51 protein-coding genes and 2 pseudogenes (2 of these 53 cut by a window edge) are annotated in these 57,671 nt (G+C 45.6%); 22 read left to right on the top strand and 31 right to left on the bottom strand.

Features of this window, described 5'->3' with window-relative positions; all coding sequences use genetic code 11:
• A pseudogene (locus R7P36_RS06020) lies at positions 1-316 on the top strand (LysR substrate-binding domain-containing protein) (it extends 596 nt beyond the left edge of the window).
• A 37-nt stretch (positions 317-353) separates the two neighbouring features.
• Positions 354-1,019, top strand: a complete 666-nt coding sequence (locus R7P36_RS06025; protein WP_021484205.1) for a peptidase E — start codon at positions 354-356, stop codon at positions 1,017-1,019.
• 89 nt (positions 1,020-1,108) lie between these two features.
• On the opposite strand, the gene R7P36_RS06030 is transcribed toward R7P36_RS06025, so the two are convergent.
• The 3 genes from R7P36_RS06030 to murQ all read right to left on the bottom strand — a co-directional run bounded on the left by R7P36_RS06030 (position 1,109) and on the right by murQ (position 4,698).
• Positions 1,109-2,164: a porin gene (locus R7P36_RS06030; RefSeq protein ID WP_213899044.1), complete on the bottom strand. Its 1,056-nt coding sequence runs from the start codon at positions 2,162-2,164 to the stop codon at positions 1,109-1,111.
• Positions 2,165-2,312: 148 nt separating this feature from the next.
• Positions 2,313-3,767 carry a PTS N-acetylmuramic acid transporter subunit IIBC gene (murP, locus tag R7P36_RS06035; protein WP_149191676.1) on the bottom strand — a complete coding sequence of 485 codons (1,455 nt, stop codon included), beginning with the start codon at positions 3,765-3,767 and terminating at the stop codon, positions 2,313-2,315.
• Positions 3,768-3,795: 28 nt separating this feature from the next.
• A complete protein-coding gene (gene murQ / locus R7P36_RS06040) occupies positions 3,796-4,698 on the bottom strand; it encodes an N-acetylmuramic acid 6-phosphate etherase (RefSeq protein WP_017635657.1) in 903 nt (300 codons plus the stop codon).
• A 242-nt stretch (positions 4,699-4,940) separates the two neighbouring features.
• Here murQ and R7P36_RS06045 point away from each other — a divergent pair, with 242 nt between their 5' ends.
• On the top strand, positions 4,941-5,792 hold the full coding sequence (locus R7P36_RS06045) for a MurR/RpiR family transcriptional regulator (protein ID WP_033907250.1): 852 nt from the start codon (positions 4,941-4,943) through the stop codon (positions 5,790-5,792).
• A 19-nt stretch (positions 5,793-5,811) separates the two neighbouring features.
• Here R7P36_RS06045 and mpaA read toward each other — a convergent pair whose 3' ends face one another.
• Positions 5,812-6,522, bottom strand: a complete 711-nt coding sequence (gene mpaA / locus R7P36_RS06050; protein WP_064354431.1) for a murein tripeptide amidase MpaA — start codon at positions 6,520-6,522, stop codon at positions 5,812-5,814.
• A 141-nt stretch (positions 6,523-6,663) separates the two neighbouring features.
• On the opposite strand from mpaA, the gene R7P36_RS06055 reads away from it, so the two are divergent.
• Positions 6,664-8,289: an ABC transporter substrate-binding protein gene (locus R7P36_RS06055; RefSeq protein WP_213899045.1), complete on the top strand. Its 1,626-nt coding sequence runs from the start codon at positions 6,664-6,666 to the stop codon at positions 8,287-8,289.
• A gap of 63 nt (positions 8,290-8,352) precedes the next feature.
• Here the strand turns inward: R7P36_RS06055 and R7P36_RS06060 are convergent, their stop codons facing one another.
• The 8 genes from R7P36_RS06060 to R7P36_RS06095 form a co-directional block, all read right to left on the bottom strand.
• Entirely contained in the window at positions 8,353-8,937 is a 585-nt protein-coding gene (locus tag R7P36_RS06060) for a flavodoxin family protein (RefSeq protein ID WP_213899143.1), read from the bottom strand.
• 136 nt (positions 8,938-9,073) lie between these two features.
• Positions 9,074-9,667, bottom strand: coding sequence for a mechanosensitive ion channel family protein (locus R7P36_RS06065; RefSeq protein WP_213899046.1), 594 nt, complete (start codon positions 9,665-9,667; stop codon positions 9,074-9,076).
• A gap of 492 nt (positions 9,668-10,159) precedes the next feature.
• A complete protein-coding gene (locus R7P36_RS06070; protein WP_005374556.1) occupies positions 10,160-12,274 on the bottom strand; it encodes a type I secretion system permease/ATPase in 2,115 nt (704 codons plus the stop codon).
• A 15-nt stretch (positions 12,275-12,289) separates the two neighbouring features.
• Positions 12,290-14,203: an EAL domain-containing protein gene (locus tag R7P36_RS06075; protein ID WP_046875648.1), complete on the bottom strand. Its 1,914-nt coding sequence runs from the start codon at positions 14,201-14,203 to the stop codon at positions 12,290-12,292.
• 5 nt (positions 14,204-14,208) lie between these two features.
• Positions 14,209-14,892, bottom strand: coding sequence for a transglutaminase-like cysteine peptidase (locus R7P36_RS06080; RefSeq protein WP_005374561.1), 684 nt, complete (start codon positions 14,890-14,892; stop codon positions 14,209-14,211).
• A 114-nt stretch (positions 14,893-15,006) separates the two neighbouring features.
• The gene (locus R7P36_RS06085) at positions 15,007-16,398 is read right to left on the bottom strand and encodes an HlyD family type I secretion periplasmic adaptor subunit (RefSeq protein WP_005374562.1); all 1,392 of its coding nucleotides are present in this window, start codon (positions 16,396-16,398) and stop codon (positions 15,007-15,009) included.
• Positions 16,399-16,571: 173 nt separating this feature from the next.
• Positions 16,572-17,795, bottom strand: a complete 1,224-nt coding sequence (locus R7P36_RS06090) for a sigma-54-dependent transcriptional regulator (protein ID WP_046875649.1) — start codon at positions 17,793-17,795, stop codon at positions 16,572-16,574.
• Entirely contained in the window at positions 17,788-19,662 is a 1,875-nt protein-coding gene (locus R7P36_RS06095) for an ATP-binding protein (protein WP_213899047.1), read from the bottom strand. Before R7P36_RS06095 ends, R7P36_RS06090 begins: the two co-directional genes overlap by 8 nt.
• Before the next feature lie 115 nt (positions 19,663-19,777).
• Between R7P36_RS06095 and pdxH the strand changes: the two genes are divergently transcribed.
• Positions 19,778-20,413 (top strand): pyridoxamine 5'-phosphate oxidase, encoded by a 636-nt coding sequence (pdxH, locus tag R7P36_RS06100; RefSeq protein WP_005374570.1) that lies wholly within the window; start codon positions 19,778-19,780, stop codon positions 20,411-20,413.
• A 73-nt stretch (positions 20,414-20,486) separates the two neighbouring features.
• Here pdxH and R7P36_RS06105 read toward each other — a convergent pair whose 3' ends face one another.
• Positions 20,487-21,206: a PAS domain-containing protein gene (locus R7P36_RS06105; RefSeq protein WP_115386874.1), complete on the bottom strand. Its 720-nt coding sequence runs from the start codon at positions 21,204-21,206 to the stop codon at positions 20,487-20,489.
• Positions 21,207-22,179: 973 nt separating this feature from the next.
• Here R7P36_RS06105 and R7P36_RS06110 point away from each other — a divergent pair.
• The 4 genes from R7P36_RS06110 (at position 22,180) to putP (ending at position 28,879) form a co-directional block, all read left to right on the top strand.
• Positions 22,180-22,992: an AraC family transcriptional regulator gene (locus R7P36_RS06110; protein WP_017820064.1), complete on the top strand. Its 813-nt coding sequence runs from the start codon at positions 22,180-22,182 to the stop codon at positions 22,990-22,992.
• Between the two features lie 406 nt (positions 22,993-23,398).
• Positions 23,399-26,530, top strand: a complete 3,132-nt coding sequence (putA, locus tag R7P36_RS06115) for a bifunctional proline dehydrogenase/L-glutamate gamma-semialdehyde dehydrogenase PutA (RefSeq protein ID WP_054575370.1) — start codon at positions 23,399-23,401, stop codon at positions 26,528-26,530.
• 11 nt (positions 26,531-26,541) lie between these two features.
• Positions 26,542-27,249 (top strand): 1-pyrroline-5-carboxylate dehydrogenase, encoded by a 708-nt coding sequence (locus R7P36_RS06120; protein ID WP_006740880.1) that lies wholly within the window; start codon positions 26,542-26,544, stop codon positions 27,247-27,249.
• A gap of 136 nt (positions 27,250-27,385) precedes the next feature.
• Entirely contained in the window at positions 27,386-28,879 is a 1,494-nt protein-coding gene (putP, locus tag R7P36_RS06125) for a sodium/proline symporter PutP (RefSeq protein WP_005374582.1), read from the top strand.
• A 124-nt stretch (positions 28,880-29,003) separates the two neighbouring features.
• On the opposite strand, the gene R7P36_RS06130 is transcribed toward putP, so the two are convergent.
• The gene (locus R7P36_RS06130; RefSeq protein ID WP_017820066.1) at positions 29,004-29,537 is read right to left on the bottom strand and encodes a GNAT family N-acetyltransferase; all 534 of its coding nucleotides are present in this window, start codon (positions 29,535-29,537) and stop codon (positions 29,004-29,006) included.
• Positions 29,538-29,685: 148 nt separating this feature from the next.
• Between R7P36_RS06130 and R7P36_RS06135 the strand changes: the two genes are divergently transcribed.
• Positions 29,686-29,925: an RNA recognition motif domain-containing protein gene (locus R7P36_RS06135; protein ID WP_005374587.1), complete on the top strand. Its 240-nt coding sequence runs from the start codon at positions 29,686-29,688 to the stop codon at positions 29,923-29,925.
• A gap of 91 nt (positions 29,926-30,016) precedes the next feature.
• Here the strand turns inward: R7P36_RS06135 and R7P36_RS06140 are convergent, their stop codons facing one another.
• A complete protein-coding gene (locus R7P36_RS06140) occupies positions 30,017-30,451 on the bottom strand; it encodes a hypothetical protein (RefSeq protein WP_017820067.1) in 435 nt (144 codons plus the stop codon).
• A 5-nt stretch (positions 30,452-30,456) separates the two neighbouring features.
• Positions 30,457-30,732, bottom strand: a pseudogene (locus tag R7P36_RS06145) (GNAT family N-acetyltransferase); the annotation flags it as partial.
• A 359-nt stretch (positions 30,733-31,091) separates the two neighbouring features.
• Here R7P36_RS06145 and R7P36_RS06150 point away from each other — a divergent pair.
• Positions 31,092-31,340, top strand: coding sequence for a hypothetical protein (locus R7P36_RS06150; protein ID WP_250154943.1), 249 nt, complete (start codon positions 31,092-31,094; stop codon positions 31,338-31,340).
• A 292-nt stretch (positions 31,341-31,632) separates the two neighbouring features.
• On the top strand, positions 31,633-32,109 hold the full coding sequence (locus R7P36_RS06155; RefSeq protein ID WP_005374595.1) for an Lrp/AsnC family transcriptional regulator: 477 nt from the start codon (positions 31,633-31,635) through the stop codon (positions 32,107-32,109).
• 103 nt (positions 32,110-32,212) lie between these two features.
• Here R7P36_RS06155 and R7P36_RS06160 read toward each other — a convergent pair whose 3' ends face one another.
• Positions 32,213-32,920, bottom strand: coding sequence for a DUF445 domain-containing protein (locus tag R7P36_RS06160; RefSeq protein WP_005374596.1), 708 nt, complete (start codon positions 32,918-32,920; stop codon positions 32,213-32,215).
• Between the two features lie 618 nt (positions 32,921-33,538).
• Positions 33,539-35,389 (bottom strand): ABC transporter ATP-binding protein, encoded by a 1,851-nt coding sequence (locus tag R7P36_RS06165; RefSeq protein WP_005374597.1) that lies wholly within the window; start codon positions 35,387-35,389, stop codon positions 33,539-33,541.
• A gap of 404 nt (positions 35,390-35,793) precedes the next feature.
• On the opposite strand from R7P36_RS06165, the gene R7P36_RS06170 reads away from it, so the two are divergent.
• Positions 35,794-36,795, top strand: a complete 1,002-nt coding sequence (locus R7P36_RS06170; RefSeq protein ID WP_033906610.1) for an arginine deiminase-related protein — start codon at positions 35,794-35,796, stop codon at positions 36,793-36,795.
• A gap of 265 nt (positions 36,796-37,060) precedes the next feature.
• Positions 37,061-38,299 carry a DEAD/DEAH box helicase gene (locus R7P36_RS06175; protein ID WP_213899048.1) on the top strand — a complete coding sequence of 413 codons (1,239 nt, stop codon included), beginning with the start codon at positions 37,061-37,063 and terminating at the stop codon, positions 38,297-38,299.
• A gap of 65 nt (positions 38,300-38,364) precedes the next feature.
• Here R7P36_RS06175 and R7P36_RS06180 read toward each other — a convergent pair whose 3' ends face one another.
• Positions 38,365-39,057, bottom strand: coding sequence for an MOSC domain-containing protein (locus tag R7P36_RS06180; protein WP_158173296.1), 693 nt, complete (start codon positions 39,055-39,057; stop codon positions 38,365-38,367).
• Between the two features lie 111 nt (positions 39,058-39,168).
• Here R7P36_RS06180 and R7P36_RS06185 point away from each other — a divergent pair, with 111 nt between their 5' ends.
• Together R7P36_RS06185 and R7P36_RS06190 are read left to right on the top strand one after the other, a co-directional pair.
• Positions 39,169-39,984 (top strand): AraC family transcriptional regulator, encoded by an 816-nt coding sequence (locus tag R7P36_RS06185; RefSeq protein ID WP_033906852.1) that lies wholly within the window; start codon positions 39,169-39,171, stop codon positions 39,982-39,984.
• 88 nt (positions 39,985-40,072) lie between these two features.
• A complete protein-coding gene (locus R7P36_RS06190; protein WP_318122065.1) occupies positions 40,073-41,065 on the top strand; it encodes a zinc-dependent alcohol dehydrogenase family protein in 993 nt (330 codons plus the stop codon).
• A 73-nt stretch (positions 41,066-41,138) separates the two neighbouring features.
• Here the strand turns inward: R7P36_RS06190 and R7P36_RS06195 are convergent, their stop codons facing one another.
• From R7P36_RS06195 to R7P36_RS06205, 3 genes are all read right to left on the bottom strand, one after another.
• Positions 41,139-41,834 carry a VC0807 family protein gene (locus tag R7P36_RS06195; RefSeq protein WP_005383527.1) on the bottom strand — a complete coding sequence of 232 codons (696 nt, stop codon included), beginning with the start codon at positions 41,832-41,834 and terminating at the stop codon, positions 41,139-41,141.
• Positions 41,835-42,000: 166 nt separating this feature from the next.
• A complete protein-coding gene (locus tag R7P36_RS06200) occupies positions 42,001-42,531 on the bottom strand; it encodes a sigma-70 family RNA polymerase sigma factor (protein WP_254901941.1) in 531 nt (176 codons plus the stop codon).
• A gap of 120 nt (positions 42,532-42,651) precedes the next feature.
• Positions 42,652-43,338: a DJ-1/PfpI family protein gene (locus tag R7P36_RS06205; protein WP_005374612.1), complete on the bottom strand. Its 687-nt coding sequence runs from the start codon at positions 43,336-43,338 to the stop codon at positions 42,652-42,654.
• Positions 43,339-43,464: 126 nt separating this feature from the next.
• Between R7P36_RS06205 and R7P36_RS06210 the strand changes: the two genes are divergently transcribed.
• Both R7P36_RS06210 and R7P36_RS06215 read left to right on the top strand, forming a co-directional pair.
• A complete protein-coding gene (locus R7P36_RS06210) occupies positions 43,465-44,421 on the top strand; it encodes a LysR family transcriptional regulator (protein WP_017820076.1) in 957 nt (318 codons plus the stop codon).
• A gap of 126 nt (positions 44,422-44,547) precedes the next feature.
• Complete coding sequence (locus R7P36_RS06215) at positions 44,548-45,087, top strand: CAP domain-containing protein (RefSeq protein ID WP_005398264.1); 540 nt, start codon at positions 44,548-44,550, stop codon at positions 45,085-45,087.
• Between the two features lie 79 nt (positions 45,088-45,166).
• On the opposite strand, the gene R7P36_RS06220 is transcribed toward R7P36_RS06215, so the two are convergent.
• On the bottom strand, positions 45,167-45,586 hold the full coding sequence (locus R7P36_RS06220; RefSeq protein ID WP_005374615.1) for a VOC family protein: 420 nt from the start codon (positions 45,584-45,586) through the stop codon (positions 45,167-45,169).
• A 229-nt stretch (positions 45,587-45,815) separates the two neighbouring features.
• Here R7P36_RS06220 and R7P36_RS06225 point away from each other — a divergent pair, with 229 nt between their 5' ends.
• Complete coding sequence (locus R7P36_RS06225; protein ID WP_053350147.1) at positions 45,816-46,385, top strand: imm11 family protein; 570 nt, start codon at positions 45,816-45,818, stop codon at positions 46,383-46,385.
• Between the two features lie 254 nt (positions 46,386-46,639).
• Here the strand turns inward: R7P36_RS06225 and ahpF are convergent, their stop codons facing one another.
• The 3 genes from ahpF to R7P36_RS06240 all read right to left on the bottom strand — a co-directional run bounded on the left by ahpF (position 46,640) and on the right by R7P36_RS06240 (position 49,699).
• Entirely contained in the window at positions 46,640-48,208 is a 1,569-nt protein-coding gene (gene ahpF / locus R7P36_RS06230) for an alkyl hydroperoxide reductase subunit F (protein ID WP_005374617.1), read from the bottom strand.
• Positions 48,209-48,377: 169 nt separating this feature from the next.
• Complete coding sequence (gene ahpC / locus R7P36_RS06235; RefSeq protein ID WP_005374632.1) at positions 48,378-48,935, bottom strand: alkyl hydroperoxide reductase subunit C; 558 nt, start codon at positions 48,933-48,935, stop codon at positions 48,378-48,380.
• 305 nt (positions 48,936-49,240) lie between these two features.
• Positions 49,241-49,699 carry a MarR family winged helix-turn-helix transcriptional regulator gene (locus tag R7P36_RS06240; protein WP_206949177.1) on the bottom strand — a complete coding sequence of 153 codons (459 nt, stop codon included), beginning with the start codon at positions 49,697-49,699 and terminating at the stop codon, positions 49,241-49,243.
• 137 nt (positions 49,700-49,836) lie between these two features.
• On the opposite strand from R7P36_RS06240, the gene R7P36_RS06245 reads away from it, so the two are divergent.
• Complete coding sequence (locus tag R7P36_RS06245; protein WP_005374640.1) at positions 49,837-50,259, top strand: organic hydroperoxide resistance protein; 423 nt, start codon at positions 49,837-49,839, stop codon at positions 50,257-50,259.
• 56 nt (positions 50,260-50,315) lie between these two features.
• Here R7P36_RS06245 and R7P36_RS06250 read toward each other — a convergent pair whose 3' ends face one another.
• Positions 50,316-51,215 carry an AraC family transcriptional regulator gene (locus tag R7P36_RS06250; protein WP_042522251.1) on the bottom strand — a complete coding sequence of 300 codons (900 nt, stop codon included), beginning with the start codon at positions 51,213-51,215 and terminating at the stop codon, positions 50,316-50,318.
• A 184-nt stretch (positions 51,216-51,399) separates the two neighbouring features.
• On the opposite strand from R7P36_RS06250, the gene R7P36_RS06255 reads away from it, so the two are divergent.
• Entirely contained in the window at positions 51,400-52,263 is an 864-nt protein-coding gene (locus R7P36_RS06255) for a helix-turn-helix domain-containing protein (RefSeq protein WP_213899050.1), read from the top strand.
• Positions 52,264-52,354: 91 nt separating this feature from the next.
• Complete coding sequence (locus tag R7P36_RS06260) at positions 52,355-52,942, top strand: GNAT family N-acetyltransferase (RefSeq protein ID WP_053303944.1); 588 nt, start codon at positions 52,355-52,357, stop codon at positions 52,940-52,942.
• Positions 52,943-53,037: 95 nt separating this feature from the next.
• On the opposite strand, the gene R7P36_RS06265 is transcribed toward R7P36_RS06260, so the two are convergent.
• The 4 genes from R7P36_RS06265 to R7P36_RS06280 form a co-directional block, all read right to left on the bottom strand.
• The gene (locus R7P36_RS06265; RefSeq protein ID WP_004746427.1) at positions 53,038-53,304 is read right to left on the bottom strand and encodes a DUF2999 family protein; all 267 of its coding nucleotides are present in this window, start codon (positions 53,302-53,304) and stop codon (positions 53,038-53,040) included.
• 79 nt (positions 53,305-53,383) lie between these two features.
• Positions 53,384-54,508, bottom strand: coding sequence for a lipocalin-like domain-containing protein (locus tag R7P36_RS06270; protein WP_213899051.1), 1,125 nt, complete (start codon positions 54,506-54,508; stop codon positions 53,384-53,386).
• Positions 54,508-57,033, bottom strand: a complete 2,526-nt coding sequence (locus tag R7P36_RS06275) for an ABC transporter permease (protein WP_213899052.1) — start codon at positions 57,031-57,033, stop codon at positions 54,508-54,510. The genes R7P36_RS06270 and R7P36_RS06275 overlap by 1 nt, the downstream gene beginning before the upstream one ends.
• Positions 57,020-57,671, bottom strand: the 3' portion of a protein-coding gene (locus tag R7P36_RS06280; RefSeq protein ID WP_104980245.1) for an ABC transporter ATP-binding protein. 59 nt of this gene lie beyond the right edge of the window; 652 of the gene's 711 nt are visible here — the last part of the coding sequence; the start codon falls outside the window, past its right edge; it ends in the stop codon at positions 57,020-57,022. The genes R7P36_RS06275 and R7P36_RS06280 overlap by 14 nt, the downstream gene beginning before the upstream one ends.

The following is a 57,671-nucleotide window of genomic DNA, read 5'->3' on the forward strand; positions in this document are numbered from 1 at the left end:
GTTAGACAAGTGGACGTTTACGCATAAGCAAACTCAACAGCAGTGCTGCATTGAGTTAGAAAGTACGCTGAGTTTTAATCTTGTCCAGTCCATGTTGGATGCTACTTTGGCTGGCTGTGGTGTAGCCATGTTAGATTAATTTGCACTGGCTAAACTCGACCCTGTACAAAAAGAACAACTCGTGAGTTTGCTGCCAGAATGGCAAACGGATGCGATTTTGCCGCTTTATCTGCTTTACCCAAAACGTGAGCACTTACCAAGAAGAACGCGAGCGTTCATTGATCACTTTAGGAAAATATATTCTGTCGGCGAATAGCGACAACAAACTTAGCAACAATTGAGGAAGCAAAGGAATGCGAAAACACTGTATTGCGATTGGTGGTGGTGGCTGGATGATGGGAGAGAATCCGAGCCCGCTCGATCAATACATTTTGTCTTTGTCTGGTAAGGAGAATCCAAACATTTGTTTTCTACCGACAGCCACGGGAGACGCCGATGAAGTTATTGAACGTTTTTACAATGCGAAGCTTAGTGAAAACGTAACCCATTTTCCGCTGTTTAAGTTTGATGCTGGTTGGAAAGAAACGCTATTTGAACAAGACATCATTTACGTCGGTGGCGGTAATACGCGTTCGATGTTGGCCATTTGGCGCGAATGGGGAATCGATAGAATACTCAAGCAGTGTTATGAACAAGGCATCATCATTTGTGGCATGAGCGCTGGTGCAATTTGTTGGTTTGAGTTTGCGGTGACAGACAGTGATCCCGAAGCATACCAAGTTATGCGTTGTCTTGGATTAATTGACGGTTTGGCTGCGGCGCATTTTTCTCATGTAGGTGAGAAGTTCGAGGTTTTCCAAGCCTTTGCTCGTTCTCAACCGAGCATCACTTGTTATGGCATTCACGATTATGCGGCATTGCACTTTGTCGATGGAAAATTGTTAGCTACTGTCACCAGTTTTCCTGATGCAGGCGTGTTGGTCAAAACAGGTAACGAAGAAAACATATTACGAGGGTGAGCTTCTTCAAATCAGCATTAAAGGCAATAACTACTGACCGGACACAGAAGAAGCTCATGGATTCAGCTAACTTACATTAAGTATCGTGCTTATAGCTCGTAACGCAGACCTAAGTGGTAGTAGCTTTCGTCTGCGTGCGCACCGCCAAACGAGACTTCTTGTCCATTGCTGTAGCCACGCGAACCGTTACGATCAACGTAGTTTGTGTAGATAGAAGAACGAGGCGTCAGTTTGTATTGCACTTCTAGCGTTGTATCTTTCAGCTCTAGCTCGTCACCCTCACTGTTTTCTAAAGAACGATAACCAGCACGCAGTGCCCATTTGTCATTTACACTGTAAACCGCCGTCAGTTCCATCACTTTGTCGGTACTAGTTTGTGAGTAATAGCCCTCAAGTTCATCTTCCGAATACAACGCACCCAACATCAAATCACCTAAGTAGTAACGCGTACCTGCGCCCCAGAATGTGTAATCGGTGTCGTTGCTTTCACGTGCATCACCTTTATTTTTCTGCATCGCTACCACTGGTGCCAAGGTACCCAAATTCCCCATGTCTAGCGTATAACGCAGTGCAGCGTTGTAACCGTAGTCGAGCTCAGAAGTGTTGTTTCCTAAAATGTACGCGACAGAAAAATCGACATTACCTAGGCTGTTTTGGTATTGCAGCGTGCCATCTTGACGGAAAACTTGCGTTGCGGTTTTGTCGACTTTATTCGCTTGGCGCGCCATAGAAACATCGGAAGAGGCGAACACATCACCAATGTCGGTAAACATAATCAACCCAGATGCCACGCGACCACCAGTAATGCGACCATAATCTTTCGCATCAATACCCGCCCATACATAACGTGCGGTCAGAGACGGTTTGTCGTTTACTTGGTTTGCGTATTCAGCGGCACCCACTTGGTATTGCGCTTGGCCGATGATCGACGCGTACTCGTTGATGGTTTGTGAACCGTTTAAACCAATACGGCCATCAAACTCGCCATTTGCATCGCCGTGCTCATCATTTTTACTGGTGACATTGAAACCAAGACGAGAGTAAATATTTAAAACTGACCCATCTTCCGCTTGATACAGCTGCGCTGCCATTGCGTTTGATACCATCAATGTTGGGAGAAGTAGAGTCAAAATGTGCTTTTTCATGATTAACGACCTTTCATTTCTATTGTTTTAGGTACGACAAAGCCCCTTCCGAGTAACGGAATAAGAAAAATTGTCGTGAAGTAGAGAGAGGGTGCGCCCTTGTTTGCCAAGGGCGCGAGCTAGTCCATTCCTATAGGGGAAGAATGATTTAGCTTAAATCGACGTCTTTGCAGCCAAAGAAGTAAGTCGCGAGGAAGCCGACGATGTAAGAGATAAGCAGGCCAGCAACAAACACCATCATGCCCGGGAAGATGCCATTTTCAGATGTCATGAGAGGAATCGCCACGATACCGGATGGGCCAAACACCGTATTAAGACCAACTGGTAAGCCAAGGTAAGAAACTAAACCGATAAAGAAGCCGCCCGCAGCGCCGCCAATACAAGCGGTAACGAATGGTTTTACGCGTGGTAATGTCACGCCGTAAATCAATGGTTCGCCAATGCCTAGAAGGCCAGGAATAATAGCGCCTTTAACTTGAGTGCGCAGTAGAGCGTCTTTTTTGGCTTTGAAATACAGCGCCATTGACGCGCCAACCTGACCGCCACCAGCCATCGCCAGGATAGGGAATAGCGAGTTAAAGCCCTGTGCTTCCATCAATGCAAAGTACACTGGAACAAAACCCTGGTGGATGCCAAATACCACAGAAATTAAGAACAAACCTGCCAAGATTGCAGCGCCTAATGGGTTATCGTTCAAGTTGAGGAACAACCAAGACATCCCTTTAAACAGCTCGCCGCCGATTGGCATGATGATCAAGAAGGTTACCGCACCCATGATCAACAGAGTGATAACGGACGTTAAGATCATGTCCAGATCATCTGGCATGTGTTGACGAACCTTACGCTCGACTTGCGCACCGATGATCGCCGCCAAAAGTACGCCGATAATGTTGCCGCGCGGATCAATCGCAAAGCCGAAAAACTCGTTCATGCCAGAGTAAATGCCGGATGTCGCCTCTGGGTTGTAACCCAGCACAAACAAAGAGGCGAGAATGGCACCATTAACACCAGAGCCGCCAAATGCTTGCTGCGCGTTGTAACCAATCAGAATACTTAGGAAAGCAAACAGACCCTTACCAAAGACTTTCATGTAGGCGATCAAATCCAACATAAACTGGCTTGGTGTCTGGTCGAGAACAAACATCTGTTCCAATAACGTCGCAAAACCTAGCAACAAACCAGCGGCAATAAAGCCTGGGATCAACGGCGTAAAGATAGTGGCAAACTTGCTTAAAAAACGCTGAACCGCACTGGTTTGCTTACTCTTCATCTGTTTTTTCTGCTCGGCTGCGACGGCAGAAAGATCTTGTTGCGGCATATCTGCTTCTTCACTGTCACCAGAGGTTAAGCTGTCGATCAATTGATTCATCATCTCAGCCGCTTGTTGAGCTTTTCCGGGACCGAGAATGATCTGAAACTGCTCATCGCTTTCCACCACACCCATTACGCCGGGAATTTGCTTGATAACTGATTGATCAGCCAAGCCATTGTTGGCGAGCGATAAACGCAAACGCGTCATACAGTTACCACATTTGCTTACGTTGCTACTGCCACCCACTGCGGACAGCAACTGCGATACTGTGTTTGAAGTTATTTTTGCCATAGGGTCTATCCTTCAGAACTCGGATTATTTAGTTATTATTTAGTGCTGCGCGAATAAAGCCGTTGTGCGCGGCGAGGCGTGATTTGGCTTGTTCGGCATCCAAATCGGCCAAAATCATTAAGATGGCGGTTTTGCAGTGGCGACCGCAGGCATTTAATGCTCGCTCTGCTTCTTCTTTTGATGCGTCGGTTGCTTCCACAACAATGTTGGTTTGGCGTTGTATGAGCTTGGCGTTAGTGGCTTCTACATCCACCATTAAGTTGCCAAATACCTTACCGCTACGAATCATTGCGCCTGTCGTGAGCATGTTTAGCACCAGTTTTTGTGCGGTGCCAGCTTTCATGCGAGAAGATCCAGTGACAACCTCTGCGCCAACTATCGGCAGAATCGCGATGTCGGCCGCTTCTGCCATGGCACATTCTGGATTACAGGCGATAGATGCGGTCGTGGCTCCGATGGATTTAGCGTAGTCCAAACCACCTAGTACATAAGGTGTACGGCCACTCGCTGCAATGCCTACAACCACGTCATGCTTGGTGAGGTGAAGTGCTTTTAAGTCGTCTTGACCCATTTTCGCGTTGTCTTCTGCGTTTTCTACCGCTTTTAAAATCGCTTGATGTCCACCAGCAATTAAGCCAATCACCATATCTGGATGCGTGCCGTAGGTAGGAGGACACTCGCTTGCATCAAGAATGCCTAAGCGACCTGACGTACCAGCTCCCATGTAAATTAAACGGCCACCATTTGCAAAAGCTTGGGTAATTGCGTCAACTGTCTCTGCAATTTGTGGTAGCACCGCTTTTACCGCGAGCGGGACTTTTTGATCCTCTTCATTAATGACTTGCAGCATCTCGATGGTCGAAAGCGTATCGATCTCGGCACTGGCTGGGTTACGGCTTTCTGTCACCAATCTGCTTAAATCAATTTTCATGTTTTGCACTCTTCGTAATGTTCAATCTGAGGGCGATTTTATGGAATAAAATATTCAGGTTTGGTGATAAAAATCACACTTGAGGTTATTCTTTATGCAGGAGAGATTTGGAATAATGAGAGAAAATATACGTCTATTACGTCCGGGATTAACTGTCTTGGTTAGAGTAATCAGGGGGTTAAATCAAACGCCTATTATTTCTGATTTGGAATAATTTATTTAAAATTTTTGAGGTTTTTGTTGTGTCAGTTATCAATAAGATAGTCGCGAGGCGTACTCAGCTTTCGCAAAGTGGTCGTTTGGTTGGCGATTGGATTGTTGAAAACGCAGAAAAGGCGGCGCTGCTCACCAGCCAAGAACTTGCGGCGCAAGTAAAAGTGAGTCAATCGAGCATTGTGAAATTTACTCAGCGTATCGGCTTTAAAGGTTACAGCGAGTTTAAGTTAGCTCTGAATGAAGAGATTGGCCGTAAGCATGCGATGCAGTCGACACCGCTGCACAGTGATATTTTGGCTGACGACCCCATTGCGGTTATTTCACAGAAACTGGTGAAAGCGAAAACCGACGCTATGTTTCAAACCACCAATACGCTGTCTTACGAAGCGTGTCACCAAGCGGTGAAATGGTTGAGTGAAGCGCGTCGAGTGCAAGTGGTCGGGATTGGGGGCTCTGCACTGACCGCCAAGGATTTAAGCTTTAAACTGCTTAAACTTGGTATTACGGCGCTTTCTGAACAAGACAGCCACGTGCAGATTGCTGTTGCCCGCACGCTCTCTCCAGAAGATGTTCAGATCGCAATCTCGTTTTCGGGTGAGCGCAAAGAAATTCTCGTCGCGGCAGAAGCGGCAAAAGAGCAGGGCGCGAAGGTGATTGCGTTATCTGCGCCTGGAAGAAGTCGCTTGCGCGGTATTGCCGATATTACGTTTGATACGATTGCCAATGAAACGGAACATCGCAGCTCATCCATTGCTTCGCGTACCGCGCAAAACGTGATCACCGATTTGCTGTTTATCATCTTGGTTCAGCAAAGAGACGACAGTGCCCGTCAGTTGATCAGCGATATTAGTACCGACATCAAACAGATCCTCACATGATCGCTTGTTTAACAGCGGACTAGAGATCCGGATCGTGCCTCAGCAAAGCAATAAAAGCGGAGAGATGTTTTTCAATGGTGAGATCGGCAGAAATCGCGGGTAATTCCAACGTGATGCAAGGTAAATCACGTTCACTACACCAAGTGCCGAATGAGCCGGGTGTTTCGTAGTCGACATCGTCTACAATTGGCAGTTGGAACTGCTCGCGGAGCCATTTGGCAAGGTCGGAATGTTTGGGATCATCCACAAACGCAAGCGGTTCATGAAACGACACCACAAACTTTGGCTTGCGCAGTTCAATCAAGTTAATTAAAGCGCTAACTTCAGGCTCTAGTTGATTTTTAGTGCCAGTTTTCACCTGTACGTCTCGAACGGGGGTGTGAGAACTCCATCGATACACTGTGCCATGCTCAGTCCAATTTTGGGTTGGAAACGCGCGATTGAGATCCACTTGGTTTGCATTTGCGCGTGTGCCTAGCTGGTTGCCGTCAGGATTCATTGACAGAATCACATCATGTCGTAAGTTTTCAGCAGGCAAGCTTCTTAGCGCGCAGGACAAACCTGCAATCGAGGCTGTCTCATCCCCGTGAGTGCCTGCCAAAATCAAACCTCGTGAAGCACTTTCGACTTGAGCCGGAAAATACAGTAATGGCGCACCAAGCACGGATTGACCGTATGATGTTGGCCGAATTAAAAATGCCGCTCTTTCCGTTCTTGGAATTAGACTCACCGTAATCTCCTGATTGATGAAGTAGTATCAATATCTAAGCTAATTACACCTAGCTAAACTGAACCGTTTAAACTCGTCAACGGTTGAAATGTTAATTGTGGCACTTGCTTCACAAGACGCGTTAGGAGAACGAAAAACGATATGGATTTTAAAAAACATTCAACGGCGTTGCTGATTTCCTCTTTATTCACCCCTTTTCTTGCTACATCAGTTGCTGCGGAGACCTTACCTAAAGGCATTCAACTTGCCGCAGAACAGCATTTAGTACGTGCGAATGACGCAGAGGCGGCGACGCTTGACCCAGCGAAAGCCGAAGGTCTGCCAGAAATGCATGTGATTCGTGACTTATTTGAAGGGCTTGTGATTCAAGATCGTGACGGAAACATTATTCCCGGTGTGGCAGAATCATGGGAAACCAAGGATAACCAAACCTTTACTTTTCACTTGCGCAAAGACGCGAAATGGTCGAATGGCGAGCCTGTGACAGCGGATGATTTTGTCTATTCACTGCGCCGAGCGGTGGACCCGAAGACCGCTTCTCCAAATGTTTGGTATCTCAAACTCACCAAGATCAAAAACATCGCCGATGTAGCAGAGGGCAAAAAGCCTTTGGACGATCTCGGTATCAAGGCAGTGGATAAATACACCCTACGTTTTGAGTTGGACAGTCAAGTGCCGTACTTTGTTGCTATGACTGGGCACACGTCCATGATGCCAGTGCATCAAGCGACAGTGGAAAACCGCGACAAGCCGTGGAGCGATCCAGACCAATTTGTTAGCAACGGTGCATTCACATTGGATAAGTGGGTCGTGAATGAACGCATTGAATTGGTTAAGAGTCCAAGTTACTGGGACAGCGCAGATACGCATCTAAACAGAGTGACTTACATTCCGTTTGAAAACCAAAACGCGTCGATCAATCGTTATGCGGCAGGAGTGCTGGATATCACGTCAGATGTGCCGACTCATATGGCGCAGAAGCTTAAACAAGATTACAAGCAGGCTTACACGGTGGTGCCATTGTTGTGCACGTATTACTACGCGTTCAATACCACTCGTCCGCCATTTGATGATGTGCGAGTGCGTCAAGCGGTGTCGTACTCCATCATGCGCGATGTGATTACGAATGGTGTCACGCAAGTGGGCAACCTTCCTGCTTATACTTTTGCGCATCAGTACACCGCAGGGTTTGATGCGACGCCGCCTGAATACAGTAAGTGGAGTCAGCAACAACGTGACGAGAAAGCGCGTCAGTTGTTAAAAGAAGCGGGTTACAGCCAAGACAAGCCGCTCGATTTTAAATTGCTGTACAACACCAGTGAGGCAAACAAATCGATCGCGGTTGCGATAGCGTCGATGCTACAAAAAAATCTCGGTGCAAACGTGGAGTTAGAAAACCAAGAGTGGAAGTCGTACTTAGTGGCGCGTAAACAAGGCAATTTCGATGTGATGCGCGCTTCCTGGTGTGGTGATTACAATGAAGCGTCTACTTTCCTGAGCTTACTTCGCTCAGGTTCTTCGGGTAACTTTGCACGTTACAGCAATGCTGTGTACGATAACGCGATGAACAGTGCATTGGCAGCAACCGATGAGAAAGCGCGCCAAGGATTTTACGACCAAGCTGAACAGTTGCTGGCGACAGATATGCCCATCGCGCCAATCTATTATTACATGCAAGCACGTTTGGTTCGCCCTACGGTTGGCGGTTTTGCCAAAAACAACGTAGAAGGGCGCATCTACTCGAAAGATCTCTACATCAAGAAGTAGCGCTCAAAACAAGCGATAAATATGAAGCCCCGAAGATGTATCTTACGGGGCTTCTTTTTATTGTTAGCGAGTGGAGAGCTTATTCACGAGCATAGCGACTCGTTTGCCAAGATACTCCGCCGTTGCAACATCAGAAGCATGCAACTGACCACCTTCACCACCTTGTGCAACAATACCACCTTGTACACCATAACGATTCAGGTTTTGCTCCCCAGAATTGCTGATCTTATCCAACCCGACCCACATCATGCCGTGTTGGTTAGCGAGCGTTTGTAGATATTGTAATGTGCAAGATTGGTCGCCATTCATTGCCCCACCACTGGTAAAGCCAGCCGCGATTTTGCTCGCCCATTTTTGGTAATACCAAGATTCACTGCTTGCATCTGCAAATGCTTTAAACTGCGCTGCTACACCTCCCATATAGGTCGGTGAGCCAAAGATAATCGCATCACACTCAGCAAGTTCATCCATTAGTTTAGGGTTCACAAAACGTCCCTCAATAATCTCACTGCCTTCAATTCGGTGAGAGAGGATTTCACATTCATCTTGCTGTTTAATGCCTTGTTGTTCAACACTTGCGGCAATCGCGCGAGCAAGCTGACCAGTAACGTCGGTTTTAGAGAAATAAATAATCGCAATTTTGGACACAATGGTTCCTTTTTTCATTGTTGATCTTTAATCGTGCGACTAAGGCTAAAACCTCAATCTAAGTTGAGGTCAACACTAAAACTTAAAAAGAAGTGCATTAAAAAAGCCGATGTAGATACATCGGCTTTTTAGTGGGTTATTTCTTTCTGCGAGTATAAATCCGAGATTTTACTTTACTTGGCTCTGGCTTGTTTTTCGCCAGCTTTAGCACTGCTTTTTGCAAAATCTGGTTGTTTGGGTAAGTGATTAAGTTTCCGTTGTCGTGCTTAATTAACACGTGAAACATACTGATTTCTTGAATCTCACCGCAGATGTCTTCATCTTTATCTACGACTTTAATTCGGTCACTCACTCGGTATGGGAAGACAAAAAAGATCAAAAAGCTGGCAGTGATGTTGCTCAGAATTGACCACTGCGCAATAAACGCCACACCTAATACGGCAAAAATGGACGATAGGAACAAAGACACATCGCCATAGCCAATACCTGTGATAATGGCAAAAATAGAGGCGGTCAAAAATAGCAGCGCGACATTGAAACAGCGCTGAATAAAACTCAAACGAGCCTTTTTTACACCTTTCGTTGTTGCCAAATTTAGGATGGCTCGATTTACAATCCTCTTCAGGATGCGATACGCGATCAGGACAAAAATGCCCATCAATAGTTTGTAACCGAGGGAGCCCGTAGTGAAATACTGGCTCACTTGCTCTAATTGGATCCAATCATTCATTTCTTCATCTCGACGATATCTAGAAAGCGGCTTTTATAGCTGATTTTTTGCTGTAAGTAATCACAATTTTTCTTTACACCATTTGTCTCTGTGTTGAGGTACCACAGAGTACTATATAAGTTAATCAAAGACTTAGTGAGCATTACGAACTCTTTGGCTTCATTACTTATATTCAATCAAAGCTGACGTGATTTTGAAGAGAGCATTCTTTGAGCTGTATCCCATATCCGACATTCTATGATGCTAGTTCCTCATAAACGAGCTGAATATGACTTTTGTCCTGATAACCTAAGGTGTATTAATTGAAATAGCTTTTAGGGCGTTGAAAAATGGAAGAAGATGAAAAGGCGATTATGATTTTATTCGTGATTGTTGGCCTTGTACTCGTTTGGGTCGCGCTTGAAGAACTTAATTATCTCGGGCTCCCAATAAAATAAGCCCCGTTAAACACAAGTTAAACGGGGCCTTTGCTTTTATCAATGTGAATTCAGGCTAGCTAACCGCACGCACTTTGCCTTGTTTCAAATCGTTCAGCACTTGCGCTTTAGGGCCATCTGCGATGATGCTGCCTTTCTCCATCACAATTACGCGATCAACGATGTCGAGCATAGACGTTTTATGCGTAATCAGAATCAGCGTTTCACTAGGTTTCAACTGTGCTAATTGATGTTTAATGTGCATCTCTGAGCGATTATCCATCGCACTGGTTGGTTCATCCATGAGTAGAACAGGAGGACGACCCAAAAATGCACGAGCGATCGTGACTGCTTGACGTTGACCACCCGAAAGCATTGCTCCACCTTCACCAACTTGGCGTTCTAAGCCCGCTGGGTCAGATTGCGTAAACGCAGTAACACCGGCACGATTCGCTGCGTCTAGTACGTCACGGTCATCGGTTAATGGGCGACCTAGCGTAATGTTGTCGCGGATAGAACCAAAGAACAGATTCGAATCTTGCGGCACACAACCAATATTACGGCGAATGTCGACATGATGCAGTTGTGCGATGTCGGTATCATCAATGCGAACATGACCTTCCGTCGGCTGATACAAGCCCATGATGAGACGTTCTAACGTGGTTTTACCCGAACCGATACGGCCTATGATCGCTACTTTTTCGCCTGGGTTAATGGTCAAGCTCAAATCTCGAATCGACGCCACCGGTGAATCTGGGTAGTGGAAGGTCACGCGTTCAAGTTCAATTTTGCCTTGTACTATTGGGCGGTGAATGTAACGTTTACCTTCTTCTTGTTCATCCGGCATTTCCATGACTTGATTGATAATTGTCATAGAAGACTTCGCTTGGTTGTAGCGCGTAGAGAGTAAGGATAACTGAACCAAAGGACCAATCGCGCGGCCGCTAAGCATGGTTGCGGCAATCAAACCGCCCATGGTTAAGTCGCCTTCTGCAATTAAGTAAACGCCTAGGATGATCATCCCTACGTTACTACTTTGCTGCACAAAACCTGCCGCGTTTTGAATGCTATCCGTAATTCGGCGGCTTTTTATATTCCAGTTCGCCATGTGCGCAACTGCCTCTTCCCAGCGGTATTGGAATTGGCTTTGCGCACTGAGCATTTTTACGGTTTCTAACCCAGCCAAGCTCTCTATCAAATTGGCATATTTTTGCGATGCTAGGCGTGAACCCTCCTCAATGGAGCGGCGCAGCGGCCCTTGTATCAGTAGCGAGTGAATAATCAAAATGACCACGCCCACCATCGGTACATACACAAGATCGCCAGCCATTAGCCATATAATCACTAAGAATAAAATGGCAAAAGGCAAATCAATGAGAGCACTGACGGTCGCTGAAGTAAAAAACTCTCGAATAGATTCGAATTCTTGTAAATGGCGAGCGAAGGCACCGACCGAAGGCGGCTTCGATTCCATTCTAATCCCCATCACTTTGCTGAACAGTTTGGATGAAATCAGAATGTCAGACTTCTTGCCCGCCACATCAATGAAGTAATTTCTCAGCGACTTGAGAATGAAGTCGAACAGGAACACGACAAAGATGCCACTTGCTAGTACCCATAGGGTTTCAAACGCAAGATTCGGAACCACTTTGTCGTACACCAAGCGAGTGAATAGCGGAGCGGCAACCGCAAAGAGGTTGATGAGAAGTGATGCGATTAAAACATCGCGGTAGATGCGTTTTGACTGCCACAAGGTTGACCAGAACCAGTGGCCTTCGTTGGTTTTGAGCACTTCGGGAGAGCGCTCATCGAAACGGAATTGCTTTTTAACTAAAAAGTACCGACCAGTGTATTGCTCAAGTAGGTCTTCTAATGGAATAGAGATCGGCACCATTCCACTTTCTAGGGTGGTGACTTCGGCCTCGCGTTTCTCCATATTGATGCTGTTGAGAACGCAAGAGTCACCGCCTTTAAGAACTAAGATTGCCGGCAGAATTAGGCTGGAGATGCTCTCCAGCTCTGCGCGGTTTTCCTTGGCAACCAATCCGGCCCTTTCCGCTGCTCTTGGTAGCAAAAATGGGGTCAGTTTACCGTCAGATAGCGGTAGTCCGTTGACTAGCGCTTCTGGCGAGTTAGCTAACCCATAGTAACGGCTAACGTAGATGAGCGAATTCAGTAAAGGGTCTTTCATCGTTGATAAACCTTTTTATTCCTTGTCGACGATGAATCCTTGGAATACCTCAACAAAATGTTCAGTGAGGAAATCCAACTGGATTTGAGTTTCGATACGCGATGCGATAGTCGTAATACCAAGGTTGTGGGCAGTACGAGAGATCGACGTTAGCGTGAATTTCTGTTTTTCGTCGTGCAAGTTGTGTGTGAATAGGTAATCGAGCTTCACATAGTTCGGGCGGAACTCTTGGATGTATTCCAAAGATTGGAAGTTACGTCCGTAGTTATCTACGCCGAACTCAGCACCTGATTGGCGAATGGCATTACATAACAGTGCTGTGTGGTGAGGCTGATCGATAAAGCATTCCTCTGGAATTTCAAAGTGTAGCTTAGAGGCCACTTTGGCATGTTTTTCCAGCATGCTAGTTGTCCAGCGAATAAACGATGGTTGAGACAAGCTGCTTTGCGCGATGTTAATCGCGACTGGGTCATTAAGTTCACCACTTTCTAGCATCTTAATCATTGATTCAATGACATACTGGTCAAAGATGTTGGTGGCGTCTAACTGTTCTAGTGCGAATAGGTATTGATTCGCACGATACGTTTCACCATCTTTTTCGATGCTTGAAAATACTTCGTTGTGGAATACTTTACCCCATGTGTTTTTCGCAGCTTGGAAACGGAATTTAACCCAATCACTATGAATGGCTTCTTCAACCAACGCTTTCCATTGCTGTTTACCCATCAAACTAGAAGGTGTATCACTGCCAATGAAGCCGTATGGCTTGTCTGGTTGCGCTTTGGCTTTCGATAGTGCGTTGTCCACCATCGAGAGGATTTCAGAACGCGTTTTCTGATCTTTGCTGTGTGCAACCCCTAGTGACGCTTTAGGTTTTGCTAAGCCTGTTGGGTCAGTATTTAGGCCGTTCACACAATTGACGATGCTGTCCGATAAAATGCGTAACTCGCTCTCATCCATATGAGGGAAAAGCAAGCCGAACTCATCACTAGACAAGCGAGCAATCGTGGCACCCGGTACATCAATGGTGTTTTTCAAACGTTGAGACAGTTCTTTAACGTGGGCATCTGCGCGTTGGTAATCTTTGGTCTCGTAAATGTCCCCAATGTATTCAGCATGGAGTAGCGCGATACCCCCTTGCGTTTGCTCTGCAAGCCATTGGTCGATTTGGTTGATGTAGAATGAGCGGTTACCCAATTTAGATATAGGATCGAGGTAAGCCTGAGCACGCAGACGTTGCGCCTCTTTGGCTTGCTCTTTGAATGATAGCTCGATTTGAGCAGACATCATGTTAATGCCATCTACCACCGCGATAAGATCTTTGGTTCTTGGACGAGCAAGCGGTTCACCAAATTGGTTATTCGCGATTTCATGCATTTTATTCACGATGGCCGTTAACGGCTTTAGCGAGCGACGTAGGATGTATGAAATTGCCACTAAACCAGCCAGAAAAATGACACTGAATACAGACAGCAACCCCATAAAACCTTGCCAGAGCTGCTCGTAAGCTGCGCCTGGGTGGCTAATGATTTCTACTTCGGCGAGCTGCATCCAACCACTGGTCACAACACGCTTATCGTGAATCGCTTTAAATAGATTCATGTCGATAAACCATTGTGGCACCGTACTTGGTTTAACTGGGTAAGTACGCACGATCTGGTAGTCAGAATCTAATGCTGTAAGACGAACAACGGAGTAGGTGCTGCCGTCAAATAGAGCATTAATCACGGACTCAACCGCGACTTTATCTTTGTCCTTTAGGTAAGGAGCCAGTGCCAAACCTACGGTGTTAATAGTGTTGTTGACCTCTGAACGTTGCTGTTGCTCCAAGCTGTCTCGAGTCGTGTTGAATTGGATTACGAATACTGATGCCAACAAGAGTATAAAGACCGTAACCATCCCCACCACAAGCTTCTTATATAGGGTCATGTTTCTCACTCGTCATAGTTAATTTTAGGTTTATTTAACTGCAACTTACGTTCGCGCGAGCGTAAGTCATTCCAAAGGCTCAACCGTGATGCTTTCCCTGCCAGCTCTCCAGTGCTAGCAGATGACTTCATCAACCACAGGTTTGTACCATTAAAACTGTATATCGGTAGCAAGTCGCTACGCTTAGAGGCTCGGACAATGTCAGGATTGATATTATCGAGAATGAGCGGCTCAGAACTTGGGGTAGGGTAGTAAGCTAATACCATGTGAAACTGATTCAGTTCGATGGCTTTTACGTATATTAACCGCATCTTTGAATCTGGTATTCCTAGCTCGAGTAAAGAGAAGTACTTAGCAATAGTGAAATCTTCACAGTCTCCTGCGTTACTCCCTAAAAATTCGAGTGGCGTAGCCCAATAATCTGTCTTTCCCCACAGTTTTATGTCGTCAACGAAATACAGCTGATTAAAAAAGTCGTTAACGCCAGCGAGCTGTTCATGAGTCTCTAATTGTTTAAATAAGTCGAGGTTCTTTCGCCATGTATTTACGCGCAATCCCGCACGTTCGCCGTACACCGCTGTGACCGTATTGACCCATCGTTGTTCTTTACTGTTCAGCGCACCAAGTTGGAACGACAAACAACTTAAGCTGATTAATAATGTAACTTTACGCTGCAAATTGGATCGCATATTCGACTCGTATCACAAGTATACTCTTCTAGAGAGTTCGTCAGTGAGAAATAAGTGCTTTTTATTTAATCACTTATCGCTCAATACTCCCTATCGCGAGTATCTTAATGTGGTTTACTCCTTCAAGGCGTTCGTTTTGGCACTTAAAATCGGTTTAAGTAGATATTCCAAAACGGTTCGCTTCCCTGTGATGATATCGACCGATGCTGTCATTCCTGGAATGATTGGTAAATCTGCATCTTGACCAAAGTTTGTTTTTTCGGTGCGTACACGAACAATGTAGAAGCTGTTGCCTTCTTCATCTTGAGTGGTATCCGCGCTGATATGTTCCAACTCTCCCTCTAAACCGCCGTACTTTGTGAAGTCGTAAGCTGTAAATTTCACGATAGCATGAAGATCTGGGCGTAAAAATGCGATGTCTTTTGGCGCAATTTTCGCCTCTACCAATAGTGTGTCTTCTGTTGGTACGATCTCGACGATATCCATACCAGGTTGGATAACACCACCGACAGTATTGATGTTCAGTGTTTTGATTTTGCCTGTTACTGGCGAATTCACAACCGTTCGGTTTACTCTATCTTCCAAGCCCACCGCTGATTCAACCAAAGCAGATAACTGGTCTTGGGCGCTGTTGAGTTTCTCTTGCTGTTCAGAGCGGAATTTGAGTGCAACATCAATACGGTTGAGCATGGATTCTCGAATCGCTGATTGCAATACGGGAATCTTGAGCTCACTGGACGTCATTTCACGACGGGTATCGTTGACTTGGCGCTGTAATTTGAGCAGTTCAATACGAGGAACAACGCCCTCGTCTGCCAAAGGTTTGGTGATATCGAGTTCTTTTTTCGCGTATTGGTAGCTTTGACGCAAGTTCCTTACTCGTGCTTGGATCTCTACCAAGTCCTGCTGCTTTTGCTGCACTTGTTGGTCAATAACAGAAAGTTGGTTGCGTAAATTATCTAGATCTTCGCGATATTCTGCTTTTTGACGCTGTGTGAGTTGAGGTCGAGTCTCTTCCAAGGTTGGTGGGAAGGTCAGTTTACCGTAATCAAGTAGTACACTTTGACGCCAGTTTTCCGTTTCAAAATCACGATTAACGGCAACACTGTTAATAGAAGCGGATAGTTGCAGCACAGATGCGGTAAGGTTGGCAACTTGTTGCTCACGTTCACGAAAATCTGAGCGAAAGCGGGTGTCGTCGATAAGCAGTAACTGTTGGCCTTTTTCAACCAACTGACCTTCTTTGACCAAGATTTCTTTGACTAAGCCACCTTCTAAGTTTTGGACTACTTGTATCTGTGAGGAGGGAATCACTTTACCTTGACCAACCGTGACTTTGTCGATTTCAGCCCAAGATGCCCAACCTATTGCTGCAATGAAAAATAGCACCATAACCCAGAGCATAAAACGCGCGCTGTTGGGGGTATTGAGGAGCAATGCTGCAGTTTTGTCATCAACAAAATCCAACTCTTCATCGTTGAGTTTGTTGTAGTTATCTCGGCTCATCACAGTCCCTGCTTATATAATTACGGATTATCTTTTTGATCTTATTATTATTAACCGATCATGTCAGCATGCTCGGCTAATAAAATATGAGAAGAGGGTTATTCTCTCTTCAAATGAGCTTTCTTACACTTTCTAAATCAAACAAAAGCATAATTAGCGCCGGAGTATAGCTATTACGCCTTGAACTTGGCTTTATCCAACTGATGTTTTTTTAGTTTGTCGTACAAGGTTTTGCGTGATACCTGTAATTCTAGTTGAACCTCTTTGAGTCTGCCGCGATGTCTTTGCAATGCATCGAATAACAAGCAATATTCAAAGTATTCTGTGCGCTGAGTCATACTCTGAATTTCAAGACTTTTCTCACTGTTCCAATCTTCCATTCTAAAAGTATCTGGCTTGAGGGCACGAAGTTCAGCAAATTGGCGTAGCTGCTTAACGTTTTCTGGCCATTCGAGACTGGTGAGGTGTTTGACCTCTTCTAGGCTGATATGTGGCGGCTGTAACTGATATCGACTCGCTGTGTGGCGCACAAAATGCTTGTATAAAGGCCCTATATCTTCCTTTCTTTCATCGAGCGTCGGTAAGTGAATTAGAGTCGCCAGGGATTTTAGAGGTGGCTCGGCTTGGGTGGTCGCGCCAAAAACACGTTCAAGTTTTGGGTGCTTGAACAAGTATTCCCATTGCTCAAATGATACATGCTCTGCGCTATGTAAGTACAAACAGCAGTGGCGTTTTCCTTCACTTAAGCGGTGTATGGCTTTGTCGAGCGCTTCTAATGAAAGCTCATAGAGGTCTTCACCAGAAGCGGCGATTAGCTCACTATCCGGTGTTGCATGTATGTCGTGGGCAAATTGTGCGGCGAGCCGGCGACCTGTACCATCTTGACCTACAAAAATGAGCGGCTGGCTTGTAGGCGCACTGATCAAGGCGCGACGAATACTAACCATGGCCTTACTGTGACCAATCATTTTCGGACCAACATGAGTTTGCATGTCGAGCTCTTTCTTAAGCCAGATGTTTTCTTGCAACAAGTTCAGTTTATCGCTGGCATTGTTGAGCGATTTCATGAGCTGTTCCGTTGAAAACGGTTTTTCTAGAAAGTCGTACGCGCCGCTTTTCATCGCATCTACCGCGGTTTTCACATCTCCATGTCCAGTAAGTACGATGAATTGAAAGTGATCGTTTTTGCTTCGCAAAGTTCGCATAAACTCCAAGCCATCCATCACGGGCATATGGATATCGGTAATGATAATCGCAGGCGTATTTGAGTCGATTACGCGTAAGGCTTCTACTGCGTTTGGTAAGCAGGTGACGTCTATCCCTTCAATCAGCAGGGCTTGAGACACGGCATCACGAATGTGTGGTTCGTCATCAACAAAGAAAACTGGGTTATTCATGGTCGTTTTCCACTTCTGGGGTACGTTTATTCTGATTGACTATTGGTAGCGTCACGATAAAGGTCATCCCTCCTGCTTGTTGCTCTGTGTTCTGATGTTTATAGGCACAGAGGGAGCCGTGATAGCTCTCTATAATCCGCTTGGAGATTGTTAAACCTAATCCAAGACCCTCCGGCTTAGTCGTAAAAAATGGGTCGAACACTTTTGCTAGGGCTTCGTCTGACATCCCTGGTCCGTTATCGGAAACAAGAATGTCGCAACTGTCATCATGACACTGAACAGCAATGGATATTTGCGGATCGATACAGTGGTTTTCCATCGCTTGTGCGGCGTTGTGGAAGAGGTTTATCAGCACTTGTTCTAATTCAACGCTGTGAATGGCCAGCTTCACATCATAGTCGATGGCCGGAACTTTTAGTGTTACTCCTTGCTTAATAAGCTTGTTGCTCAAAATGCTGGTGGCAGTATGTACCGCGTCGTGCAGTACTGAGATTTCATTGTGTGAATCGTGCGTGGCTTTCCGAGTAAAGACTTTTAAGCGGGCAATGACTTCCGAAATGGTGTCATTGAGTGTCAGCATTTTGCCCAAATTGTCAGCGACCATTGGGTATTTTTCCATTGCCAACAAACGCTGCGAGTTTTCGGTATAGGTTCTTAGTGCGGAAAGTGGCTGATTTATCTCATGATTAATACTGGCTGATAGCTCGCCCAACAGTGCCAATTTCGCGGCTTGCGTCAGTTCTTGTTGTGTTTGTTTAAGCTCTTGTTGGCTTTGCTCATATTGGCGGATGGTCTGTTGTAGTTTTTGGTTGGCTTCACTCAGAACTAGTGTCCGTTGCACTACTTTTTCTTCTAGGCTCACATTGAGATGGGCAAGGCGTGCTTTGTTAACTAGGGTTTGGAACCACGCTAACGCAATTAGAGCAATGAGCGCATATAAGATCAGGAAGACGATATCGGCCTGTAAAACGGCGGCAAGAACGCTGTTGTGGTTAATTAAGGCAACGACGCGAAACCCTTTATCCAATAAGTGTGTTGCGTATGCGAGGTAATTCGGTGATAGAAGCAATTGATTGTCATCAAACTCCGTGACACCACTGTGTGCCGTTAACTCACCAAAATATTCGGGTAAGGTATCGCCATATTGACGCGTTTCGGTAAGTTCATTTATTGCACTCGATGACAGTGGGAAAAGTGCACGATAGCGCCAGTCTGGTAAATTGCTCATAAACACGACATTGTGTTTATCTGTAATGAGTACGTCAGTCGTGGTTTGCGAAAGGCGCTGTTCTAATTGCTCCAAATTCACTTTTACTGTGATCACGCCAACGACTTCCTCATTTACCCACAGCGGAGATGAGAAGAAGTACCCACGTTTATTCGAGCGTACGCCTAATCCAACGTATTGAGCGGGCTCACCGCGTCGCGCATTTTTAAAATAGGGGCGATAGCTAAAGCTAGAGCCAACAAACGTATCTTCTTGCTGAAAGTTACTTGAGGCTATGACTAACCCGGTACGGTCATGAACGTAAATCGTATCGGCCAAACTTTGCTTCAACCAATCTGATAACAGTAGGTTGAGCTCTTGAGAGGGCGTTCCGCGCTCGACTGCTTTGAGTAGTCTTGGGTCGTGACTTAATAGGTTTGGTATCTGTTCAAACTTTGCCAGTTCGTAGTCCACTTCTTGTGATACTTGCGCGGCTTGTCTCTCTAGCTTTTGTTGCCATTGATCATGTTGGTATTGAGTTGCGTAATGATGAGTAAGCGCAAGCCCTGAAATGCCAACGGCACACAGTAGCAGTAAAAAATGACGTAGGGCTTTGGGGTTGAGTAAGTTCACGATCAGCTCACTGGTTTTTTGTGTCATGGTATCAAATGACGCACTGTGATGCTGTGAGCGGCAACGATAACAAGCACAATGATGTCCTTGTATTTCCTCAGTATCGGGAGCACAATCGACAAAAACGAGTGAAGGAGTAAAGATGGAACTTGCTGATATTCGTCGTGAGTACACCAAAGGTGGGCTGCGTCGTAAAGATTTGAAAGCTGATCCTATTGATCAATTTAATCTGTGGCTAGAGCAAGCAGTTGAAGCGGGTTTAACGGACCCGACTGCGATGACAGTTGCAACGGTTGATGAAAATGGCATGCCGTTTCAACGCATTGTTCTATTGAAAAACGTCGACAAAGATGGTTTTGTGTTTTACACCAACCTAGGCAGTCGCAAGGCCCAGCAGCTAGAGCATAACAGCAATATTAGTTTGCACTTCCCTTGGCATCCGTTAGAGCGCCAAGTTCATATTACTGGTGTGGCTGAAAAGCTTACCGCCGTAGAGAATATGAAATACTTTACTTCTCGTCCTAAAGAGAGCCAGTTGGCCGCAATCGCGAGCAAACAAAGTAGCCGTATTTCTGCCAGAGGTGTGTTGGAAGGTAAGTTTTTAGAGCTAAAACAGAAGTTTGCTAAGGGTGAAATACCAGTACCAACCTTTTGGGGTGGCTTTCGCGTAAAACCAAAGAGCATCGAATTTTGGCAAGGTGGCGAACATCGCCTTCACGATCGTTTTCTTTTCTCCCAGCATGATGGAAGTTGGGACATTGATCGTTTAGCGCCATAGGCTTATGGTCCCTCATGAATAAACAAACACCGCCGAATTGGGGCGGTGTTTTTGTAGGTAGAAGCGATGCGAATTATCGCTCTCCATTCAACACAACCGATAATTGATGCTTAAGCAGCGTTTTGGGTACAACAGAGCCGTAGCCTGCTTCCATTGCTTTATCTATTAGCTCGTTCTTGCTGTTCGCTGCAAACTTATTACGTAAGCGTGCGACGTGACCTTCAACGGTTTTTGTTGATATGCCCATGACCTGAGAGATAAATTGAGGCTTTTTGCCATAGAGCAAGAGGAAAAGCGTTTCTTGCTCGCGGCATGTGAGCTTCTCTGGTTTTGGTTGTAAGTCAGAAAAACGAAAGATGGATTGTTGATTTGGGTTGGTACTGATTGCACGACAAACCCAATACCCGACTTCAATCACGGCGGTGTCGGTGAGTTCCCTTCCGTAGAAAATGGTGCCTACGATGTCGCCTTTGTCATCTCGCCACGGTGTTTTAGTAAATATATGTGCTCGCCAGCGGCCATCTGGATAAGGGTGGATATCCAGAATTTTTAGTGACTCGCCAGTTTCGAGAACATGTTTATCTTGGCGTTGAAATTCTTGCGCGCATTCAGTGGTTGGGCTGGCCATATCAAAATCAGTTTTACCCAAGCACTCCTCGGGCGACGTGTGCCCTAACAGTTCTGCGTATTCCTGGTTTACGTATAGGAATACCGAATCTCTATCTTTGCATCCCCAACAACCTGGTAGCTGTTTAAGGAGGGATTGTTCTATGGTATCGACTGAAATATTCACAAAAGGACTCACTACATACTGCTTTTACCAATACAGAGACGTCCGTGTTACATGGCTCGTATTGATGTTGCCAAGTAGGCAGTTACGTTGCTAGAACACGTTCGTTGATTGGCGCTCAATCCAATTAAATTCATGGTGTTCGATGTTTTCGTCAGGTAGTCATAGACAACGACGAAATGGAACGAAGAGTTTAATTGAGAAAATGGTCTGTTTCATTACAGATATGTGCGCTCACGGATGTCCGCCTAATGTTCGGCTTACAACTCGTATCGTCCTTGATCATGCTTCCTACAACTCAGTTGTAATGTGGTTGACGTTCATATCACTTGTGAGCGAAAGAGCAGCACCTAAGCATATGAGAGGGACAGTGAGACAAACGCTATGATATCAGCTTATGCCATTGTTTTCATTGTTGAGAAGCGAAAAAAAAAGCCAGCCTGAAGACGGGCTGGCAACACAAGATATAATCTTGTCGACGTGTAGAAGAGGTTCTAAATTACCTAGCGAGGGTCTGCTAAGTAAGTTAGAGGTATCAATGAGATACCGAGAGCTTTAGATCGTATGCATCTTAAAGCTCGATAACTAATGTATTGAATCAGAAGCATATTAGTAAGGGGGGAAATCCCTCTATGTTGAGTTTAAGAGTGGGTTTCGATCCGTTTCAGGGACGAGTTATCTAATATGGAGCACGGTGTTTTACAAAATAACAGATTGTTCGGTAATAAGGATCTTTACATTGATTGATTATGTATACGTAAGGTGTTGCCTATCTATCCGTTTTTGTTAATAAAATTGGTTGCTCACTGACCGTAAATTAACCTCGCATGATCATCGTTCCGGAACTATGATCATGTAAATGAACTTGAGCATGCTGATTTGATCTTGTCGATTGAGTTGGGTAAAAGTTGCAACCCAACAAAGAAGGTATATGATGCGAAGACGTAAGCTGACCGTGTAAAGACGACTGTTTAAAATGAGTGATTCAGATAACCAAAAAATCCTTTCATATCAAGAGATTATTCTGCCAAAGCCGGCGGAGCTGATCACACTTCCGTCTTATATGGATTGCCACGATCATTCTTATACGCAGATCGTGATTGGTTTAAAAGGGCAAGCCGAATTTGAAGTGCGCGGGCGAGGTAATCTTGTCGGCCCTGGTCAAGGTTGTGTGGTTACCGCATGCTCTGATCATGCTTTCGGTGGCGTCATCAATCAATCGGATATTTTGGTGCTGAATATGCCCAAACCGACAAATGATGATCCTGAAATGCTTCAAAAAATCAATAACCTGGAGAGAGACCATGTCTACTTCCAGTTAGATAGTCAAATTCAGAAGCTGATACAGATGTTGGTTCAGGAAATGCGAAACCATCCGGATGACCTGCTGTTAAGTCGTGCGTGTAACGACACTGTGATTGCATTAATGCAGCGCCATATCTCGGCATTTGAGACCAGTCGAAAAGAGTCGCGCTTTGATTTGGAGGCGATTGATCGTTACATTGAGCAGCACCTGAGTCATAAGATTAGTGTGGCTCAATTGGCCGGGCGAGTGTTTCTTGGGGAAAGTCAGTTCCATTGCTTGTTTAAAGAGCAGATGGGGATTACACCTCATCAATATGTTCTCGGAAAGCGTATCGACATGGCTCGTGAATTAATCGAGCAAGGGCACCTTTCTTTAGGGCAAATTGCCGAGTTTACTGGCTTCTCAAGCCAGAGTACTTTTACTCATACTTTTACTCGCTTACAGGGAATATCACCTTCCCGTTATAAAAAACAAGTTGGATAACAACGCGTTTTTTTAGGTCAAATAATCATCAATCAGAATAAAGCCATGCACTATGCATGGTTTTTTTATGTTTTATTCACGTGACCTATCTCTCGTTTTTTTAAATTCTCTGTTCTTTGCAGTGGTTGATATGCCACTTGATCCTACATTTTCTCTTAGAACGAGCTCTTCACAAAAATCTTATTGATATTCTTGATATTTTGTTGTGAATGCAATGAAAAAATTAAAATTTACAACACAAAATATTACCTATTTGAATGTGACTATGTGGATGTTTTGTTATAAAAGCGAGTTTTTGGCAAAAATGTCGTAGTTTTTGACAAGTATTCTTATCGGCCTCAAAATACACTGCCAGCCATTGATAATCCTCGAAGCGGTTTTCGAGGAGTGAGATTGAGGAACACACATGTTTACAGCTACGAACGTGTTGACACCGGAATTTATCGGGCAGCCGCTTGATAAGTTGTGGTCACTGATCTCGCCATTATATATGGTGGACGAGTCTCAATGGCTAGAGCAACTATTGCCACTAGCGACGCCGACAGAGGATGAAAAATCGGCGATCACTACCCAAACGACCCACCTTATCGAAGCCATTCGTGCCGATAAGAAGTCAATCCAGATGATTGATGCTTTATTGCTGGAATACAGCTTAGATACTCAAGAAGGTATCTTGCTGATGTGTCTTGCAGAAGCATTAATGCGCATCCCAGATGCCGCGACAGCAGATTCTTTGATTAAAGATAAGTTGAGTGTCGCAGACTGGAAATCTCACCTGAAAAACTCTGACTCTGTGTTTGTTAACGCATCAACATGGGGCCTCATGCTAACAGGTAAAGTGGTTGGTCTTGGTGAGCAAGGCACCCAGAGCCCAGGTCAGGCTGTAAACCGTCTGGTAAATAAATTCTCTGAGCCTGTGATTCGTAAAGCCATGTATCAGGCAATGAAGATCATGGGTCACCAGTTTGTTCGTGGTCGTACGATCGAAGAAGCGCAAAAGAACGGTCGTCCAATGCGCGACAAAGGTTTCACCTACTCATTTGATATGTTAGGTGAGGCGGCGTTAACTACAGCGGACGCGAACAAGTACTTCAAAGATTACCTAATGGCGATCGAAGCGGTGGGTCGCGAGACTTACGGTAACGACACCAGCCCTGCGCCTTCGATTTCCATCAAGCTTTCTGCATTACACCCGCGCTACGAAGTCGCAAATGAAGAACGTGTAATGACAGAGTTGTATGACTCACTAATGCAGCTATTGAAACGTGCAATTGAAGTCGACGTTGCAATCACAATCGATGCAGAAGAAGCGGATCGCCTTGAGCTTTCTCTGAAGCTATTTGAGAAAGTGTACCGTAGCGATCTTGTGAAAGGTTGGGGCAAGTTTGGTTTGGTTATTCAAGCCTACTCAAAACGTGCGCTACCAGTCTTGGTGTGGCTAAATGCACTCGCAAAAGAGCAAGGTGACGTTATTCCTCTGCGTTTGGTTAAAGGCGCGTACTGGGACAGCGAAATCAAGTGGTCTCAACAAGCGGGTTATGCAAATTACCCAGTATACACTCGCAAAGAAGCGACGGACGTTGCATACCTAGCTTGTGCTCGTTTCCTACTTAGCGAAGGTGTTCGCGGTAATATCTACCCACAATTTGCAAGCCACAATGCTCACACAGTTACGGCAATTGCTGTCATGGCGGAGCACAAAGAATACGAGTTCCAGCGCCTGCATGGTATGGGTGATTCACTGTATAACCATGTTATGAAAATGTACGGTCAGCCAGTACGTATTTATGCTCCTGTCGGTAGCCATGCTGATCTTCTTCCGTACTTGGTTCGTCGTCTGCTTGAAAATGGTGCGAACAGCTCGTTTGTACACCGTCTAGTTGATGCGCGTTGTCCGATTTATGAGTTGACCCATCACCCTGTGGATGTGTTGACGGGTTTTGACACGCTACACAACGACAAAATTCCATTGCCTGCCGATATTTTCCCTGAGCGTAAGAACTCATACGGCGTCAACATTGATATCGACAGTGAAGCGAAGCCATTTGAAGCTCAGGTCGAAAGCTTCATGGACAACCAGTGGGTTGCAGGCCCGATGATCAATGGTGAACGCTTTGCCGAAAGCATGATCAAGGAAAATGCGGCTGAGATCATCACCGCACCATACGATCGCCGAATTGAAGTCGGCAAAGTGGCATTTGCAACTCTTGATCACGTTTCCGCTGCAATTGATGCGGCGCAAACTGCTTTCTCTGATTGGAAAACCGTTCCTGTTGAGCAAAAAGCGGCTTGTTTAGAAAAGCTTGCTGACTTAATGGAAGAAAACCTAGCTGAGCTGGTGGCGATTTGCCACAAAGAAGCGGGTAAAACGATTCACGATAGCATTGATGAAGTTCGTGAAGCGGTGGATTTCTGTCGTTTTTACGCGAAACAAGCGCAAAACCTACAGCCATTTGAGCTAGAAGGCTTTGATGGTGTGAAACGCATTTCTAGCCGTGAAGGTCTTGGTGTGTTTGTGTGTATTAGCCCTTGGAACTTCCCGTTGGCTATCTTCCTTGGTCAGGTGACGGCAGCACTGATTGCGGGTAACACAGTGGTTGCAAAACCTGCTGAGCAAACAAGCTTAATTGCCGCTCGCGCTATTGAACTAATGCTTGATGCTGGCTTCCCTGCAGGTGTGATTCAGTTACTTACTGGTCGCGGCGCTGAGATCGGTCATGCACTGACTTCTCATGATGCTATTGCTGGTGTGGCATTCACTGGCTCAACGGCAACGGCGCAACGCATTAACGTCACGCTCGCGGAGCGCAGCGCGAAACCAGTTCCGTTTATTGCGGAAACAGGTGGCCAAAACGCAATGATTGTGGACAGTACTGCATTGCCAGAGCAGGTGGTGCGTGATGTGATTCGTTCGGCGTTTGCATCTGCTGGTCAGCGTTGTTCTGCCCTTCGTGTTCTATTTGTACAAGAAGATGTAGCAGACCGTATGATCAACCTGATTCAGGGTGCGATGAATGAACTGCATGTTGGTTTACCTTACCTACACAAAACAGATGTTGGTCCGGTTATCGACAGCAATGCAAAACAAAAACTCCTCGCTCACCTTGAGCAAATGAGCAAAACACAGACTAAAGTCGCTCAGCTACAGCTGGATGAATCGTGCCAGCATGGTGACTTTGTCTCACCAAGTGCGTTTGAAATCTCGGGCATCGATGTGCTGAAAGAAGAACAATTTGGTCCAATCTTGCACATTATTCGCTTTAAAGCGTCTGAATTACCGAACGTGGTTGCGCAGATCAACAAAACGGGTTTTGGCTTGACGATGGGTATCCATAGCCGTAACGAAACCACGTACCGTTGGATTGAGAAACATGCTCGAGTAGGTAACTGCTACATCAACCGAGACCAAGTTGGCGCTGTGGTTGGTGTACAGCCGTTTGGTGGTCAAGGCTTGTCGGGTACTGGCCCGAAAGCTGGTGGTCCACACTACCTATTCCGCTTTACTCAACATCTTCTTGCTCAAGCAGAAAACGCATAAGGAGTCGCATTATGGTTCATCAGATCACCTATTTTAAAGATGCATTCTCTGCGTGGGAGCAGTGGAATCTGACTGATTTTGATTACAAATGCGAGCATGTTCTGGCATTTAAATCTGCACTAGAAGGGCAGCAGTCTACCGTTGCCAAAGTGGTTTCTTACCACTTGCAACAAGCATCAACTCTTCTTGCAGAAACTCACCAGTTAGTTGGCCCTACAGGGGAAACTAACGAACTGTATGCCGCAGGACGCGGTGTGGCTTTGGTGATTTGTGAAAACAACATCGAGCCTGCTGATAATGCGTTATACAGTGCTTTTGCGATGATCACCTGTGCCTTAATTGCAGGCAACAGTGTGGTCGTTTGCAGTGACAATGCAGAGCTAAACCAACTGGTTAAGCAAGCTGTAGCGTTGGCAAACTTCCCATCTAACTTAGTCCAGGTTGTTGCGTACGATGCGTCTGCCCCGTTGCTTGAGAGCGATGTACGTAGTGTGGGTTATGTTGGGCGTTCACAGGTTGAGCATGCGCTCAATCTTCAACTAGCTAAGCGTGACGGTGCAATCGTCGGCTTAGTTTCTGAAACGGATTTAGAGTCACCGAAATTGGCTCATGATCCTCATCTCTCGTTGCGCTTCATTACTGAGCGCACTCGAACGATAAATATTACCGCGGTGGGTGGTAACGCAACTCTACTCGAGTTGGGGAACGAAACTCACTAACCTGACTTGTAATGCCAATCTGGAGTAACTGGACTGAGAGCCGGTCCAGATTGGTTTTTTATACTCTGATGTATTGCTGAGACGGTAAAATATCAGGGCAGGCAAGGAAGGAAATAATTATAACGAGGACTATCTAATGATAGAAAATAGCTTTGCTATCACGTCCACTTTTGTGGCGTATTTACTGATTATGGTTGCTATTGGCGTTTACGCGTATAAGAGGACTTCCAATTCATCTGACTACTTCCTAGGTGGCCGTAGCCTAGGTCCGTGGCCTGCTGCATTATCTGCAGGTGCTTCAGACATGAGTGGTTGGTTGCTGCTAGGCTTGCCTGGCTATGCGTACGCTGCGGGTATCGAGGCCTTCTGGTTAGCCGGCGGTCTACTTCTTGGTACATGGGCAAACTGGCTCATCAGTGCAAAACGCCTCCGTACCTACAGTATCCAAACTGACGCGCTAACGTTGCCAGAGTTCCTGTCACGTCGCTTCAACGATAAGTCGAAACTGATTCAGACAATCTCTGCGTTTTTCATTCTTCTATTTTTCCTTTTCTACACCAGCTCAGGTTTGGTCGCAGGGGGCAAACTGTTTGAGACGGTATTCGGTCTAGATTATACCTACGCTGTTATCATCGGTACGGTGTGTGTCGTTTCTTACACACTATTCGGTGGTTTCCTAGCGGTATCTTGGACTGACTTAGTGCAAGGTCTGCTAATGGCGGCTGCGCTAATGATTGTTCCTATAGCGGTAATGGACGGTGGTTTAGGTCAGCTAAGTTCTGATCTACATGACATCAACCCAGAACTTGCAACGCTATGGAATGACGCGAAAGGCGAACCATTGTCTGCGATTGCCATTATCTCTCTAGCGGCGTGGGGCCTTGGTTACTTTGGTCAGCCACACATCCTAGCGCGTTTTAAAGCGTCTCGTTCAAACAAAGATCTAACGACTGCACGTCGTATCGCAGTGATTTGGACGGCACTATCTATGGTTGGTGCAATGCTTGTTGGTCTTGTTGGTCTGGTTTGGGTTACGGGTCATCCGGGTACTCAACTAGAGGACGGTGAGAAGATCTTCATGCTATTGGTTAACGCAGTATTCCACCCTGTCGTTGCGGGTATGTTGTTAGCAGCAATCCTAGCGGCGGTAATGAGTACCGCTGACTCACAGCTCCTTGTTTCATCTTCAGCGCTTGCAGAAGATTTCTACAAGCAAGTATTCAAGCCAGAAGCGTCTTCTGAAGAAATCGTAATGATTGGTCGTATCGGTGTTATCGTTATTTCGCTTGTTGCGCTATTCCTAGCGATGACGCCTGATAGCTCAGTACTCGGTCTTGTATCTTACGCTTGGGCTGGTTTTGGTGCGGCATTTGGTCCTGCGGTTGTACTTAGCCTTTACTGGAGCGGTATGAACCGTAACGGCGCGTTAGCAGGTATTCTTGTTGGTGGTATCACTATCGTGGTTTGGAAGCAGCTAACTGGCGGTTGGTTTGATGTGTACGAAATCGTACCGGGCATCATCTTCTCTACGCTTGCTATCATTGTGGTAAGTAAAGCAACGGGCGGTGCTGCGCAAGACGTGTTAGACCAACACCAGTCGTTCGAGAAAAAACTGGTTGAACTAGACTAGTAACTTCCCGTATATGAACACAAAGCCCGCTATTTTAGCGGGCTTTGTTTTATCTGAAACTTAATTAACGTTAATGGTGGTAGCTTGAGATCAAAGCTTAGCATTGCTCGGTTAGATTGGAGTGTTAGTCGCGACGAATTTTGGCGTAAATAACGGTGTTACTCAACTCTCCCGATGTAGTCAGACGTTCGTTTCTGAGCTCTCCTTCGAACTCATAACCACAGCGCTCGGCTACAGCCCGGCTCTTTTGGTTGGTGCTATCAGCATGAATTGCGATTCTCTTGGCGCCCAAGTCATCAAACGCATAGCGCTCAACTTCGAGCACAGCCTCGGCAACATAACCATTGCCAACGGCAGCATTATCTAACCAATAACCTATCTCAAAGGACGGTACGTCGGGATCTCGAATCATCAAGCCGACCGCACCCAGTAAGCGATCGCTTTCCTTTTCAATGATGTAGTAACGCAGCTCTTCTTCGAAGTTTTCAAAGTTTGCGATGGCTTTCTCTGTCCCTTCTATCATCGCTTCTAATGTCAGCACATGAGGTACCCACGGCAGATAGACTTCGAGAGTTTTTTGGCTGCGAACGACAGCTTGATGCGCCTCTTCGGCTCGTTCTAAACAAGCAGGGATGAGTTTGAGACGTTTCGTTTCCATGCCGACTCTCCTATGGGTGAAAAATGAACGGAAAATCATTTAAACAGATGTACTTAGAATGATCTAGTCAACGCCGTCATATTATTCACTTGGTTTGCCAGAGAGAAACTGAGAGAATCGAACCGTTATCAAACCAACTAGGTTCATTATGAAACTTTTAGTAAGAAACTTGGCTCGTCACATGACCGAGCAAGATATCCGCAAATTATTCTCAGCGTACGGCAAAGTAGAACTGTGTTCGCTAGTGCTTGATCAAGACACGGGTTTGTCGAAAGGCTTCGGTTTTGTCATCATGCCGGACGAAGCAGAAGCCATTTCTGCTCTTGAAGCACTGAATTTGACGAACGTAGAAAAAAGCAAAATTCGCGTGAAAGTCGCACAAGACTAATACAGAGAAAAGCCAGCGTTATTGCTGGCTTTTTTGTCTTTCTATTTAGAGACCAAATTGGCAACATTCTAGAATGTCTTCTCTTTTCGTTTTAGCGAGATTGATCATCAATTCTCTCTTCAAGTTGTTTCATTAAATCCTTTAACTGTAGAGAATCGAAATTGTCTGAATTCGGCACTTGGTAAGCGTCGTTGACTGTGTAGAGCATCAAACTTTTGCTAGAGAAGAACTCTTTCTGTATTTGGACTTTGACAATGTCATCAAGAGGTAGACGGAAGTAAACCGTTGAGCCCTGGCGGTACTTCAAGGTGTTGGTGCTTGCATCGATATCTAGCGTTTTAGGATTGAACGCGCGGCGCGTGAAGTACGTTGAGAGCAGTTTCAATCCTATTATTGTGAGTGCTACGAGTCCAAACTCGACGATCTTGTCTGCTAGGTAGGAAAAATAGAACAGCGACAACAATACAGTTCCTAGCAAGAAAGGGTTGTTCTTGGGCAGATTTTGTGAAGTTTCATGGATGATCATCCGACATATCCCTCTTCGATACGCGGTAAACTCACTGCACCAAGTAACTCCCCGGTGTTTCGCAAGGTAATAGCGTACGCCACGCCTTGATGCTGCTGATACATCGGATCGTGCCTATCTATCCATGCTTGCGCCATCGGTCGCTCATAAGGATGAGGGATGTTTGCTGTCATGTCGGCAATTCGCTTATCTCCAGCGAGTAAAGCCACTTGTTGGCAGTCATCGATATTGAATGGCCGGAGGACGAGTCTTTCGGTAGTGAGAATCGGTTGTATCGTCATGCATTTCTTCCTTGATGAGACGGCTATAGCTGCTAGCAACTGGTTTGCGGGGTAAATCGAGATAACAAGGCGTCTCGAAAGCTCGATCTAGCCAGGCGTGTAGTTGTCATGCGCCTTACTAAATAATAAGCCCGAACAATTGCTTATGTGTAATGTGTCGTATTATTACACACATAAGCACGTTTGCTCATATTGATGGTACAAAAGTTGAGGTCTGACCAATGTCTCAGTTTTTTGATACTTTCGTTCAATTTTTTGAAGATAGGGCACAAAAAATTAAAGGAGCTTTTTAATTGTGGAATTATTTTGAACAAAATATGTCAATTGTCAGTAGGACGAAAAAAGTAGGGAGAAGAGAAATGCCGGATATATATTGCGCAGCTTGTAGAAAATCAACGCAACATAAAGTGATTATGAAGCGTTGCGAGCCTCAGTCTGTTGACTCGTTAACAGGCAAAATGGTGAGTTTTACACAGCTGATGGCGAAATTTGTATCAGGTGAACATTATTACGAGATGGAGCCTCAATACTACTGCCGTTGTTGTAATCATCGTGCAATTGGAGAGGTTGTTCCACATCCTACACGGCGTACATCGGCCGCACTCTAACTCTGAGTGATAGCCATGATTAATGGCTAAATAGGGCGGCGTTGCCCGATCGACATATCTATACAGGCGTGTCATGCGCTTTCAAATTTGCGACTCCGCGGGAGCCGCTAGGTTGCTTTTTCTCTTCATATCACGGTTACTAAGTGAGCGGCAATAATCATAGCTCTTTCCCTCCTTCGTTGTTTTCTGGTTATTCTCTGCTGAATTTCACATGCTGTGCATTTGATGGTTTGCAATTGTTTGAGCAACGATTAATGTGATGCTTTCTAAGTGGTTGCAAGGAAGTGGGTTAATGAGTTATCAATTGGACCGGATTGATTTACATATTTTGAGAGTGCTTCATTCTAGAGGCAGAATTCCAGTTGTAGAACTAGCAAAGCTGATTAACTTAACGACTTCTCCATGTTCTGACCGTGTAAAGCGGCTAGAAAAAGAAGGGTATATCAATGGTTACCATGCAGAGTTGAATGCGGAAAAGTTGGGGCTGGATGTGCAAGTATTCATCCATATTCGTTTAGACCAAACCAGTTTTTCTATTTTTGAAAAGTTTGCGAAAGCGGTGGAATTGATGCCTGAAATTGAAGAGTGCTACTCGCTCTCTGGAGATTTCGATACCATGATAAAAGTTCGTGTTAAGAGCATGAAAGCGTATCAGGAGTTTATGTCGAGTAAGTTAGGCACGCTTCCGGGCGTGATTCAAACTCGTAGTGAAGTGGTCATAGAAGAACATAAAACGGGATTTGGTGTTAATCCCGAGCTCCTTGGTTAGGCGAGGCATGTGTTGAGCCTCCTTATTTAGCGTGGCTTGGTATATTACTTTTTCTCGATTAAAAAAGGAGCCGAAGCTCCTTTTTTAATAAATCGGTGAGCGATTATGCCCCGATAAAGGTACTGATGACGCCAATTAAACCACCAAAAACACCGCCCCAAACGACTAGCCAGCCAAGGTGTTCTTTGATCATCTTTTGCACCATTTCTTTAACTAATGCCGGTGTTAATTCGCTTAAACGTTGATCGATGATACCTTCAATGTTCTGCTTTATCTCATCCATCATTGCAGGAGATTCGAATTGCTCTTTCAGTGCTTCTTTGATGTTATCGCTCTTGCTCAACTCAATGATGGATTCTTGCATCTTTTCGACGAAAGGTTGGCGCATGGGTTGTAGCGCTTCCGAGCCGCCAAACATCGCTAGCATGCCACCAAACTGAGAGCCTTCAATTACTTCCACTAGGGAATCAAATGCTGGATTTAAATCTACTTTCTCAATTACTGGTTGAAGATCGATGTTCACACCGCCCGCCATTTCTTTATTCAAGAATCGGTCAATGTTCGCTTCAGTAAAAAACTGTTCCATCATTAAGTTTTTGATAGCCAGTTTAAACTCTTCAAATCGCGCGGGGATCACGCCAGAACCGTATAATCCAGGCACTTTCTCAAACAGCATATGGATGGCAAGCCAGTTGGTGATGGCGCCTGAGAACGCAAACAGCCCTGCATACCAAAGATAGTCGTTTTGTAATTGATGACCTCCAGCCATCAAAGCGATAGCGAGGACATTCGTTAGCAAACTTTTATTCATAGTGACCAGTTATATATGAATATCGGAAAGAATAAGTGGGCCTGATTCTATACCTAAGTCACATTAAGATGCTAGGTTTTGCCGTGATGAGTAGTCTTGTAGCGAAGGGAAAAAAATGAATGCTCGGAAAAACAAAACCCGACAATCATTGTCGGGCCACTGCTTTTTCTTAGAAAAACTAAGATTCTATTTTTAATTTTAGATGCGGTAGATCTTACTTTAATTTTAGATGCGGTAGATCTTACAACAAAGTTGGCATTTCCATCTTTCTGAGTAGCCAAATAGCTTGTCAGCCCAACTTGGTTTGAGTTGTACGATCTGCATTGAACCACATTTACACATAAGCTAATTACCTTATTGTTAATATAATAACTAAGCCATCTATTGAGTATAGCTGTTTCTCAAAAAGTGAAATGACAAATGAAGACGGCTCAATACTCTGTATTGTGTTCATTGCAATGGATACGCAACGAGGCGGTATATTAGCAGAAAAAGTGTGAGCTTTATCATGGAGAGTGTTTCATATATGAGAAACCACAATAGCTATATGAGCATCTAGCCATGGATTTAAATAAAAAACGGCGCTTAAAGCGCCGTTTTTATTGAGCTTATCACTCGTTAAGAAGCGTGTTGATTGTCTAGTTCTTCAGCGATAAATCCGCCAGTTTGATGCGCCCAAAGCTGGGCGTAAATGCCGTTATTCGCAATGAGTTCTTGATGAGAACCTTGTTCAACGATGCTGCCTTTATCTAGCACGATGAGGCGATCCATTTGTGCGATGGTCGATAATCGGTGAGCGATAGCAATAACCGTTTTCCCTTGCATTAATTCATTCAAGCTTTCCTGAATCGCTGCTTCGACTTCTGAATCCAGAGCCGATGTGGCTTCATCCAGTACCAGCAATGGTGCGTCTTTGAGTAGCACACGAGATATTGCGATTCGCTGACGTTGGCCTCCAGACAGTTTTACACCACGTTCACCAACTTGCGCATCGTATCCGACATTACCAAATGGGTCGGTCAGAGTTTCGATAAACTCATGGGCATGCGCTTGCTTAGTGGCTTTCAGCAAATCTTCTTCTGTCGCATCTGGATTGCCATACAAAATATTGTCTCGAATTGAACGGTGTAACAGAGAAGTATCTTGGGTCACCATACCGATCTTTGAGCGCAAAGAGTCTTGTGTGACTTCTGATATGTTCTGTCCATCGATCTTAATGCTGCCGTCTTCGACATCGTGGAAACGAAGTAACAAGTTCACCAAAGTCGATTTCCCGGCGCCGGAGCGCCCAACCAAGCCTACTTTCTCTCCTGGTTTGATGTTGAGATCGAGATGGCTAATTACGCCTTTGTTCTCACCGTAATGGAAGCTGACGTTATCAAAGTGAATGCCTCCTTCAGTGACAACCAAGTCTTTTGCGCCTGGTTTATCTTTAATATCAATAGGCTTAGAAAGCGTTTTCATTCCATCGACAACGGTTCCCATGTTTTCAAAGAGGGCGCCAACTTCCCACATAATCCACATCGACATACCGTTTACGCGCAATGCAAGACTAACAGCAATCGCAATCGCGCCAACGCTAATGGCACTATCCAACCACAGGTAAATCGATAAAGCAGCAACGGAAAAGACCAAAATATAGTTTGAGATCTCTACAGCGACGTCGAAGCCGGTCACTAGGCGCATTTGACGATAGACCGTATTCAAAAATCCTTTCATGCCTTGCTCGGCATATTGGGTTTCGCGCTGGCTATGAGAAAACAGTTTGACGGTTTGAATATTGGTATAACTGTCGACGATGCGCCCTGTCATTGTCGAACGTGCATCGGCCTGTGCTGAAGCGACGTCTTTGAGCTTAGGGACAAAATAGATTTGGATAGCGATGTAAGCGAGTAGCCAGACAATCATTGGGATCATCAAACGCCAGTCTGCCGTCGCTAACATAATGATCATGCTGGTGAAGTAAACCGTAACGTAAACAAACACATCCATAGCTTTCATCACGGTTTCGCGCACAGCTAATGAGGTTTGCATGACTTTCGTTGCGACTCGACCTGCAAAATCATCTTGATAGAAGTTCAAGCTTTGATTGAGCAAATACCGGTGTGCAAGCCAGCGGATAGACATTGGGTAGTTGCCCAATAACGTTTGATGAACGAGCAACGAGTACAAGATCACCAATATAGGCATGACAACCAGCAATAAGGCTCCGTAGAAAATCAAATCCGATTTGTTGTCTTGTAAGAACGTTTCTGGATTGCTGGTAGACAACCAATCAACCAATTGTCCCATGGCGCCAAACAACATTACCTCAACAACAGCCACAATTGTGGCCATCAAAGACATGATGATCAAAGGCTTTTCATAACCACGAGTGTAATAACGCAGAAAAGCGAACATCCCTGAAGGAGGCTGATCCGGTGTAGATTTGGGGAACGGCTCTGTAAAGCCTTCAAATCGTTTAAACATAACTCATCCTAAAGTTAAAACAGTGCCATTTGGGGTGGCTAAATCCATCGATTCACGCTGCTTTGGACGAAACCGCGTGTATGAGAGTTTTTTGCCTGCTCCTCGATAAAGCAGACCGATTGACGAGAGGGGCGAAAAAATAGTCTAACCGATTGTGTCTTAAATGTAACTAGTTGGTTATGAGTGTAATTGTCTATGGTTCTGATTCTTATGATGAATTCTTATCATGTTCATCGTGGTGCCATAAAAGCTTAAACCTGCAAAGTGACAATAAAATTTAAGGAAAAATGAACTTAATGCAGCAAAAATTACTTTTGTGCAATTAAATTAATTGTCAAAACAGCAAAACTGAAGTTAACAATAAATTTACAATCTCCTCATTCTAGTGATAAGGAATGTATTGGATGCTATTACACGAATCAGTGACCCAATTTGCTAATGGGAAAGAAGAAAGCACGCAAAGTGCTCAGCGCCAAACCGCAAACTGCGTAGTGATGGTGCCACCGAAAGAGTTTCGTTTTAATGAAGAAACCGCACAAGATAATGAGTTCCAACATAAAGTGTCACTCAGCCAAGAAGAAGTCTCACGTCGAGTAATGGCCGAGTTCGCGAGTATGGTTGCAACGCTGCGTCAAGAGGGCGTTCAAGTTGTTGAATTTGATTATCCAACTTCAGATGTTGCAACGCCAGACGCGGTATTTCCAAACAATTGGTTTAGCACTACGCCAGATGGCACGTTGTACACCTTTCCAATGGCCTGTGAAAACCGTCAAAAAGAAGTACGTCCCGATGCACTTGTGGCAGCACTAGCGCAAGCAGGGCGAGAAGTTCATCGACGCAGCAGTCTAACTGAATATCTTGACGAGCAAGCGTATTTAGAAAGCACGGGTGTGATGGTGTTTGACCACCTAAATAAAACGGTCTACGCCGCACTCTCACAACGTTGTGATCGTCTGGTTTTAGAAGATTACGCCGATCGTATTGGCTATGAACGAGTGATTTCTTTCCAAACTCGTTTGCCGTCTGGTGCGCCGATTTATCACACCAATGTGATGATGGCGGTTGGCGAACAGTTTTGCGTGATTTGTGACGAAGTGATCCCAGAATTTGAGCGTCGTTTTGTAATGAAGTCACTCGCCAAAGACAAGCAAGTCATCTCAATTTCGCTTGATCAGATGAACCAGTTCTGCGGTAACATTCTGCAACTAGAAACGATCAACGGCGACAAGGTGATTGCGATGTCGCAATCGGCGTACGATGCATTTTCACCAGCACAAAGAAAGCAATTGGCAACGCACGGTAAATTGCTGCCATTCGACGTTTCTACCATAGAATCTATTGGTGGTGGTTCGGTTCGTTGCATGTTGGGTGAAGTGTTCTTACCGAATCGTAAAGCTGTGCTTTAATAAACTGCACATTTCTTTTCAGCCGCAGTGAAAGGCTGATGAAGCGTTCTCTTCAAGGGTTTTTAGCCGTTAGCTCTGTGGCAGTACAGACTAACGGCTTTTTTGCGCTTTTTAGTTTTCTGACGATTTGCGTAGGCGACGCTTGGTTTAAGCACCTAAAATAGGATGGTTCACCTAGCAGATTGTGGTAAAGTCCGCGCCTGCGTTTTACCGCATCTTCATTATTTTTATTGCTTCTTCAACCCAAAGTACAAGGTTTTCGTTAATGCCATTTTCTACTCTCTCATTGAGTTCTGAGCTGATTCACGCACTGCCAAAAGACTTCAAGAAACCGACCGATATTCAAGCGTTGGCCATTCCTGAGCTGTTGGCTGGTCAAGATCTATTGGCTTTGGCAAATACAGGCAGCGGCAAAACCCTTGCTTATGGTTTGCCTTTGTTGGAAAAGCTGGGTGTCAATCCAGAGCAAAAAGCGCTGATTCTTGTGCCAACTCGTGAGCTGGCAATGCAAGTGAGTGAAGCAATTAACCAAGTTGGTCAAGTTCTTGAACTCAACGCAGTGTGTTTGTGTGGCGGCGTTGATAAAGAGCAACAACAGCAGGCGCTAGCGACAAATCCTCATATCCTTGTCGCGACGACTGGTCGTTTGGTTGACCTAGCAAACAATGGCTTGGATTTGAGCAATGTTCATTATCTAGTATTGGATGAAGCCGACCGTTTGTTGGATATGGGCTTTTGGCCTGACGTACAAAATATTGCAGGGCAGATTTCAAACCAGCGTCAAACCGCAATGTTCTCGGCAACGTTTTCAGATGAGTTGAAGGATAAAGCGAAGCTGCTTATGCAGGCACCAAAGCAAGTTGCAGCGCATCAAGAAAACAGCACCAACCAAGATATTGCTGAAACGCTGTACCTCGTCAACAAAGGCAGTAAAACCAAGGCATTGATTGAACTGATTCAAAAAAACGCGTGGACTCAGGCATTAGTCTTTATTGGTGCGAAAGAGAACGCCGATGGCTTAGCGAAGAAGCTGAATAAAGCGGGCATCTCAACCAATGCGCTGCACGGTGATAAGAGCCAAGCTGAGCGAGAAGCAGCATTGGCGCAGTTTAAATCTGGGCAAATTCAGGTGTTGATTGCCACCGATCTACTAGCGCGCGGCATTCACATTGAGCAATTACCTGTAGTGATCAACTTTGAACTGCCAATGCATGCAGAAACTTATGTTCACCGAGTTGGGCGTACTGCTCGCGCAGGCGAACAAGGTGTGGCGATGTCATTGGTATGTCATGGTGAAATGGACGCACTAAACGCGATTCGTCACCTGACTCAACGTGCATTGCCAGTGCAAGATCTGGTTGGTTTTCCAGTAACGGATAAGCCATCAACTGGCGAGAGCAAACGCGCGCCACGCGATAAAAAAGCCAACCGCCGAACTAATGCTAAGAAGAGCATTAAGCAGTTTCAAGGTAAGTCGAAACGCCCAGCCCCGAGTGCGAAGTAAACCAAAAAAACACGCTCTGACGGCATAGTCGGTTCAGAGCGTGGCTTAAATTTTACTTTGGGGTGTTAACCCACAGTTGGGCCAACCAAGCGCATTTCCCAATCTTCAACTTCGCCAGTTTCTAGGCGGCGCTCGACCAACTTGCCCCAAGACTCGACTAACGGCAGCTCAGACAGCTGAGTGAGTTCTTTTCTATCTAAACAGCCAGTGAAAACCGCGCCCATGATGCGAGCCAGTGGCCATTCTGGATAAGGTCTTTCGCACAGAATAATCTCGTCACCTGCACCGATATCGCCTTCTTCCAACACTCGGAAATACCAGCCTGTTCGAAGCGTATCTTGCAGTCTTCTCGCCATGTCGTGTTGGTCAAAACGTACGTTAAGTTTCCAACAAGGCATGCGACCTTGCGACACTTCCAGTAGTGTTGAGCCGATGCGAATTTTATCTTTCAAGCAAATCGTGGATTCGGTGACGCCTTCGGAGCTGATGTTTTCGCCAAAGCCGCCGGCGGATTGGAAAATTGGTCTTTTGCCTAATTCTTGTTGCCAGATTGGGTAGTGCTCGCTTGGGTAAATATGAAGCGCTTTTTGAATGCCACCATGAAAGCGCGGATCACCTTGCTCATCACTGGTAAAACCAAGCTCTGTTGCGTGCTGGCGCTCAGGTAGCACTTGTTTGTTGATTGCGCTTTGCGCTCCATGAGCATAAGGGACGGTTTTCCCTGCTAGCACAGCTTTTACGACGCCGATTTTCTTCATATAACCTCCTTATTATTTGAATGAGAGATAAAGTGTTTACCTTCATTCGCGATGCGGAGCATGATAGCCTAGTAAACGTGTGTCGGAGTAGGGATGAAAAGACAACTAACAATGCTAACTCGCCAAATTGATTCGAAGTCAGGCGTCGTCACCTCCAATAAGATGATGGACGCGAATCCCCATTCTCCTGTTTTGGTGAAAACCATCGACATGCCAAAAGGTTACATTGATGCGCTGCATCAACACACTTGGCATCAAATCATCTTTCCTATCAAAGGGTTATTGCAAACACAAACTGAGCATTATCAGCACTTGGTTCCGCACACCTCTGCGTTATTTGTTCCTGCGGGTGTTCAACACGAGTCGATTGCTCTAAGCAACACGATATTTGTTGGCATTTACCTCAACCCTGAGTTTGGCGCAACGTACGAGCAACAAGTGAGAACCATTGCTTTAACGCCGTTTTTAAATGAGCTTTTACAAGAGATCCGCAGACAGTGTGAAGGTGAGACAAGCCACGAAGAAGTGCTGCATTTGCTGGCGGTGTTGCATGATCAAATTTTGAAAAGCAACGTGCAGACATTTCAGTTATTGCTGCCACAAGACAGACGACTAAAACTGATTTTCGAGCAATTGACAGACGAGCCCGCGTTAAGCTGTTCGCTAAAAGAGTGGGGGGAGAAAATTGGGGCGTCTGAGCGTACTTTATCACGGCTGTTCGCCAAGGAATTCAACACTTCATTTCTGCTTTGGCGGCAACAAATTCGGCTAATTTACTCGCTTTCTTTGTTAGATGAATCGTTGCCAATCCAAGCCATTGCAGACCTAGTGGGTTATCAAAATGACTCATCCTACATCAAAGCATTTAAAGCCTATTTTGATATGACGCCACAACAGTTTAGAGTGAACGGCGCATCGCGCAGGTAGAAATACAGAGTTTCGACTTCACTTAATGCTTTTGAGTAGAAGTCGCGAAACTTCCTTTTTGAATTTCAATTACATGGTATGAATAACAATGGCACCAACGATAAATACTCGAGTGAATAAATTCTGTTTTGGTCAGCCCCAAACGTCGCTGTCGTTGGAAAAAGAGCCCCTCAAACCGCTTGCTCAGGGCAAGGTTCGGGTGCGACTGGAAGCCACCAATATTAACCCAAGTGACTTGCTTTCCATTCATGGTGTTGGGCAATACCGCCGCGTTCACGTACCACCTCGCGTGCCGGGATTTGAAGCGGTTGGGCGTGTGGTGGAAGTCAGTGCAGTTGGTCAAACTGACCTTCAAGTTGGGCAAAAGGTGTTGGTGGCGATGAGTGGTACTTGGCAATACTACATAGATGCCTCGCCTGAGAATCTTTTTCCGCTACCTGAGAGTTTGGAGAACGGCTATGCCTGTCAGTTGTACATCAACGCGTTAACCGCGTGGGTGATCACCACTAAAGTAGCCAAGTTGAACAAAGACGATGTGGTGATCATCAATGCAGCAGGGTCAGCGATCGGTAAGATATTTGCCCAGCTCGCCCATTCACTGGGTTTTACACTGATTGCTGTGACCTCAAAGCCAGACGAGTATCCGTACGATACTATTCCAGTGTTGGACGCGAAGAAAGACTTACAAGCGCAGCTGCAAACGCGCCAACTGCCACAACCAACGGTCGCTCTGGACGCGATAGGTGGTGAGGCTGGCACGGATCTCATTCGTACCTTGAAAGAAAATGGCCAATACATCAACTACGGAACATTGTCGTTAACGCCTTATACGCCTGAGTTTTTTGAATCGATGAAGGCCAACAACATCGACTTTAGTACATTCTTTTTGCGGTATTGGGAAGAATCGGTAGGTAAAGGCGGGAGAAAGACGGTGTTCGCTGAAATGTTAGAACACTTTATTAGCAGCGACATAAAGTTAAACGTTGCATATGATCTGCCGTTAGAGGACTTTCAAACAGCGATTGAAATGGTTGAGCGACGCTCGTCAGCAGTGTCAGGAAAAATCATTTTGACGCTGTGAATTACAGTGAGCCTGTTGAGAAAAGGGAGGATAAAATCCTCCCTTTTTTATGGGTTTACTTGTAATGATTGGGCTATTTTAGATGGAAGATTTGCTCTGTTTCGAGCGATGTCATCGCACGTACTTGACGCCAAATGTAATAAAAAATACCGAACATCATCAACATACTTGGGATGGCAATCATTGGGTAACTGTACAGCGTCATTTTCCCTAACTCTTCGTTAAAGGCAGCAGTACCAGAAGGGCTAGTCACAATCCAAGTCGCAAGGAAGTAGTTCATTGCAGATGAGAACGCAAAAGTACTTGCAAACAAGTAGTTAGAAGACATAAGGCAACGTTCGAACGCATCGGTTTTACCATTTTCTTTTAAACGTTGGTTAATCAACGCGAGATTCAACACTGTGTCATTCAGTACTAACTTCTGCATCAGTGGGTAGCGGGTAAACGTTGAACCCAAAACCGCTAAACCGATCAGGCCAGGAATCAGGGCTTCTTTTAGTGCTAACCAGCGTGTATCAAGCTCTAACAAGCCGATGCCACCAGTTAGCAGAACACTGATAAAGCCCAGTGCAGAAATAAAGTTAAATTTCTTGTTACGGACAAGGTCCATACCGCCATAAATGATAGGAAATAGCAAAGCGACAACCAGCGCCATTGCTGTCCCTAGATGCTCATCGCCACTAAACTTCATCAAAATGAAGGAAGGGATAAATACGTTGAAAAGGATTTCAAATAAGGGATTCGGCTTTTTCGCCGTCGTGTTACTCATAATGTTTTACTGACTCTACTCTATGTCGGCTGTTATTGTACTTTGACAAGAAGTGTTCATCTAGTCGCGCTTGATGTAAAGCGTTAAAGCGTCGAGTTGTGTAACGACTTATGAAATAGACCGGAGCATAGCCAGTTAGTTTACATGGTTGACTACTTTTTGTGTCTTAATGACTCTCCTTCTGTGCGATGATCTGATTACGCGCTCTGAATAATCGAGTCGCCACTGTGTTGTGGTTGAGCCTCAAGGCTTGGGCAATTTCATCATGATTCAACCCAGCCACTAAGCTCAAGAGCAACGGCTCTCGGTATTTGGGTTCGAGAATCATCATTTGTTTTTGAAGCCAATCTTGGGCCATGTCGTAGTCACTGCCAGGGTAGGTTTTTGTCTGTATTGCACACTCATCAATGTCGACAAAATCGTACTGTTTTCTATCAAAGCGCCGAGCATTCTCACGACGCAAAATAGTAATGAGCCAAGACTTCGCGGCGTTGGGGTCATTTAATTTATCAAAGAATCGCCACGCTTTCAGAAAGGTTTCTTGCGCTAAATCTTGAGCAAGGTGGTGATCTTTGCATAACCAATATGCGAGACGGTAGATCTCTTGGTATCGCTCTTTCGTCAGTGCTTCGTAACGTTTACGTTTTTCCATAGCATTAAGATAAAAAGTTTGGAGAGCACGTTGTGTCTGCCAGATGAACGACAACCCTTTTTATCGCTTTTACAGTGATAAAAAGGGTTGTTCGATTAGGAAGATAAATTCGAAGAGTTAACCTTCGAAATATCGAAGGGTGACTCTGATTTCTTTCTTACACGCTTAAAATGGTTGGTTGGAAAAACGTGAGTACTGGATGGCATCTGCGACTTCCTGAGCTTTAGACTCTGAAGTCATAAGGTGAAGTAGCTTAAGAGCAGCTTGATAGCTAACTAGGCTACCGTTCGAAGTGATAACGCCATCATCAATGACAAAATTCTGGTCGACTTGTACTTTGACTGCTGGGTAATCTCTTTGAAAGCCGTTTTCACCTCCGGCCCAAGTTGTTGCTTTTTTGCCGTTTAAAAGGCCAGCTTCGGCTAACAAATACGCGCCAGAGCAATTACTTGCCATCCAATCTGCCGCTTTTGAGGTAGTTTTAATAAAGTGAATGAGATCTTTATTTTCGATTAGTGCATCCATGTCATAGCTGGATGTTAAAACCAATACGTCGAGTTCCGGCAGATCACCAATCCAAGCATCCACACCAATTTTTAATCCTTCTTCAGTGGTGATGGTTTTCTGATCGGAGACGGAAATGGTGAGCACGTCATAATCACTAAACCAAGTGAGACGACTTGCGACGCCAAAAACCTCTAAAGGAGCAGTAACATCAGAGGTCAGTACGCCATCGTAAACTAGAATACCAATTCGTTTATCTGCGGCATGTGCTGTTTGAAGCACCCCAAAGAATAGGACTAGTGTTGCTATCAATAGTTGTAGTGCATTCTTCAATCCGTTTTTACCCATGGTTTTTTCCTCGCTAACAGAGCATCAAGTTATTGAGGTTCATTATATTTAGGCTAATTAGTGATTGAAGAGCCACTTGGTCTTTACTAAAGTGAATAAAATTCATGAATAGAGTTCATTGGTTATATGGATAAGATACGGTCCCTACGATTTTTTATTGCCACTTTAGATGGCGGTAGTTTTGCTGCGGCTGCCAAAGTGTATGGCACTGACCCTTCGACCGTGAGCAAAGCCATACATCGTCTTGAAAGCGATTTGGGTATACAGCTTTTTCAACGTTCTACGCGACAGAGCCGCCTGACAGAAGCTGGTCGTCGGTACGCAAATACTGCTAGGTTTGTACTGGAAGAGCTGGCGGCATGTGAGGATTCATTAAAAAGTCACAATGATGCACTTTCAGGGCAGCTTAAGATTAATGTGCCTGTCTCGTACGGTCGCCTCTATATTCGTCCTTTGCTAAAAGAGTTTTGCCGCCGCTACCCTAACATCACTATCGATATTCATTACGATGACGCCTACGTTGATATTATTGAGCAAGGTATTGATGTGTCGATTCGCTCTGGTGTCGTTCACGATAGTCAATTGATTGTGCGTCAGCTGAGCCCTATCGATTTTATCATTTGTGCCAGTCAGGATTACTTAGCGCGCCATGGTGTTCCGAGTGGCCCGGATGTATTCAATGACCATTCTTGGGTTCGTTTTCGTTTTAAACAAACGGGGAAACTGTTGCCGATTCGGATGCCAGAACCAGACGGTGCGAGTGAATATGACCCCGAAAGAAACTATATTGTAAATGACGGTGAATCCATGGCAGAGCTTTGCGCAGAAGGCTTAGGATTAACTCAGATTCCTCATTTTATCGCGAGAGACTGGCTTAAAGCGGGGCGTTTAGTGCCGATATTTCCAAGCATGCGCCAAGCAGGAAATGGCGTGTATCTTCTCTATGCCAACCGGGAATATGTGCCTGCCCGAGTGAGGGTGTTCATCGATTTTATCACTCAAGCAATACAGGATATGGATGAAACGCCATTCCATACTTGGGCTGAAACGTTGCCGATTTATCGACCGAACCAAGGCGATTGAAAACTTCATGTGAGTCTTTGGTTAAAAACCCTAAGCTATATGGTGCTTTTATTGGTTTTTGTTAGTTTATTGGGCGTTATTATCGAAAAGCGCAGTTTGCTCTTCGTCACTCATAAAGGAAAGACAATGCCAACTAAGATCTTAGTGCCTGCTTTGGCCCTACTTCTCAGCGCATGTGGCGGCGATGGGGAGTCGTCAGCCCCAGCAGAAAGCGGCTCACAAAACACAGGTTCCACATCGTCACAAGGCACATTTGCCGAGCAGATGCTTGCAGCGGTCAACAGCGCTCGCTCTACTACACAACAGTGTGGCGCAACCACCATGCCACCTGTTGGGGCCCTGACTTGGAGCTACGATTTGGAAAGCGCCGCTTATCGACATTCAAGCGATATGGCGAACAGCGATTTCATGAGCCACACAGGCTCTGATGGCAGCAAAATGTCAGATCGAGTTAACGCAACGGGTTATGCTTGGAGCGCCATTGGTGAGAATGTCGCCGTAGGGCAAAGCACCATTAACGCCGTCGTGAATGCTTGGTTATCGAGTGAAGGTCACTGCCTTAATATCATGAGTGCGGATTTTGATCAGATGGGCGCGTCGCTTGTCGAAAATCACTCTGCACGTTACGGGTATTACTGGACTCAGGTTTTTGCCAAACAGCGCTAATGCGATAAAGAAGCCCGATAGATAAAAAATAAAACGCCAGCAGTCACTATCTGCTGGCGTTTTATTATTTACATCTCTTTTAGCTTGTCAGGTTACGAAGTTTTGGGTCATCCGCCAGGTATTCAACAAATTCAATCTCAAAACCTGCAGGGTCAACAAAATACACATTTTTGCGATATGGTTCATCAGCACCAGGTTGGGCAATCGGATAACCTGCATCGGTTAGTCTTTTGATGATTGCATCGACGTTGTTGGTCACATAAGCAAAATGCGCTAGCCCAACTTGGTGCCCGCTCAACTCGCGGTTTTCTCCTTCGCCATGGTCACTCATGGCTATGTATTGATACTCGTCGCCAAAATGTAGCCAGTTTCTTGGTTTGCCACTCCATTCGCCTTTACCTTCATCACGCACGTACCAATGTGGAAATGCAGTTTGGTAAAACTTCAGCATTTCAGGGATATCTTTCACGACTAAGTTAATATGTTCTAGTTGGATCATGATGTGCTCCTTTTTGTCATTTTCTAGCCAACGATGAATATGCTAATACCTCAAGTTAAGTTGAGGTAAAGGGCTTTTTTGATTTTATTTGTAGACGCCATTTATAAAGGTCAGGCAGCTGACACTGAAGAGTTGGCTCACACAGAAATCATTGAAACCTTGTGCAAGATTGGAAAGATGTTACATGATGGGGACTTCCAGTTAACCGTTTGATTTAAGTAAGCAAAAGATGAAAGTTTTTACACTTAATCATGATGTTGAGAATTTCCCTTTTTTACAAGAAACTCAACTAGAGATTTCTATACAATACTCGGATGGCGATTTGCGGGAGTTATGTGGTGAGCGTGTCGCTGATACTTGGATGATTATTGATTTGGAGTGGGTGAGTGATAACCACATGCTTACAACAAAACCTGATTTTGCAATCTGGCGTGCAGGCGAGTTTGCTTGTTCTGAGTCCGCATATAATCAAATAAACGAAGCTCTTGATTCCAGTTGTGAGTTTTTGCCATTACGCGTCGCTGGCGAGCGTTGGTATGCTATAAACATACTCAAAACTTGCGATGCCATTGATAAGGATCGCACTGTGTTAAATGTAAGAGCTAATGGTAAGCCAAGTCGTGTAAAGCGGTTTAAAAAATTAGTGTTGAGTAGTAAATCAATCAAATCCGGAGGCTTGTTCAGGATTGAAAATAACGGAAGCGGTGTTTACTGCAATGATGAATTAGGTGGTTTGTATGAAATTTACCATCGTTGTCAGCTAAAAGGCCTGATATTTGAAGCAGTAGAAACGAGTTAAAGCCCGCAATGTTTCACCCTAAGTGTATTTCGGCAGCTTTATTTTACGCTGTTATTTCTAGTAATAATTTGTTTCCCCCCCCCCCCCCAAAAAAAAAAACAAAAAAGCCAGCAGTTAATACCTGCTGGCAAAGTCTTTGGGCTTCTAGGTTTTTTGATTTTATTTCTTGTTACTCATCGCTGTCACGGTGCCCCGATTGGTTTTCCGGGGAAGAAAACACAGCACCGTGCGCTTTGTGCTCAAGAAATTGGAGATTAACCTTGCTTACGGATTAGGTAGTCAAATGCGCCTAAGCTTGCTTTTGCACCTTCACCCATCGCAATGATGATCTGTTTGTAAGGAACGGTTGTTGCGTCACCTGCTGCGAACACACCTTCTAGGCTAGTATCGCCACGGCTGCCGACTTCGATTTCGCCGCGCTCAGATAGCGCTACTTCTGAATCTTTTAGCCATTCTGTGTTCGGTACTAGACCGATTTGAACAAAGATACCTGACAATTCAATCTCTTTGATTTCGTCTGTGTTGCGGTCTTTGTACTTCAAGCTTGTTACGCGAGTACCGTCGCCCACTACTTCTGTTGTTTGCGCCATCGTGATGATGTCTACGTTTGGTAGTGAGTTCGCTTTGTCGATAAGCACTTGGTCTGCACGAAGTACGTCTGCGAATTCAAGAACCGTTACGTGTTCTACGATACCAGCAAGGTCGATAGCTGCTTCGATGCCTGAGTTACCACCACCGATAACTGCAGTTTTCTTGCCTTTGAACAGTGGACCGTCACAGTGTGGGCAGTACGCGACACCTTTGTTACGGTACTCTTGCTCACCCGGAACGTTCATTTCACGCCAGCGTGCACCAGGGCTTAGGATGACACTCTTACTCTTCAGCGTTGCACCGCTTTCAAGTTGGATGTGAATCAAGCCATCTTCAGTGTGTGCTGCGCCCATTAGCTTCTCAGCTTGTTGCTCAGTCACGACGTCTACGTCGTATTCTTTTAGGTGTTCTGCTAGGTCTGTTGCCAGTTTTGGACCTTCAGTGCGTTTTACCGAAATGAAGTTCTCGATTGCCATGGTGTCCATAACCTGACCACCAAAACGCTTAGCAACAACGCCAGTACGAATACCTTTACGAGCAGCGTATAGTGCAGCTGCGCTACCACCAGGACCACCGCCGACAACAAGTACATCGTATGGGTCTTTTTCGCTCAGTGCTTTCGCGGCTTTCTCGCTCGCGCCGTCATCCACTTTGTTTAGGATTTCAGTCAGAGACATACGGCCTTGACCGAATAGCTCACCGTTCACGAATACGCTTGGTACGGCCATGATGTCGCGTTGTTTCACTTCATCTTGAAACAAACCACCGTCGATCATGGTTGCTTTTACTTTCGGGTTGATCGCCGCCATCATGTTGAACGCTTGAACCACGTCCGGACAGTTTTGACACGAAAGTGAAATGAAGATTTCTACGTCTAGATCTTTGTCTAGTGCTGCGATTTGCTCAATCACTTCTGGTTCTAGTTTGATTGGGTGACCGCCAGAATGAAGCAGTGCCAATACTAGAGAGGTAAATTCGTGACCCATTGGCAAGCCTGCAAAGCGTAGTGCTGTGCCTTTTGCTGGGTTAGTTACCGCCATCACTGGTTTACGTGCGCTTGCGTTGTCGTCACGTTCAACGGTGATTAGGTCGCTCATCTCTGCGATTTGGTTCGCTAGAGACAAAATGTCATTCGATGCTTTGCTTTCATCTAGACTAACCACTAAACGAACTTCTTCTTTTACATTAGCCAGATATTGTTTGAGTTGTTGTTGGATCGCTTGGTCTAACATAGTTGTTACTACCCTAAAAATATTAAAAGTGGTTACTGTAGATAAAACCTGAGGGGGAGAGAGCAAATCAGGCAGAAGGTCGTCAAGGTATCTAACCTGAAGTGCTCTCTAATTCAGTTCTAATCAGAAAAAGGAAATCGGAACTGATTAGAACTTAAATTTCAGTGGCTTAGATTTTGCCAACTAGGTCTAGTGATGGAGCTAGTGTCTCTTCACCTTCTTTCCATTTAGCTGGGCAAACTTCGCCTGGATGTGCTGCTACGTATTGAGCTGCTTTCACTTTGCGTAGTAGGTCTTCTGCGTCACGACCGATACCTTCAGCAGTGATTTCCATTGCTTGGATAGTACCTTCTGGGTCGATTAGGAACGTTGCACGGTCTGCAAGACCTTGACCTTCACGCATCACACCGAAGTTGTTTGTGATGTTGCCTGTTTGGTCGCCAAGCATGTAGTACTGAATCTTACCGATTGTGTCTGAGCTGTCGTGCCATGCTTTGTGAGTGAAGTGTGTGTCAGTTGATACTGAGTAAACTTCTACGCCACGTTTTTGTAGCTCTTCGTAGTGGTCTGCTAGGTCGCCCAGTTCTGTTGGACATACAAACGTAAAGTCTGCTGGGTAGAAGAAGAATACTGCCCATTTACCTAGAACGTCTTGTTCTGTTACTTCAACGAATTCGCCGTTTTTGTACGCTGTAGCTGCAAATGGTTTGATTTGAGTATTAATCATAATTTACTTTCCTTTGAATGTTTTAAGCTGAGCTGTTGTTGCTTTCGGAAAGTATATTCTCATCGGAGTGTGTTTAAGGAAAATCGCTTGTAACTATCCTATTGATAGCCATTTCCTATTTCACTTGATAGGGAAATCCGATGTAAGAGGGGTTCCTTTGATAGGTTTTATTGAAGATGAAGGCAGAGTAGCAATAGAGAATAGCGGTGATGACCTTAAGTGGATCGTCTGAATAAGATCGAAAGAGCCTGCATCTCGGCAGGCTCTTTCTAATAGGAAGTTGGGAAGCGAATGCTTCTATTTTTTTAGCTCAGATTGTCGAGCACTTTGCCACACAACTTCTTCAGCATGATCATTTCATCCAACTCTAAGGTGATTTTACACATCATGGCGTTTGGCACTGACTTGGCTTGTTCTTTAAGGTCACGACCTTGTTCTGTTAGGTTGAGTACGCGAACGCGTTCATCGGTTTCACTTCGGCCGCGTTCTACATAACCTTTTGCTTCTAAGCGTTTGAGCAGCGGTGTGAGTGTGCCAGAGTCCAAATGCAGTTGTGATCCCAGCTCTTTCACGCTGGCACCGTCTTTCTCCCACAGCACCATCATCACTAAGTACTGCGAGTAAGTCAGATCAAGCTCGTCCAGCAACGGGCGGTAAGCTCGGATCACTGCATTTGCTGCGCTGTAGAGCGGGAAGCAAACTTGGTTTTCGAGTAAGAGTTTATCGTTGTCGGTCATGGTATTGTCGGTGTAACACTGGCTCATTGGTGTTGCCTACCTGCTTACAGAGAAAGAGAGTTATAAAATAAATTGTGCACAATATAGTTGCAAACTATCTTCACTTCGATGTAAGATTGCAAGCAATTAAATTGTGCGCAACTTAAATTAAGAAGGACACTCGCATGACTACTCTATACAAAACTCAAGCTACCGCTTTGGCTGGTCGTAATGGTCAAGTAAAAACTGATGACGGTCTTCTCGATCTAGAGCTGTCATACCCGAAGGAAATGGGCGGCACAGGCGCAGCAACTAACCCAGAACAGCTGTTCGCAGCGGGCTATTCAGCGTGTTTTTCTAACGCGATTTTGCACGTAGCACGTGAAGGTAAAGTAAACCTGAAAAGCGCTCCTGTAACGGCAGAAGTGGGCATTGGTCCAAATGATAACGGTGGCTTTGCACTGACAGTGAGCCTAGCGGTAGAGCTAGACATGCCACAAGAACAAGCGCTAGAGCTAACGCGCATTGCACACCAAGTTTGCCCATATTCAAACGCAGTTCGTGGCAACATTGATGTGGCAGTAACGGTAAACGGCGAAGCAATTTAAGCGGTTTCAACCACTGCACAAAGACAAGAAAGCCTGCAAGTACGCAGGCTTTTGGTTTATTTGATAGCAGTGCAGAAGCTAACGTCTGCATGGTGCGTTTGTGGGTCGAAGCTGTGGTAAAGCTCAAAGCAAGGACGGTCGTCGTTCTCAATACCGGATTCAATCACTTTGCTCATGACATCATCCCACGCTTTTGAGTATTGGCTCGGGTCAGTAATGTGCTGGCGCATCACCGCGTATTGACCGCCGGGGAAGTCTTGCAGCTCAATGCCTTTCGGAACTTCGGTATCTTCTGGCACCATCAAGCAGATATCAGTGCGACACTTCTCGTCTGGCGTGATTTCAGGATTATCATGGTAGATGAAGATGCAGGTATTGCCTGCCAAACCTTTCATTCCTGCCCATTGATACAAGCGACCTGATGGCTCTTCATAGCCTTGGCCGTAAGGGCCGTTTACGCGAATGTAAGCCAGTTTTGCTTTTTCAAAGTTTTGCGTTTCCATTGTCGTGCTCCATTTGGTGAGTTCAGAGCCAGTATATGAATCGCTTGGTGTCACTTCGTTTCCATTCTTGCGCAACGTGTGTCCAATCTTGCTGTTTCGTGCTAATTCAGAAAACTGCTGATAGTTTTCGCAGTCACGAAAGGCCGTGGGTGTAACGCCATAATGTTGCTTGAAGGCTTTGGCTAAGCTCTGTGAGCTAGAAAATCCGTACTCTAGGGCAATGTTCAATACTGGTTGCTTGGATTTGAATAAGTCATCGGCGGCGGCTTCTAGACGCAAACGTCGAATGAAATCAGCCAATGTCTCGCCTTGCACGGCTTTGAAGGTGCGATGAAAGTGATAAGGAGAAAGGTTCGCCAGCGCGGCCACTTCTGGCAGGTTGAGTGGTTCATTAAAGTGTTGTTCTAAAAAGCGAATCACAGGAACCAGTCGTTGGTGGTAGTCGACGCGCATCGGGGTATTTCCTTGTTCTGTTCAGCTTGTATTCTCTGCTCAAAGCCTACTGCAATCCAACAAGCTTGCAAGGGAGCAGGGTGAGAAATGCGTGGCGAGATGAGCGTCAATCAGTCACACTCAACGAGCAGATGTTTAAGCAAAAACGTTGCGCTTATTATCTTTACTAACCGCTAGGACAATCATGATAGCTTGGAAACAGTCTCTGCCAGAGTACGAATGGCTCATTCATCAAATTTGGTACTTGGAAGTGCCAGAGGGTGAAGTCATTGACCCCAAGCCGCACCTTATTCCAAACCCGCGTGCTCATTTACTCTTTACGCCATCAGAGCAAGGCTACAGCTACGACACGGGAGACACAACGCTTGCTGGCAAAGGCTGCCACTTATTAACGGCTAACGAACACTTGCTGTTGTTGGAAGATACAGCTCCTATCAAGCGTATCGGCATCACCTTTCGCCCAGAGGGTTTGTATGCCATTGAATCACGGTTTAGTGATGCACCCCAAGTAGCTGCAATTAACCAATGCGAATGGTTTGATTGGCTCAACACGGCGTTTGATGTGCGCTTTCAACAAGGGTTATGGCAGCTAGAGTTGCAAGATTCACCGCAATGTTTGCTGAACTACATCAAACAACATTTAGATGCGTTAGATATCGCCCCTTGCCGTACCAAACCGTTTTTGGCGTCACAAAAAGCGGTGTCCGTGATGGACGCTCAAGCATTACGCTCACTTGAGCTAGCGATGGATATTGATGAGGTGGCCAAACAGTGCGCCTGTTCTCGAAGAACGCTTGAGCGCAGTTTCAAGCAAGTGGTGGGGTTGAGCGTTAAGCAGTATCAACAAATGGCACGTCTGGAGCAGATGATTTTGACTCTCTACAAGCAACAAGAAGCGATTGATTGGGCGAGCTTCTCACAGCAATTTGGTTTCAGTGACCAATCGCATTTGATTCGTACCCTCAAACAGCAGCTAAGAAAAACGCCGAGCAAATACTTGAAAAAGCGCGACTTAACCATCGATATCTATGGCGACTTTGAGTCGTAATTCATTGCTAATCAGCCCGAAAGTTGTCGCAAAAATCCAATTTTTCTCTTATCCGCTGAGCTACTATTTTCAGCAGATAACGAGGTAACACATGTCATATCAAAAACTAAAACAAGGCGAAGCCATCCCATTTAACGAATCGTTGACTATCCAACTGATTCAAGGCTCTGATCTACAAGATATTATCGAGATGTTGAACGATGATAAGGTCAATCAGTATCTGTTCTTCGCACCTGCTGACAACAGCCTATATGAGGGTTTCTTTGGCCCTATTATTGAAAATACGGCACAAGCGATTAAAGACAGTGTTTGGCCAGATAGCCCAACGTTCGTGATTCGTGACCAACAAGGCCAGTACATGGGAATGTGTGCAGTGACCGCAGTGATGTTCTTAACTGGCAACTACGAAGTAGGTTATCAATTACCAACTTGTGCATGGGGTAAAGGCGTTGCGACTCGCGCTTGCCAAATGATGACCGAGATTGGATTTACTGAGCTAAACGCCCATAAAGTCAGTGCGGATTGCTACGCTTTTAATGCTGGCTCTTACAAGACGTTAGAGAAAAACGGTTTTACTCAAGAAGGCCGTCAGAAAGACTACTACAAACTAGAGCAAGGCTTTGACGACAAGCTTTACTACGGTATGACCGCAGAACAATTCGCGTCTTTAAATCGCTAATAATTAGCTGACAAAAAGTAGCGAACAAAAAAGGCCGTTAACCCACATGCTCGGGTTAACGGCCTTTTCTATATTCAGCGCTAAATGGCTAAGACTTAGTTGCCTTGGTTTTGGCTTTGAAGCTTCTCTTTTGCTTCTTCAACCTTTGAGAAATCCAATCCCAACTCGTCTACGGCTTCTTTGATTAGCGCAGGGTTTTGCATCACTTGCGCCATCAGCATTTGTAGCTTGTCTTGTGGCAAACCTAGTTGGCTGATGGTTGCCATTGCTGCGAGCGGGTTTTGCGTCAGAGTCTGGAAGATTTCGTTGATCTGTTCATCGCTGATGTTGTTCTCTTTCAGCAAGGCGATAATTGGGTTCATCATATTTCCTTTCAATCAGTGTATGACTTGGTTGCCAGTATTTGTTCTAGCAGAATAATTGGGGCTCCCGCGCAATATTTCAATACCCTGTTAGCTCCATGTAACCCGTCCCAGAATGAGAGCCATCAATACGCACCGGGCCTTCCCAATAAGGCACAGAAAGGGGCATTTTTGCGTTCGGGTTGAGTGCAGAAACCGTAAGCTCAATTTGCTGGTTCGGAATCGACACTCGCCACTGGGTTGGATAATTGCGACCTTGGATTTCTGTTTGCTTGGTCGCCTCTAACTGAATGTCTTTCTGTGGGATAGCGATGCCAGCCCCATCTTGCTGCATCAGCCTTGCGCTGGAGTAACTGGCTTGACCGGTTTTGGAATCCCGCAACTGGAACACCACCAAGCTGGTGTCGTCACTCAATCTTAGGGCAAACCAGTCCCAGCCTTGTTGTGAGTCGAGTAAGAATTGCGAGCTCCACTCTCGGTCTATCCAGCCTTTGCCCGACACTTGATAGGTTTCGCCGTCGATGGTGACTTCACCGGACACATCAATAAACGGTTGGCTGTAGTAATACGAAGCCACTTGACCATCGGCGCTTTTGGTGCTGTAACCTTGCTCGCCTTGCTTTTGATAAGGCGCGCTGCTGGTAAGCGTCAGCGAATAGCCAAACTGTTCCGAGTTCGCCTTCAATGTGGCAGGGAAGAGGTCGTTGCTTGAAGAGGTCCACTGCCAATCATCGAGATAAACCCGAAATGGTGAAGCATCAACACCTGCTAGAGAGGCTTGGTCACGTGACCATTTTTCATCGGCGTAGTGTTTATCCGTTGTAGTGACCGCGCTGTGCGCCATGTAGATTTGCTGAGTTTGCCATTCGGTTTTCTTCACGTCATCTTCGCCCCTTGGCGGTGGTGGTGGCGGCGCAGCAGCAAAGCGAAATTGTGTCCATTGAACGCCAAGTGGATTGCCGTCTTCATCAATTAAGTTAGCGGTTAAGTACCACCATTCATGACGAAAGTTTGGGTGTGCTTGATGATCGGTAGGAAAGGTGAGTTCAACCCCTTTTTCTACGGGTGTGAATAGGTTGTTCTCGCTTTGCGTATCTCCGCTTCCCAGCAACGTGCCCATATTTTGTTGCTGCGTATCTTCACAACCGAACAGGAATAAGCTGCTTATGAGTAGAGTAGTAAGTTTGCTTGCTAATCGAACCATCACAACACCTCGCTTTGCAAACTGGACACGACAGGCTTACTGACCAATCGCCACAGCGGAATCAAGGTTGCAATCACTGCCACCAAGATGGTGATCGCCGCAATGCTGAGGGCATCACTCCAATTCCACAGATAATTTAGGCTCCAACCAAAAGCGCGCAAGGTGACGATGTCTGTCAGCACATAACCCACCATGGCTCCGAGGGGCAGGGCGATAACCAGAGTAAAACTGACTAAAGCGACGATCTGCCCGACCACCATGGTCATTAATTTACGACGGCTGACGCCAAGTGCGTACAGCCTTGCAATGGCGGCTTTGCGCGCGTCGAGCAACATAAAACAAGCACTGAACAAACCAATCACCGCGACCATCAAAGTCACGCCGTTGAGTGCACGCGTAATGGCGAAGGTCTGCGAGAAAATATCCAACGCGATAGATTTGATTTGCGCCTGATCGTAGAGCTGACTTGGATGAAGATTCAATTGCTCGCGCAGTTGGTCGTATACGATTTGTGGGTCACCAGATACTTTAATGCCAAGGCTTGTCGGCAAGTCGGTAAAGCCGCTCTCTTGCCATAGCTTTGGTGCTAATAAGACTTCACCGTTAGGTGAGCCGTAATCATGGAATACCGCCCCCACAAGTAGGTTCTTATTTGGAACGGCATCAAGCGTGAGCTCGCTACCCAGAGATAAACCCAGTTTGACCGCGGTTGGTTCACTGATAGCGACCAACTCACCTTGGTAAAAGCGTGACCAGAAGTTCTCCAAACGCGATTTGAACACTATTGTTTGCTCTAAGGTGTCTTTGTCTTTGGTGCCAAGCAAAATTGATAAACCATGCAGATTATCGTCGACGTAGTATTGCTTGTAGACGGTCTCAACCTTGTCGAATTGCCCTAACGCGCGCTCCACATCTGCGATTTTCCCTTGCGCAGGGCTGACGTAAATATCGGCGTGCAACCTTTGTTCTAACCACTGTTTTAGGGTGGACTCGAAGCTGCCAACTAGCGTATTCATGCCCATATTGGCTGTAACGGCGAGTAGCAGTGCCATCATGGCGAGAGAAAGCGGAGAAATCAGCTCGCGCAGCTCAGCAAACAGATACTGCATCAAACCGGAGCTGGTGCGTTTTTCACACCAATTGGCTAATACGCTGAGTGTTTTGGTTAGATACAAAGGAATCGACACCACAAGCACGCCGAGCCACGCCATGGTGAAGCGGTGATGCTCACTCAACCATAACCCTGCGAGTGCGAGAGCCGTCAACGAAGCACCTATCACAAACAATTGGTTTTCGTTAGAGGCTTCCGGCGCTTGATAAAATCCGCCATGAGAGGAAAGCGGTTGGCGCACTCGTTGTTTGAAGTGCTGCCAACATGCCAATAGGGTTGCGGCTAACGTGAGCAGCAGGGCTTGCGCCCACCATTGCCACTGCCAAGTGCCGGGCAGCAGTGTCGCGCCATAAAGTTGTTCTAAAGTCAGAGCTACAGTCGGATGCAACCAATGGCTAAGCTGCATGCCCAATACAAAACCGAGGGAAGCACCGATGGTAACGAGAATAGTGAGTTCAACTAACAGCGCAGAGAACACAATGCTCGGCGCAACGCCTGCCTGTTGAATTTGCACTAACAGCCGATTGCGTTTCAGCAAGCTGTACTTTACGCCGTTGTAGGCAATGAACAGCCCGACTAAAAACGCGAGTAAGCTCATTGCCGTGAGGTTGAGGTGAAAGCTGTCGGTCAGTGAGCCAAGGTCTGTACTTTGATTATTGGCAATCCATTGTCCTTGATCGCCAATGATGCTTTGCCAATTTGCTTGCGTGTCTTTATTCCCTTTATCACCTGAATGGAAAACCGCAATGTAACTGATCTGTCCTTGTTTATTGAGCAGTTGCTGGGCAAAGCCAATGTCCATCAACATCCGGTTACCTAACTGCCATTCGTCAGGCAACACCACCACTTGGGTTGGAGTGTCGTCCAAAGTTAGGGTTGCTACCTCTCCTAAGTTTTGATGTTGAGATTGGCTCATCATCACGATTGGCTTGCCAGCCAAAAGCTCAGGTAGAGGCAAAGCACTGTCGAACAAAGAGACGTTCTGTTGGTTTTCTGATGACTTTCCGTTTGCAGAATACCGAGAACGCGAAGAGATGGCGGCAATTAACTCGCTACCTTGCACTGACCAACGACGACCTTGTTCATCTCTCACTCGCCCTTCGATTACAGGTAGCGCCGCACTGAGTCCGTTTTGTCTGAGGGTGAAGTAGAGCGATTCGGGCAGATAGTTTTGCCCTGCGGGTGGAATAATCAAGTTCTGAGCTTGTGCGCTAAGCTGCTCGGTAGATTCCGCATAACTACGCTTGGCATTGAGGTTGATGGCTTGCACCGCAACAAACAAGGTCACAGCCAACACGATACCGATCAGAATTGCGGCGGCTTGCAGTGGCGCCTGCCGATAGTGCGCCACAAACAGATTCAGGGCGAGTCGAGTATGAGTGAATCTGGTGTTTGGTTGCTTAGCTTGCTTCATGGCGAAGCTCATGTTTGTTTACTTGATGATTGTTCTGTAGCTGACTGTTATCCAAGCGCAGCCGTGTTTTCATAAATTCAGCGCATTCAGGGCTGTGTGTCACCAATAGCACCGCCGTATTGCCTTGGATGGTGATTTCACTGAGTAGTCTCATCACTTCTAACCCTGCTTTTTGGTCGAGGTTTCCTGTGGGTTCATCAGCAAGTAGCAGTTTAGGTTTGTGTGCTAAGGCGCGCGCAATAGCGACTCGTTGTTGTTGACCACCGGAAAGGGCAGAAACATGTCTATCGAGCAGTTGGCTGATGCCTAGAGTCTCGACTAAATAATCGCACCAGTCGTTCCATTTTTGTTGATTCAAATGCAGAGGGAAGGCGATGTTTTGCTGCACGTTGAGCGGCGTTAATAGATTGAATTGCTGGAAGATAACACCGAGTTTTTGGTGTCGAAATCGGCTCCATTGCGGGTCTTTCCAAGCCGCTGTGTTATCGCCATCTAACCACAACTCACCTTCGGAAAGTGGCTCAAAGCCAGCGATGACATTGAGTAAGGTACTTTTGCCGCTGCCACTTGCGCCCGTCAGCGCAACACTCGCTCCTGTGTTCAACGTAAAGTCGACGCCTTCCAACACGCGATGTGTC

Source organism: Vibrio sp. 397 (assembly GCF_033339395.1).
Lineage (GTDB): Bacteria > Pseudomonadota > Gammaproteobacteria > Enterobacterales > Vibrionaceae > Vibrio > Vibrio alginolyticus.

Excerpts from the sequence above, each read along its gene's own strand:
- R7P36_RS06025 (WP_021484205.1), top strand. The coding sequence starts at position 354 with ATGCGAAAACACTGTATTGCGATTGGTGGTGGTGGCTGGATGATGGGA.
- R7P36_RS06030 (WP_213899044.1), bottom strand. The coding sequence starts at position 2,164 with ATGAAAAAGCACATTTTGACTCTACTTCTCCCAACATTGATGGTATCA.
- murP (WP_149191676.1), bottom strand. The coding sequence starts at position 3,767 with ATGGCAAAAATAACTTCAAACACAGTATCGCAGTTGCTGTCCGCAGTG.
- murQ (WP_017635657.1), bottom strand. The coding sequence starts at position 4,698 with ATGAAAATTGATTTAAGCAGATTGGTGACAGAAAGCCGTAACCCAGCC.
- R7P36_RS06055 (WP_213899045.1), top strand. The coding sequence starts at position 6,664 with ATGGATTTTAAAAAACATTCAACGGCGTTGCTGATTTCCTCTTTATTC.
- R7P36_RS06065 (WP_213899046.1), bottom strand. The coding sequence starts at position 9,667 with ATGAATGATTGGATCCAATTAGAGCAAGTGAGCCAGTATTTCACTACG.
- R7P36_RS06070 (WP_005374556.1), bottom strand. The coding sequence starts at position 12,274 with ATGAAAGACCCTTTACTGAATTCGCTCATCTACGTTAGCCGTTACTAT.
- R7P36_RS06075 (WP_046875648.1), bottom strand. The coding sequence starts at position 14,203 with ATGACCCTATATAAGAAGCTTGTGGTGGGGATGGTTACGGTCTTTATA.
- R7P36_RS06080 (WP_005374561.1), bottom strand. The coding sequence starts at position 14,892 with ATGCGATCCAATTTGCAGCGTAAAGTTACATTATTAATCAGCTTAAGT.
- R7P36_RS06085 (WP_005374562.1), bottom strand. The coding sequence starts at position 16,398 with ATGAGCCGAGATAACTACAACAAACTCAACGATGAAGAGTTGGATTTT.
- R7P36_RS06090 (WP_046875649.1), bottom strand. The coding sequence starts at position 17,795 with ATGAATAACCCAGTTTTCTTTGTTGATGACGAACCACACATTCGTGAT.
- R7P36_RS06095 (WP_213899047.1), bottom strand. The coding sequence starts at position 19,662 with ATGACACAAAAAACCAGTGAGCTGATCGTGAACTTACTCAACCCCAAA.
- pdxH (WP_005374570.1), top strand. The coding sequence starts at position 19,778 with ATGGAACTTGCTGATATTCGTCGTGAGTACACCAAAGGTGGGCTGCGT.
- R7P36_RS06110 (WP_017820064.1), top strand. The coding sequence starts at position 22,180 with ATGAGTGATTCAGATAACCAAAAAATCCTTTCATATCAAGAGATTATT.
- putA (WP_054575370.1), top strand. The coding sequence starts at position 23,399 with ATGTTTACAGCTACGAACGTGTTGACACCGGAATTTATCGGGCAGCCG.
- R7P36_RS06120 (WP_006740880.1), top strand. The coding sequence starts at position 26,542 with ATGGTTCATCAGATCACCTATTTTAAAGATGCATTCTCTGCGTGGGAG.
- putP (WP_005374582.1), top strand. The coding sequence starts at position 27,386 with ATGATAGAAAATAGCTTTGCTATCACGTCCACTTTTGTGGCGTATTTA.
- R7P36_RS06130 (WP_017820066.1), bottom strand. The coding sequence starts at position 29,537 with ATGGAAACGAAACGTCTCAAACTCATCCCTGCTTGTTTAGAACGAGCC.
- R7P36_RS06135 (WP_005374587.1), top strand. The coding sequence starts at position 29,686 with ATGAAACTTTTAGTAAGAAACTTGGCTCGTCACATGACCGAGCAAGAT.
- R7P36_RS06140 (WP_017820067.1), bottom strand. The coding sequence starts at position 30,451 with ATGATCATCCATGAAACTTCACAAAATCTGCCCAAGAACAACCCTTTC.
- R7P36_RS06150 (WP_250154943.1), top strand. The coding sequence starts at position 31,092 with ATGCCGGATATATATTGCGCAGCTTGTAGAAAATCAACGCAACATAAA.
- R7P36_RS06155 (WP_005374595.1), top strand. The coding sequence starts at position 31,633 with ATGAGTTATCAATTGGACCGGATTGATTTACATATTTTGAGAGTGCTT.
- R7P36_RS06160 (WP_005374596.1), bottom strand. The coding sequence starts at position 32,920 with ATGAATAAAAGTTTGCTAACGAATGTCCTCGCTATCGCTTTGATGGCT.
- R7P36_RS06165 (WP_005374597.1), bottom strand. The coding sequence starts at position 35,389 with ATGTTTAAACGATTTGAAGGCTTTACAGAGCCGTTCCCCAAATCTACA.
- R7P36_RS06170 (WP_033906610.1), top strand. The coding sequence starts at position 35,794 with ATGCTATTACACGAATCAGTGACCCAATTTGCTAATGGGAAAGAAGAA.
- R7P36_RS06175 (WP_213899048.1), top strand. The coding sequence starts at position 37,061 with ATGCCATTTTCTACTCTCTCATTGAGTTCTGAGCTGATTCACGCACTG.
- R7P36_RS06180 (WP_158173296.1), bottom strand. The coding sequence starts at position 39,057 with ATGAAGAAAATCGGCGTCGTAAAAGCTGTGCTAGCAGGGAAAACCGTC.
- R7P36_RS06185 (WP_033906852.1), top strand. The coding sequence starts at position 39,169 with ATGCTAACTCGCCAAATTGATTCGAAGTCAGGCGTCGTCACCTCCAAT.
- R7P36_RS06190 (WP_318122065.1), top strand. The coding sequence starts at position 40,073 with ATGGCACCAACGATAAATACTCGAGTGAATAAATTCTGTTTTGGTCAG.
- R7P36_RS06195 (WP_005383527.1), bottom strand. The coding sequence starts at position 41,834 with ATGAGTAACACGACGGCGAAAAAGCCGAATCCCTTATTTGAAATCCTT.
- R7P36_RS06205 (WP_005374612.1), bottom strand. The coding sequence starts at position 43,338 with ATGGGTAAAAACGGATTGAAGAATGCACTACAACTATTGATAGCAACA.
- R7P36_RS06210 (WP_017820076.1), top strand. The coding sequence starts at position 43,465 with ATGGATAAGATACGGTCCCTACGATTTTTTATTGCCACTTTAGATGGC.
- R7P36_RS06215 (WP_005398264.1), top strand. The coding sequence starts at position 44,548 with ATGCCAACTAAGATCTTAGTGCCTGCTTTGGCCCTACTTCTCAGCGCA.
- R7P36_RS06220 (WP_005374615.1), bottom strand. The coding sequence starts at position 45,586 with ATGATCCAACTAGAACATATTAACTTAGTCGTGAAAGATATCCCTGAA.
- R7P36_RS06225 (WP_053350147.1), top strand. The coding sequence starts at position 45,816 with ATGAAAGTTTTTACACTTAATCATGATGTTGAGAATTTCCCTTTTTTA.
- ahpF (WP_005374617.1), bottom strand. The coding sequence starts at position 48,208 with ATGTTAGACCAAGCGATCCAACAACAACTCAAACAATATCTGGCTAAT.
- ahpC (WP_005374632.1), bottom strand. The coding sequence starts at position 48,935 with ATGATTAATACTCAAATCAAACCATTTGCAGCTACAGCGTACAAAAAC.
- R7P36_RS06240 (WP_206949177.1), bottom strand. The coding sequence starts at position 49,699 with ATGAGCCAGTGTTACACCGACAATACCATGACCGACAACGATAAACTC.
- R7P36_RS06245 (WP_005374640.1), top strand. The coding sequence starts at position 49,837 with ATGACTACTCTATACAAAACTCAAGCTACCGCTTTGGCTGGTCGTAAT.
- R7P36_RS06250 (WP_042522251.1), bottom strand. The coding sequence starts at position 51,215 with ATGCGCGTCGACTACCACCAACGACTGGTTCCTGTGATTCGCTTTTTA.
- R7P36_RS06255 (WP_213899050.1), top strand. The coding sequence starts at position 51,400 with ATGATAGCTTGGAAACAGTCTCTGCCAGAGTACGAATGGCTCATTCAT.
- R7P36_RS06260 (WP_053303944.1), top strand. The coding sequence starts at position 52,355 with ATGTCATATCAAAAACTAAAACAAGGCGAAGCCATCCCATTTAACGAA.
- R7P36_RS06265 (WP_004746427.1), bottom strand. The coding sequence starts at position 53,304 with ATGAACCCAATTATCGCCTTGCTGAAAGAGAACAACATCAGCGATGAA.
- R7P36_RS06270 (WP_213899051.1), bottom strand. The coding sequence starts at position 54,508 with ATGGTTCGATTAGCAAGCAAACTTACTACTCTACTCATAAGCAGCTTA.
- R7P36_RS06275 (WP_213899052.1), bottom strand. The coding sequence starts at position 57,033 with ATGAAGCAAGCTAAGCAACCAAACACCAGATTCACTCATACTCGACTC.